This is a genomic window from Pseudoalteromonas sp. G5_S1_14_S5, from assembly GCF_054968605.1.
Map to the genome: position 1 here is coordinate 1 of NZ_JBQKUM010000043.1, position 44610 is coordinate 44610.

The following is a 44610-nucleotide window of genomic DNA, read 5'->3' on the forward strand; positions in this document are numbered from 1 at the left end:
CTAACCTAGCTCTCGCTTTTGATACGCAAACTTTGCATATGTGAACAAGATGTACAACGCTAAGGTCTGACCATGCAGGTGTATAACCAAGTTCCACACCGCTTCACCAATCTCTGTTAAGGTTTCTACTGAATCTCGTTAAACATTAGTCGGTTTATAGGGGATTCCTTGGTGTTGATAATTATTCGCATTTATTGTTCTAAGCGAAAGAACCGATTAGATTGGGTCGTTAATATTAGGAATAACATGATTCTTTTGAGGTATCTATGAGTACAGTCGTTGTATGGGGAGCGGGTAGTGGCTTAGGCGCAGCAATGGTCGAGCACTTTCATCAACAAGGTTTTGAAGTTATCGCGATTGCTAGAAACCCAGGAAAGAATCCACGCTTGGCTATCCTTGAAGTAACAACACTGAGCTGCGACGCGACCGACAAGCAACAAGTTGAGAAGACGGTGGCTGCGTTGCCGAAATCGGCGTTGGTGATTTCAAGTATGGGCAGTTTTAGAGCGGATGTGCCAGTTGACTATATTGGTCACCGGTATGTGATTGATGCTCTTGAAACGAATGACATTAAGCGCTTTGTATTGGTGACGTCTTTAGGTTGTGGTGACTCATGGCAATATTTGTCAGAGCGCTCTAAGAAAGGGTTTGGCGCTGCCGTTCGTGAAAAGTCGTTGGCGGAAGCGTGGTTAATGTCGAGCTCGCTGGATTATACGATTTTACGTCCTGGTGGCTTATTAGATGGTGAAGTGACGGGGAACGGTGAGCTTTCTCAACACGTGGAAGTGCATGGCGTGATTTACCGACAAGAAGTGGCTCGTCTTATCGAAACCTTATTGGCAAACGACGCAAGTTTCGGGCAAGTCTATCAATGTATTGATCCTACGGTTAAGTATGGATAAAAGCCCGGTATTATTTTCTGGAGGCATTTCAATCTAGTGAAAAGTTTTAAGGCCGTTTAATCTCACTGAGCGGCTTTTTTTGTTTTTTGTCCTCAACGAGTTCCATTTGAAGCAAATGTTACCTGTTTCTTATATGAGAATGCCTCTCTCTTAATCTAGATTAAGTTTTACCTGTCTTATTCTCTGTAGTATCCCCGCAATCAGCCTCGCACTAGATGGGGTATTGGCGCAATACGATTGAATGAGGATTAGATTTGAGTACTTTGTTTGCAGAAACCCGCATTGGCACCATGACACTAAAGAACCGTTTTATGAGAAGTGCAACGTGGGAAAATATGGCGACTGAAGATGGTCATATGACAGATAAACTTTACGCTATCTATGAAGAGCTAGCTCAAGGTGAGGTTGGCTTGATCGTGACGGGTTACGCGAACATCGTTGAAGAAGAAAAACCGAATGCTGGCATGATGGGTATGTATAACGACTCGTTTATAGAGGAGTATAAAAAGCTAACTCAGTTGGTACATAACAACGACTCTAAAATCGTAATGCAATTGGCTTATGGCGGTACTAAAACCACTTATGACCTTGGGGAGCGAGTGATCTTCGCACCGAGTGAGGTTCCTGAAAAAGGGACGCAAACACTGGGTAAAGTAATGACCAAAGAGGATATTGACTATATTGTTGATGCGTTTGCCAAAGCGTCATTAAGAGCTAAGCAATCGGGCTTTGATGGTGTAGAAATTCATGCTGCTCACACGTACCTGATCAACCAGTTCTTGAGCCCTTATTACAACAAACGTGAAGACGCATACGGCGGTAGCTTAGAAAATCGCATGCGATTCTTGCTTGAGATCTACGCGGCAACACGTAAGTTGGTTGGTGATGATTTCCCTATCTTGGTTAAGCTGACGGCTTCTGAGTTTTTCGAGGGCGGTGTGACCTTCGATGAAACGCGTTTGGTGTGTAAAACGCTAGAAGAGGTAGGCGTTGATGGCATTGTCGTTTCTGGCAACATTCATGGCAAAGCCGAAACCATGATTGGCGAGTCATACGACGGGTTTACTATCCAAGCTGAAGGTTACTTCCATGAATATGGCCACGAAATTAGCCAAGACGTCGACATTCCTGTTATCACGGTGGGCGGCTTAACGGATTTTGATGCCATTGAAAAAATCGCAAATAATACGGGTATCGAGTACTTTGCACTTTCTCGACCTCTATTATCTGAACCTCATCTAATCAAACGCTGGAAAGAGGGACACCGAAGCCCAGTTGAGTGTGAGAGATGTTCTAAGTGTCGCACCAAGCGTGGTAACTTCTGTGTGGTAAACAAAGACAGAAAAGTGCAGCTAGCTAAAATGTAGTCACTTAAGCAAAAGCTAAGTATGAATCTAAACCTGAGCCTGTGTAATACCGCAGGCTCTTGTTTTTCTGACTCTACCTGAGCACAGAACTCTGTGAACCGCAGCTTGGTTGTGATGTATAAATCATTGTTTAGCTTAAGACTTAACTACTCAAAAGTGATGATTGCGTTCGAATTGGGTTTGATGGCTTATGCGTATTAACCGACTAGCAAGCTTGGCAGTGAGTTCATTCCTCCTTTGTATTAAGGTGACTTGATGTACATGCCGACTACTAACTCGGGCATCGCGATCGATAAGGCACGTGAATTACTGTAGCAAACCAACAAGCTGATTAAAAAAGCATCCCAGAAGTTCAAATGCCATGGGAAAAACCGGACGATAAGGGACAGCTACCACTTATGTTCCATTGACTGCGAATTCTCGATTGGTTCTACCGCAGAGCAGCTAGAGCATCGTAAAATGATGAAAAATATGGGTAATCATGCTGATGATTCTGGCAGCACAGTGACAGTAAAACCGGGCAAAGCGAAGCAGATGCTTTGACATTTCCATGGAGACAATCACGTAGAATTTGCCTGTAATATTCCAGGACACGCAGAAGCGGGATATGGTGAAAAGTGTAACGCTTTAGACGCTAATTATTAGCTCTTGGTTGGATTAGAAATTCAATCGGGCTAGGAAGTTAAAGATAAGTCTTAACTCATACTAATGCGTCAGTTGAGACTTATCTTCCTTTCTCATCACTGTAAAAGAATCGATGTTTCCAGTAGGTGCTGCGCCTCACCACTTAGGTGAGGGAGCTCTGACATGATTCTTTTCAGCTTGTCGTCGATAGACTCCACTTCACTCAAAGAACGAAATGCAAGAATAGCTTGCTCAGGCTCACTGCTCACATAACCTTTCAACGTATTAAGTTGAATTTTGTTCGCGTTTTCGACTTTGGACAGGGCGATATTGATTGTCTCAATATTGATAGTCAACTCATTGCTTTTAAACATTTTTATTATTTTATGGTTGTTTCCAGTTGAGCGCACATTAACATAATGAAGGATTTGAACATTGACCGAGATTATAAAACTAGAACAATTCTGAGAAACAGTAAGAGTCGTAAAGGGGAAACTAAAGGTAATTTAAGCAGTTAGAGGGTTAAGTCAAAGTATTAGAATTATCTTTGAAGATTGAGTTAGATCTGAGGTGATAAACGATAATCTTGAGCTGGAGCGTGCAGCGGGAATCTAACCCGCATCATCAGCTTGGAAGGCTGAGGTAATAGCCATTATACGATGCACGCACATTGTCTTAAGGGTAAGACTGAGGCATTAAGAAGACTTGGAGCGTGCAGCGGGAATCGAACCCGCATCATCAGCTTGGAAGGCTGAGGTAATAGCCATTATACGATGCACGCACATCGTCTTAACTAGTCTGATAATGCCACATCTAACTGAAAACGAAACCTTTTTTTTCCATTTTTATTCTAAGTGCTCGCATAATCACCACTCCGCTAGTTTTTCAATCACGTTTGGTGTTTCGTGGTTGCATAAAGTGTGACTAAACTCTCGTTAAGCGTTCTGTGCTTAATGTCATGACTACCGTTAACTTTGGGTGAAGTTTAATCCTGGTTTATAAATCTCCGCATTGTTTGTTTTTTTTTGCTCTGTATTTAACCAGTATTTTATAAATAGCTTCTTTAACACACGAGGTTTTTTTGAGCTGACTTAACGGTCTGTTGTAACAATATGGTTTCATAGATTTAACTTGTGAACAATTCTTGTTATTCATAGGCTTAATCCTAAATGAGTAAAATCATTCTTACTTTTGAGTGTTCGGAGAAAAAAGTGACGAATCTAGTTGATAAATCACGCAAAAACCTCGTCATTCCGTGTATCGTCTGGTACATTTGCCGCACATTTTGTTTCCCCTAAAATACCCATGCCTTCTCAGTACCGAATTAACAAAATTGTTGAAATTGGCGATACACTTCACCGCAGTGGTTGTGCTCCTTATAAGCTTGAAAAATATACACAGTATTATGCTAAAAAGCATGGTGTAGACGTAATGATTCAAGCAACACCGACCGCGATTAATTATCAATTTCCAGACGATAACAATGCCGTTATTCTCAAACGTCTAAAGCCAGCTTCAATCAACCTGAGTTTGCTGGCGAATACCATCATTCGTATTAATCAACCAAGCAGTGAACCAGTCCCAGAGCCAGTGGGTTACTCTAAATGGATTATTGCACTGGCGAATATGTGGATTCCACCTGCGTATCTAATGCTCGTCGGAAGTACTTTGGAAGCTGTAGGCTTTTCTGCGCTACTTGGCTTGATGGTTTGGGTATGTCAGCTAATTCTTCATTCACGCCGCGCGATTGCGGTTGAATTCATCTCTGCACTATTAACTGGTATTGCTGTGGCATTTTTGGCAAGCACAGGGCTACCAATTCCGGTATGGGCGTTGTGTATTGCCTCGATCGTTTTGTTTGTCCCCGGGTTATCCATAGCCAATGCATTAGAGTGTTTGGCCTTTAACGATTTAGTCTCTGGTACCAGTTTACTGGGGCAGAGTGCCTTAACACTGATAAAACTGTTTGTCGGCATCATAATGGGGCTCAATATTGGTGAGGCTGTGTGGGGGCAAGCGGTATCCATTGATTACACCAATGCTGTACCGACTTGGATGCATATTTCTGGATTAGTGCTTATCTCTGCATCATTGGGTGTAATGTTCAATGCAAGACCTATGGATATTTTGTTAGGTTTGCCAGTTGCAGTATTGGGGATGTGGGGACCATTCTATCTAGGTTTTGATAGTGGTTGGGTTGTTGGCACCTGGGTAACTACAGTATTGATTACGCTCTATGGGACTTGGATTGCGAAGAAGATGGACCTAACAGGTGCTATCTATATTGTTCAAGGGATCATTATCTTAGTCCCGGGTAGTCGTGTTTTAGTGAGTGCAAGCCAATCGGTATTTGAGCAGTCTATTTTACCGATTCCGAGCATCGGCTTATCGGCGCTATTTATGTTCTCGGCGATCGTAGCTGGGCAAATCACGGCGTATTCCATTTACTCCCCAAAAGTCGAACGTTAAGACGCTTTACTTATCGGAACCTTCTAAACAAACACAGCTCACTGCTGTGTTTGTTCGTTTTGGAGCCGATCTTTCTTACCACAAACTCATCTTGATGCAATTGATCCGATTTATGCTCGCTAACCTTGGAAAGAGCCATTATGATGAACATAAATTCCATTTAAATGAAGTAGTAACGTATGTCTTTACCTCCTTGTCCGCAATGTCAGTCTGAATATGTTTACCCAGACCAAAACAACTTAATCTGCCCTGAGTGCGCTTATGAGTGGAATCCAGAAGAAGAACGTTTGGAAAGAGAAGCTGCGCGAGTGAAAGACGTTAATGGCGTTGTGCTAGAGACTGGCGATAAAGTCAATTTCATCAAAGATTTAAAAGTAAAAGGCAGTTCTAGCGTCCTAAAAATTGGTACTAAAGCTGTGATTCGACGCATCAACGAAGGCAAAGACCATCAGTTAGACTGCAAATTGGATGGTGGTGGTGAAATGTTAGTAACCGCGAAGTACGTGAAAAAACAGTAATCTATGTTTTGCGTGATTGTCGCAAATGTTCAATGCTTCACTAAGCTTTCTCGGCATACTTTCTAGAAGATTAATGACACTAGGTAAAAAAGTTATTGATTAGAGAATACAGTACAGCCTACACTGATGCCGTTTTAGATATTTGGCTTGAGGCTTCCATCAAGGCGCATGATTTTATAGCGCCTGAGTTTTGGAAGTCACAAGTGGGCAATATGCGTGATATCTACCTTCCTGCGTCACAAACCTATGTCTATCTGAACGGTGGCCAAGTTTGTGGTTTTTATTCACTCCATGAGGGCGTGTTAGCTGCGATCTTTGTGAGCCCAATACAGCAGGGGTGTGGTATCGGCAAACAACTCATGACACATGCCAAGCTGCAGTGCCCGAATTTGTCTTTGAGTGTGTACCGAGAGAATCAAGCAAGTATTGGGTTTTACCTTTCCCAAGGTTTTGAAATTGTTCGCGAACAAGTTGATGAACATACAGGGAATCAAGAATACTTAATGTGTTTAGCTTAGGTTCAGCGCACAATCAGACAAACATTAAGTAGGAGTGAAAACGACATGGATATAGTCAAAGCCGATTTATCGCATTCAACGGCCTTTCATCATTATGTGAATGCTTGTGCTGAAGATGGGCTTGATATCTACACTGGTATTTCTGATAGCAGCGATGCCTATTTAAAAAGACGTATTGCTTATTCTAAAGGTGAAGGTTTGTCAGAAGGTTGGACTCCAGCTTCTACTTATTTTTGTATCGATTGTGGCGAGATCCTTGGTGTGATTCGAGTTCGTCATGGAACAACTGATTACATCCATGACGTCATCGGACACATAGGCTATGAAACTTTGCCCCAAGCGAGAGGGCGTGGTGTCGCTAGCTATATGTTGTCTTGTATACAACATCACGCGTTAACAGAAAGCGCTATCATTACTTGTGAAAGTGGCAATATCGCTTCGAAGAAAGTGATTGAGAAGTGCGGTGGTCGGTCCTTGAGTACATTTTATTCAGAGCAAGGCAGACACGAAGTATTGCGTTATCAACTAGACCCTAAATGAACTGTGTTTAAGTAACACGTCCCAGTTACTTTTGGAGATATTTTGAAGTATTCAACAAGGCCTGCTCAGCTATCAGACTATAAATTTCTGTTCGAGCTTAAAAAGGCCGCTGAGTTCGAACCGATCAAAGCCGTATTTGGTTGGGATGAACAAGTCCAGCGAGATATACACGCCGAAGAGTGGGAAGAAGAAAGGCCTGAGATTATTGAGCATAAAGGCAAAGCCATTGGTAGTGTGTTGCTGCAAGATAAAGGGGATCACTTCTATTTTTGCCGATTTTTCTTGCTGCCTGAATATCATGGTAAGGGTATTGGAAGCCAAGTTTTGACGGATTGTTTAGCCCACGCTTCAAAGCTTAATAAGCCAGTAGAATTGTGTTATTTGCAAGGTAATCGAGTTGGGGAGTTGTATCTCCGATTTGGTTTTGAAATTACCTCGCAAAACGATCAGTTTGTTTATATGTGGCGTAAATAGACATCCATTCAAAATGGTTACAGCGTGTCCGTAACTTGATAGGCTCCTGACACCCATCTAGCGTAAAATCTTGCAAAGCTCCCTATGCTTGATGACTAAGCGATTACACTTAGAACAGATCGAGCGTAAGGGAGTATGCAATGTATGGTTATCTGGCTTCAGAACCCCTGTATAAGTAAAGGTTGTGCTTTTAACCTAGATTAGGAGCAGCTCAAAAGTGTATTTGGCTATTTTTATCAATGCTTAATTTAACTTAGGAGTAAACTTAATTTCGTTTAACCGTGTAATAACCTGCTCTTCAGTTTCCTTGAGCCAATCATAGCGTTTTGTGTACAAGCGACGTTTGGTCTTTTTCAATGTGTCAGTGTCTTTACGAAGAGGCTTAGTTGGCAAAGAAAACCAGTGTTTATCGACCAAAGAGGCCCCAATTTCAGTCCATAGTGTGTTGTAATCAAACGTTATAGCACTCCGTTTTGAGCCAATATAGCGTATCGCTTGGTAGATATGACCTTTATTCGAAATTGCTAAAATCTCATCAACTTTCATGTAATTCGCAAACATAATTGCGAGCTCAACCATCAGTGACTTTGGCCTTAGCCCGTGCAACGAACGCGTTAGTTCTTTGATTTTATCTTGGCTGCTGGTGATGCGCTTGTTTGTGCCTTGTAGGCAGCCGATATGCATGGTGCGCTGCCCATTATTATCAGAGATATTGAAGGTGACCGAGTAAATAGTCAGCCCGGTATTAGCCTCGACGAGTCTGATCCCCAGAGAGCCTTCACGAGATTCCCCCGAGAAAGTCTCAATCCTAAACTCATCTCCATTTCGATCTGTAAAAGTCAGAAGCTTAAAGTTAGAAAGGTGCAGATGCACTGTGTTTGGACCAAATGTTCGTTCTAAAAGTTCGAAGTGAGAATGCAATAACGAAGCACGTGTTTTAGGCTTGATACCAATACAGATGAATGGCTTGAGTGGCTTTTCAAAGATTTTAGGATTCTGTTCAAGAAGGTTTGAGAGATTATTTTTCTCTTTGAGCTGATGCACTTTGCGAATGATCTTAGGGTTCATAACGCCCCATAGTGTAAAGCGCAGATTTTTCTTGATTCGGTTTAAACCTTTAGTGTGTGGGTGTACAGCATTCGAAAGCTCAACGATTTGACGAAAATTTTGCACGTTTACCTCAACTTAGAAAACAAAAAAGCATCGTTGAAAATAAAAAATGATGCTCCATAAAATGATAAGTAGGGGTTAGTGGAAAAATCGTGAAACTAGAGCTTATGATTTTATTGCTAATAATGCTCCGAATGTTAAAAGGCCAAATCCACACGCTTGGTTGAGCCTTTTCTTGGCTTTTAACAAGTGTTTTTGCAAAGTCTTCGAAGTAAATAACATTGCGACAATTCCAAACCACAAGCCGTGAAGAATAATCATATAAAGCCCATAACCGAGTGCAACATGTTGGTTTTCAGCGTTAGGTGAGATGACTTGGCTAAAAATGCTTAAGAAGAACAGCATGGTTTTGGGGTTAAGCACGTTGCACAAAAAGCCTTGTGCCAAATAGCGCCAAGTACTGATGTTTTGCGTCGTTCCTTGCATAGGGCCAAGTTTGCTGTCTGCGCTCAGTATTCCCTTTATTCCAAGGTAAATAAGGTAAGCGGCACCTGCGTATTTAATGATGTCGAAAAATTGTTCATTCTGTGAGATTAAATAACTGATACCGAACATTGAATAGCTAATATGAACGCAAATCGCTAGGCTAACTCCTAACGCTGTCCAAATACCGGCTTGCCTACCTTGATTGACGCTATTCTTCAGAACTAAAACGAAATCAGCGCCAGGGCTTATAACAATTAATAGTCCCAGAACCGCTAAGCTTAACCACTCCATAAATACTCCAACTCTCTTATTTGATTAGCCGCCATTGTATGGTTTTTATTTACTACCTATAATCGAAATGAAATCCACTAAGCTGTGAGAAAAAATCACATATGAGGCACCTTAAAGCATTTCATGTTTTTCATGTCGCCGCGCATTCGATGAGCTACAGCGAAGCGGCAGGCAAGCTGAACATTACACATGGTGCGGTGAGCAAACAGATCAAGGTGCTAGAAAGCCACCTGTCACAAACTCTGTTTTATAAGCAGGGTCGCAATGTATGTTTGACCAAAGAGGGTGAGCTACTTAAAGGCTACACAGAGCAAGCGTTTCAGGCGTTGGACACAGGTATCCAAAAGCTCAACCAACTGAACAACCACGCGCTCGAAGTGTCGTGCGAACCAACACTGACCATGCGCTGGTTGATGCCTCGTTTAGGCGATTTTTACGCCGAGTCGGGTATTGATGTTCGTTTGTCGACTGCTGGTGGGGCTGTGAATTTGGATGCGAATGGCCTCGATATGGCAATACGAAGGGATGATTTTAAGCTAACCGAAAGCTATAAGCAGACACTATTAGTTGAAGAGTGGGTTGGTCCCGTTTGTTCTCCCGAGTACTGGCAACAGATAAAAGACAATTTGGGTGGTATGAAGTTATTACACAGCAGTACTCGACTGAATGCATGGGCGCATTGGATGTCCATCACAAAAGACGCAGTAGACAGCGAGGTATTATCGCAAGTAGCAATGAACCAAACATTCGCACACTTCTATTTCTGTTTTCAGGCGGCTGTCGATGGGTTAGGGGTTGCACTTGGGTCGTATCCACTTGTCGCTGACGATATTGAAAGAGGCAATTTGATCGCGCCGTTTGGCTTTGTAGCTTCTGGTCATCAGTACATATTGATCACACAAGGCAGCGATCAAGATGAATCAGGGCATTCGTTCGTGACTTGGCTGAAGAGTGAGTTGTCGCAGTGTGTTCCCACTAATGAGCCAATGCATCCTAACGGCAAAGGCTAACTGACCTTTGATGTCGATTGTTTAGCAAGCTCATGGGGCGGTACACCAAACGCTTTCTTAAACGCATTGGTGAAGTTTGAAGGATGTTGATAACCCGCTTCATAGGCCGCTTCGGTGATTGAAACTAAGCCGCGCTCTAAATGCAGACGTGCGATGTCTAAGCGTCGGTGGCGAATATAGCCATTGATGGTTAGGTTGTAAGACTCTTTAAAGCGGCGTTGTAAGTTAGAGACACTCATTGAGAATCTACTCGCGATACTTTCAAGGCTGAGCGGTTGATCCAGGTTGATTTCAATGTAGCTGATGATGTCTTCTATCTTATTATCGAACCCTTTTTCGGCCTTAACTTGGTGACCGTTTTGAGCAAAGCCAATGTTTTTATTCGTGCTGTTTGGGCTAACGTTTATATTTTCAGTAGAGCACACTTGGCAACATCGGAGCGGCATTTGAGACAAGGTTTGAGCAAGTAACTGCTGAGTCAGTGTCTCGACCATAAGTTTGTCCTGAAAGTTGGTTGGCGTCGCTTGGCGTGTAAGCGTGCTAGCGAGTTGAATGATGTCGGGGTTGACCTGAATATCGTAACAAGCCTTATGCGTATCTAAGAATGACTTACTTGAACAGTGATCACGCAAACGTGTTTTAATCCATTGCGGCTTAACCAAGATATTGATCTTATTTATTTTGTTATCTTGAATTAACGAACGTCTAAAGTTGGCTGGTTTGGCTAGGTTGACTACCACGCCTTGTGGTCCATTGCTGGCATCGAGATCAAACTCCAAATCGTCGTAGCCAAAGGTGAGCTTTCCTTCTAGAAGGATAGTAATCAAAATAGCGGAGTGGGCCGTGGATACGATATTACTGTCGACCAGTTCGATACAGCGGCCACCATGTATAAAAATTTGGTCGTTATATTGGTAAGAAAGAAACTTCCCCTCAGCGAGTGAAGTCTGCTTAGTTTGACCTTGTGTCACGATGATCTGCTTTTCAGTCTGTTCTAGCTTTTTGGTGAGAGCGACCTTCTTGGTTAATGTAGACTTTTTAGCTATCACATTCGCTTTCGCCACAGTCGTTTCGCCAAGTTTAGTTTGCTCTGACGTTACTTCACCCATTTGACCTTTCCTCATAACAGCTATGCGTTTTCGCATAAGCAAATCATCTGTGCATTTATAAATTACAACCCTATCATATTTGCGAATTATTACCATTTACACCTAGGATTGAATTTATGGGAAGCCCAGCCAGATCAACAATTAAGCTTTCAGCCCTCTGTATTGCCATAGCTAGTGCGTTTAGTAGCCCTGTGATAGCAGAAGAGAACACATCGCACTTTGATGAAGTGGTGGTGTGGGGAACGAAAGTATCAAGCAACACTGAATCGATCATTGCCGATGATATGTCACTTAAGCAAGCTGACCATATGTCTGATTTACTGCGTGAGATTCCGGGTGTTGATGTTGGGGGCACACACTCGGTGAACCAAAGAATCACGATTCGTGGCTTGAGCGAAACGGATCTCGATATTCGACTTGATGGCGCATCTCAGCACGCAAACATGTTCCACCATATTGGCAACCTGACGCTTAACCCAGACATTTTGAAATCGGCCGACATCCAAGTAGGTAACAACTCAGTCACGCAAAATGGACTCGGTGGCTCTGTGTTGTTTGAAACTAAAGATGCAAAGGACCTGCTTCGTTACGACGAAAGATTCGGAGCTCGTGTTTATGGCGGTTATGCAACTAACGCAAGCCAGCAAGGCTCTTTAACAGTGTATGGCTTATTATCGGATAACGTTGATGCCATGCTCTATAGCCACTACATGAGCCGTGATGATTTCAAGGACGGCGATGGCAATGAAACCTTTGGTTCAGAAGGGGATGTATACAACATTCTAGGTAAGCTTGGTTTTGAACCGAGCGACTTGCACCGTTTTGAACTCTCTTATGATCTCTACCGCGATAGCGGCGATTACAGCCCACGACCGGATATGTCAGGTGGCGCTAATGAAGGTCTGTCTAACGATATTCTGATCTCAACCGATTACGGTCGTGACACCGTCACTGCAAGCTATGAGCTACGTGGCGATACTCATCAAGGTGACGTGACGCTTTACAACACTCAAACTGAAATTAAGCGTGATGAAACTGTTATGGCACCACGCTGGCCATCGAACCGTTTGTCTAAAAACACGGCAAAGAATCAGAACTTTGGCGTGAATGCTAAGTTCCAATCGGACTATCGTTTGATGTCGTTTGATAATGTTGCGACTTACGGTTTTGATTACATGGACAAGTCATCAAGCAGTTATTACGGCAGCAGTAAGTTTATGGATGAGTCGGCAATTTCTACCGCGCTTTTTGTTGAAGACCAGTTCTACTTTACTCAAGCCTTCTCGATCACAGCGGGTGTTCGTTTTGATGATTATCAGCGTAAAGCAGAGACAGGAAATGACGATTTCGATGACGTAACTTGGTCTATAGCAACGCAATGGGATGTGACACAAGATTGGACTCTGTTTGCGAGCACACGTTCGTTATTTAAAGGCCCAGAGTTGATGGAGACCTTTATTGCGTATCAAGATGCTGCGTACTTAGCGGATGACATCAAGGCCGAAACAGGACAGAACACGCAAGGTGGTGTGCGTTTTGACAAGCGTATTGATGATCACTTTGTTGGCGCGAACCTAACTGTATTCCAAACCAATATCGATGATTACATTGCAGAAGAGTATCAGCGTGCCAGCCAAAGTTACTTGATTTACAACTTAGGCGACGTGGAGATCAAAGGCTTTGAAGCAAGCTTGTCTTACGGCTACGAGATGTTTAATAGTAAACTCTCTTATGCACGTTCAGATACTAAAAACAAAGATACAGGCGGCGCTGTCGCGGGTGGAAACGGTCGCAGTATCGATATGGGCGATAGCATCACGTTAACGCTAGACTACCAGTCTGAAGCGTTAGAAACTATTTTTGGTTGGAACTCAATGTTTGTTAAAGACGAAGACAATGTATTTGATGGTCAGCCAATTAAAGAAGGCTACGACGTGCATAACCTTTATGCGCAATGGGTGCCATCAACGGTCGATGGACTGTCTGTGACCTTTGGTGTCGATAACGTATTTGACGAGCAATACACCTCACACGCATCCCGTTCAGGTACAGCGAGAGGCTTTACTCTCGATGACTTTGAACCTGGTCGTAACTATAAGCTTTCTGCCGCGTACCAGTTCTAGTTGCGAGTAACGAAATAGATTCAGTCAGAGTGATAAGCTAGCGGTTGTAGGGATCCGCGAAATTTATAGAGCGAAGCTGAAGCTATTCGTTTGCGCCACTCGCTAAAGTGAATAGTGAAAAGAACAGCGCCTCTCGAGCAAGGAATCGAGAGGCGCTTTAGTTTTTTATTACTAGAAAGGTTACATGGGCTTAAGACAAATTACTCAATGGGCAGAGATAATACACCACTATTGAGCTTGACTTGCTTCAGCCATTCTTTCGTAATTGCACCGTCTTCTTCGTAGAAACAAGCCGCTAATACCGCGCCAATCACAATCGCACGCCCACAACTATCACCGCCACATAAAATGTTATCTCGAATACCTTGTTTAAAGCTTTGAGCGCCTGCAATGATTCGAATCAGCAGTGGGAACGCGGCGCTTAATTCACAATGCAATCCAAATTTCTTTGCAGCCTCGGTGATTGAGAGTTCAGGCTCTGCCAATGCTTCATCGATTTGCTCGTGTATAAACTTGCCGCAGGTTTGTCTGACCATCTCTACCGATTGTGATGGTGAATTACCTTGTATCGCGGCTTGAATCAGCAAGGTAATAGCCTGCGCCCACTCGACGGCTTTATCATTATTATTAGTCACTCGAACTGCGCTTTCGACCATTGCTGGAAGGGTGTGAGAAGTATAAGTACAAGCCACTAATGGGATGATTTTTGAAATAGCAGGTAATTGCGTGTCATCAGCGCCACAGGCTGTGATAGGGGTATCGGCCAGTTCCAGTTGGTGGATGTTCAGCAAACTCATGCGTGTTGCTTTATCTATGTAACCTTGCCAACTGCCACCGAAATCAAACCAGAAGCGGAAATGCTTGATGTAGCATGCTTCATCATAGTGTTGATTGTCGACTAGGCTATCAACCATCGCCAATAGTTGAGCGCCGTATTGTGATTGGTCGCCTGCGGACTTTCCCTGGTGAGCAAAATAGCCTTTATCTTGATAATCGGACTCGTTTGGTGAACGAAACTCAGGCTCGAAACCTGCTACCTGAAAGATCCTCTCTTGATCATATAACCAATGTAGCCCCATAGAGGCAGCGTCCCCTACTAATGCGCCGACAACGGCATAAAACGCTCTTTCTTTATGATTATCCATGTTGGTTTGACCTTTGAGAGAATCTGATGAGATTTGGTATTCAAAGTATAGTGTTTAAATGAAGGGTTTGCTGTGTTTTAGACGAGAGTTTTGAAACGATTAATCCTGATTGGTCAATGAGTTAAACCAATCAGGATAAGCTGATGAATATTATAGGCTAGGGCAAGCAGGGGTTACTGAAGTGCTACAGAAACAATGGAGTAACTCTTGCAAACTAGCGGTTTAGATAAGCACTTGAGCGTTGCTCTATCTTTCTGAAAATGCGCGAGAGCGTGAAGCAGAGTGCGAAGTAAACCGCGCCAACAATCAGCCAGATTTCAAAGATCAAACTGGATGAATTTGCCATCTCGGTGCCAACGAAGGTCATTTCTTGAATCGAAATCAGAGAAACAATCGAAGTGTCTTTTACCAACGAAATTGCTTGGCCAGCTAAAGGCGGGGTTATCGCGGTTAATACCTGTGGGCCTACTACATATCGATATTTTGAGAAGACGGATAAACCAAGTGAGTCCGCAGCTTCCCATTGCCCTTTAGGAATGCTTTCTAAGCCAGCGCGAATCACTTCAGCGATATACGCCGAAGAGAGAAGACCAATACAGATAACACCAGACGCTAAGTTTTCCCAAAGGTTGGCAGGTCCAAATAGAAAAGCTTGCAGTTGGTTTATGTCGCCATTGTGTTCACGTAGAAGGGCTTCTAAACCAAGCAAAGGAATCAGCTGGTTAGAGACAAAAAAGTAAAAAATAAACACAAAAACCAGTGGTGGAATATTTCGAACCAATTGGATGAAAAGCAGAGCTGGTGTTTTAAATAGAGCGATCTTAGAGTGTCTTGCGACCCCAAGTAGGGTACCGAAAGATAAGGCCAACACCATACTCCACAAACTTAAACGTAGTGTTGCGACTAGGCCTTGGAAGAAGTAAGGGATGCTACCTTGAGAAGGTGGAATGAAGATCAGCGTGAACGCGTCTTCCCATCGCCACTGATAGTTAATGCCGACAGCAGAGCGATAATAAAGCCAACCTGCAAACGCACAAATGATGGCGAATAACACACCATCCAAAAGATTGAGGCGTTGATACCAAGGCTTAATGTGAAGGTTGGGCTTGGGCGTTGATAATGCGCTAATACTACTCACGTCATTCCTGTTTAAACAATGATTATTACTGTGTTGTGAGAATGGGCTATGAATTCACAACTATCTCGGGGAGTTCTTAAAAGGCAGTTCCAGTAAGGTACTGCCTTGATTGGTTATTTAACCTCTAATTAGCCGTCGATTACTGACCTTGAGCAATCTGATCTTGCCAATCTAGAGTAGAGAACCAGTACTCGTAACGCTCTTTTAACCAGCCATCTTCAGTACGTGCTTTGATCCACTCATTAAAGAACTCAGCTTTGTCGGTTTCACCTAGGCGAACAGCAAATGCCTCGTTACCTTTTGATAGACGTTCATCAAATGGAATGAATAGAGTGTCAGCGTTCTTGATTGCTTCGTGTTCTGGCTTAGGGCTAGAAGCGATAACCGCGTGTGCATTGCCGTTTAGTACTTCTTGGAACGCTTGAGCGTCGTCATCGAACTGAAGTACTTTCGCTTTCGGGAAGGTTTCACGAGCAACTTGAACAGTGAAGGCGCCACGACGAGCTGCAATTTTCACTCTGCGGGAGTCGAAATCCGAAATCTTGCTGAAGCCTTCTGCTAGCTCTTTGTTAGCCGCCAGTTGAACACCAGAGTGAGAATACGGTTCAGTAAAAAGAACACTCTTAGCGCGCGCTTCGGTAATCGACATACCGCCAATGATTACGTCAAACTTATTCGATAGCAGTGAAGGGATAATGCCATCCCATGCCGTCGGTACAAATTCAACTTTCCAGCCTGAATCCTCAGCAAGACGTTTTGCCACATCGATTTCAAATCCGACAAGATCGCCTTGTTTGTTACGCATAGCCCAAGGAACAAAAGTCGACATGCCAACACGTAGCGAGCCACGTTCGTTGATTTTGTCTAGGTTAGGCGTTTCAGACGCAAGTGCAGGCAAACTTACGGCAAGCGCAAGTAAAGCAGTGATAGCGGTTTTAAATAGCTTCATGCTGATAAATCCTTATTGTGTTCGCCAGTTAGCTCCGAGCTTATGCTCAAGCCAAGCTGCAACGGCAGAAAGTGAAAGTGTAAGTGCAAGATAAATGATTGCCACAGAGAACCATATCTCAAATGGCATCGCAGTTTCAGAAACAATGTTTCTCGCCTCGGTTGTCAGGTCGAAAATAGCCATGACACTCACAATCGAAGAGTTTTTGATAAGGGAGATCACTTCGTTGGTCAGAGGTGGCAACGTGCGTTGTACCACTTGAGGAAGAATCACATCCCAATAAGTATAGGTCTTTGATAAGCCCAAAGATTGAGCGGCTTCAAATTGTCCTTTAGAAATACTATTTAAACCTGCACGAAATATCTCAGCGGTGTATGCTCCTTGAAAAAGCGCCAAGGCTAAAACCGCTGTGCTAAAACGATCCAGACCGATTACAGGGCCGAATACAAAATAGAGCAGGTAAATTTGTACCAACAATGGTGTATTACGAATCAATTCCACATAGCTGGTCGCGAGAGTGCGACCGACAACTGAATGGGAGTTACATAATAGGGCTGTGGTTAAGCCAATCACCAGTGTTGCAACTAAAGAAATCAGAGAGATATTGATGGTAACGAGTAGCCCCTCCATCAATTCAGCAGGCCACCACTCACCATCTTCATAGAAAGCGATGTAGTCAGGCACTCGATCCCATTGCCAGCTGTACCCCATAGCCTGAGCACCAGAATCGAGGATCCAAACAACGGCTGCCGCAAGCACCACAATTTGTACCAAGGCAGAGAGTGCGGGTTTCACTATCTTTAGCAACATCAGTAAGTCAGAATCTGATTTAGGAACGCTTGAGTGCGTTCGTGTTGAGGATTTTCGAACAGGCTCTGTGGTGTATTAGATTCCACGATCTGTCCTTCGTCCATAAAGATGACTCGATCGGCAACGCGTTTTGCAAAGCCCATTTCGTGTGTTACGCACACCATGGTAATGCCTTCACTTGCCAGTTCGACCATTACATCAAGCACTTCATTGATCATTTCCGGATCAAGTGCTGATGTCGGTTCATCGAATAGCAGTAGCTCTGGCTTCATACAAAGAGAACGCGCAATTGCCACACGTTGTTGTTGACCACCTGAAAGCTGAGCCGGGTACTTATTCGCCTGTTCTGAGATGTGTACACACTCGAGATAATGCATGGCGGTTTTCTCTGCTTCTTCTTTGCTTTTTTTGAGCGTACGAATTGGAGACAGAGTAAGGTTTTCGAGCACAGTAAGATGGGGGAATAAATGGAAGTGCTGAAACACCATTCCAACTTGGCCAGGTGTGTTGAACTTGCAGGGAAGCGATTGTTCTAACACGGAAAGTTCGCCACCTTCGAACGGTTCTAACTGATTGATACAGCGGATCAGAGTGGATTTACCTGAACCAGATGGCCCGCAAATCACCACAATCTCTCCCTGTTCAATATTTAGATCAATATCCTTTAGGGCATGAAAATCACCATACCACTTGTTAAGTGACTTAAACTTAACCATTTCCTTAAGATTGTTCAAATCGTTGTTCATACCTAGTAAAGAGACAGGCTTACCTTAACAATATAGAAATATGATTGCACATAAAATTAGAAACTTATGAGAATTTAATAGCATATTGTAGGGCAAATAAAAAACAGCGCCGGATTTGGACGCTGCTTGAGGGTATACGCAAGGTCAAAGAATTTGGTTCAGTTTCATTGCATAAATTTTTAAATTATCGCGATTTTATTTAGAAACCTGATTTCTTTGCTCTAATTTTAACCGTTAATTGATCGCAGATTCTAGAATCTCGCGAGTTTTTTCTAGCGTGATAGCTTGGTTCTCGCCAAGTTGAATGTAACCATGTGATTCTAGTTGTGCAACCACGTTGTCGATAGCTTTTGCTTTATCCGCCTCGTAGCCATCAAACACAGTCGCTACGTCTAGGCTGTGATAGAAGGCTTCGATAGCATCGATAGTGCGCTCTGCTAAATCTTCGCCCGCTTCTAGGCCAAATACGTTACGACCCATCTGTTCAAGTTTACTGCGTTTCGCTTCGATCTGGTTACGAAGTAGTGAAGGTTGAACAATGGCTAGTGAACGTGCGTGGTCGACATGCCACAATGCTGTGAATTCATGTCCAATCATGTGCGTTGCCCAATCTTGAGGAACGCCAGTACCAATAAGGCCATTTAGCGCTTGGTTAGCTGTCCACATTAGGTTTGCACGCCATGCATCGTTGTCACGCTCGTCGTATTGTTTACCCAGTACAAGAAGGTTTTTCAGCAATGTTTCTGCGTAGCCGTCTTGAACCATCGCGTTAGCAGGCATAGTGATGTATTGCTCACACACGTGAACCCAAGCATCAACCAGACCATTCACCAATTGGCGCTCTGGTAGAGACTTCATTACATCTGGGTCCATAACTGCAAACCTAGGCTGTACCGCAGGGTTTAGGAAAGCCAGTTTCTCTTGAGTTGCTTTACGAGTGATTACTGCACCCATGTTTGATTCAGAACCTGTAGCCGGAAGCGTCAGTACCGCACCGATTGGCGTCGCTTCGGTCACTTGGTGCTTGCCTGTTAGGATGTCCCAACCGTCACCGTCGTATTTCGCTGCTGCTGCAACGTATTTCGAACCATCAATTACTGAACCACCGCCAACAGCGATAATGAATTCTACGTTTTCTTCTTTAACGATAGCGACTGCTTTGTCTAATGTTTCTTTGGTTGGGTTTGCTTCAACACCAGAAAACTCAATCCAAGCGTGATCTTTAAGAGATGCGACTACTTGGTCGTAAACACCGTTGCTTTTGATTGAACCGCCACCGTAGATAACAAGTACTTTCTTTGAAGTATCAACGGCTTGGCTGATAGCGTTGATTTGGCCTTGGCCGAAGTGGATAACAGTAGGGTTAACATAGGTAAATTGCATCGTCAGTTCCTTGTGTAAAGCTAAAATTTTTATTTGTTGTAGTGCTCAATTTCTGCATTTGCATATTAGTACACGGTATTGGGGTGGTGAAGGTCAATTTCTCCAAAATAATTGCCTATTTCTACATAATTGATATTCTATTTGGGCTTTTGTGCAAACCAACATCAACCTTTGAATGGAACATCACCTGTTATGAATACACTCGCTCAGTTACTGCAATCTTACGTTGAACTTAAAGGTTGGGATGATCTTGAAGGAATCAAAGAAACAGAGATAGAGGGCGTGTGGTTTTATCGCAGTAGTGGTGGGAATCAGCGCCAACCATTCACTTACCAGTCAGGTATCATCATGCTTGGCCAGGGTAAAAAGAATATTTACATAGGCGACAGGCCGGTAACTTACGCGGCAGGTGATTACCTTGTGGTGGGGGTGCCAATGCCATTGGAATGTGAAGCTTTGCCTATTGATGGTGAGCCGTTACTGGGTTTGTCGATCAACATTGATTCTCAGCGTTTACACAGTTTAGTGAAAAAGCTTGAAGAGCAAGGTTTTCTAGAGAGTTACTGTAATAAGCACAAACAGAATTCGAGTGGCTTAGAGTCCACTAGAATGGAAACGGCGATGCTAGAGAGTTTCACTAGGTTGGCGAAGACACTGCATTGCGATATCGAAGCCAACATCTTGGGTAATGCAATGGTGACGGAGATTGTTTATCGCGCTTTAACAGGCTCTGAGGGCCGTGTGCTGTTTGATTTAGCCCATCATGATGGCCATTACGCACGCGTCGCCAAAGCATTGTCTAAAGTGCATGAAGAGTATGACCAAACCATTACTGTTCAATCGCTAGCTGACGAAGCAAACATGAGTGTGTCTGCTTTCCATAATGCTTTTCGTAACGTCACTTTCGAATCACCACTCCAATACTTGAAGAAGGTAAGGCTCAATAAAGCCAAGGAGCTGATCCAGTTAGAAGGCCTGCGTATAAGTGATGCCGCACGCCGAGTTGGCTATTCTAGCCCATCTCAATTCAGCCGAGAATTTAAACGTCATTTCAATACTACTCCAAGAGCGGTGTAATGTTTCCTATCAGCAATGAGGTTGTTAAACATGCGGCACTTCATATAGTGCAATCTTGCGCATACTTTTTGATTGACCGAGAAATATAAATTTTATAAATAACTGTTATTGATGTAGTAAGATTCTGTAGGAGGTTCATTTGCTCGATTTGTTAAAGAAAGTTCTGCTTATCAATTCGATGGCTGCAATGGTCGTTTTTGTGCTGTCGCAATTTTTCCTTTCTTTGCTTCTACTCGACTCGTCGATTTCTTATTTTTTGTCGTTATTGTCATTTGGATTTTGGCAAAACTTCTTTGGGAGGGAGGCGTTCATAGCAAAACAACGCGCTTAGATGATCCTATTACAGACAAAGTCTACAAAATGGTCGACTGGCACGATTTTGCTAAAGACCAACAAAAACACTATCGAATGAATTATCAAACGGGCTTAGTATTATTTATTGCTGGCTTACCGGCGTTTATTGCGTGCTTTGTTCTGCAATTCTTGTAATTACGGGTAAGAGGCAGTAATGGAAGAATATTTAGAACTGGATGTGATGACATTGGAGTCAATTTCAAAAGAAGCGGGCTTTCCAATAGATAGAGATGTGTATTTAGCGTCTCATACCCAATCGATGGAACAAGGACTGCTTGTCGAATATCGGCGACATAACAAGCTAATTGGCTACACGACGTTAAGTGATTTAGGCGATGGCAGCTGGTTTGTCCCTATGTTTGTGGTACACCCAGACTATAGAAGTAAAGCCGCTTTTCTTGTTCTATTTCGTGGCATTGTAAATATACTGAAAGATCGTGATTCAAGGGTATTAATGAGCAATGTTTTACGCTTAAATGAATTGTCGGTGCAGTTTCATAAGCGATTAGGGTTTGAAATAACACGTGAGAATCACTCAGGTTATGAGTTTACTCTAGCGTTGACTCCTGAAGTAAAGAGAAAATGGTCTAATTTCGTCGCTGTTACCTAGGGGTCATAAATAATTGTGGTTCGAGTTTGACCTCAAGTATGTGGTGCTTAATATCACCTTTCTATAAATCGCCTCACTATTAACGCTTCTCATCTATCGAGAGTAATCAACAAGGGCATGTATTATGTACAAAGTCGGAATCGTATTATTTGATGACTTCACAGATGTAGACTTCTTCTTGATGTATGACTTATTAGGACGAACGACGGACTCTTGGGAGGTTAAGGTTCTTGGAACTAATCCTGAGCATCGCTCACATTTGGGGATGATGGTGAAAACCGATGGCCATTTGAGTGAGGTTGCGCAGCAAGATGTAGTGCTGATAACAAGTGGTTATCGCGGTATTCCCACTGCATTGAAAGAGACGGAGTTCATGAATTCATTACAGCTGGATCCGAGCGAGCAGTTAATCGGGTCGATTTGCGCGGGATCTTTTGTGTTGCACGAACTCGGTTTACTGAAAGGTAAGAGGCTTACAACAAACCCGCATGCCAAACCAACATTAGAAGCGATGGGTGGCAACGTTCAAGATCTGCCTTTAGTCATCGAAGGCAATATTGCTACGGCTGGTGGATGCCTATCTCTGGTCTACTTAATCGGTTGGGTGGCTGAGCGATTATTTGATTCTAACAAACGTAGAGCGATTCAAAATCAACTCATCCCCGCAGGGCAGTTGGATCTCTTCGAAGCTCTTATCTCTGGAACCATCCAGTCTGCAGAGGCTGATAACTTACACAATAAATCAGTAAAAGCTGAGCTTACAGACGCAGTGGTTTGAATAGTTGCGATGCAACTTCTACAAAAAGCGTTTAACGAGAGAACGAAAAACAAGTTTATGCCATTTAGAATTATTTTAATGCTATGCCTAGCTCTGATGGGCTGCGCGTCCAGTGAAGCTTTACAACCTGACCCAACAAATATCACGTTGTTTTATGGCGAGACATCGATCTCCGCAGGCGTCTTAGAAGACAAAACATTTAATTCAATACTCGCCGATAGGGCTGAGAGTGTCACTTTTTCGGGCTCAATACGAAAACAACACTCTGGGTACTTGGTCGATATGTTGGTGATTCGTGAAACGAAAAAGCCACGCTCAACTCGACAATTAAACACATCACTCCATATGAAAACTGGAGAGTTAGTGGATGTGGGGGGCGTTAACAACGATATTTTTAGGGTGATTTTGGAGTAACTTGTTTAACGATGTGGATTAATATGATTTTTCGCTTTACCTCAACCTAACTTCAAGTCTTAAGCTTCTCTTACTTATTCAGAAGGAGCTTATTATGCAAAATAATTACGTTAAGGAACTTTCCGTTAAAACTTACCAAGAAGCGATTGAGGGAGAGGTCGTTAAATCAAAAGTTCGACCTTTTCATGCTCCGAGTTTTTTCAGTGGTGCCTTGTTATCTATGGCGGTAATGGGATTGTTTTCGGGCATGCCAATACTTTGAGTAATGGTTGACTCTCATCATCCTAGATAGAAACACAGAGAGTTCGAAATCTTACAATACACTACTTAAAGCGAGCTTTTAGAGTTACTTATGGATATATCTATATACTTACTTCAGCCAAGTGATGTTGATCCACTTTTGGAATTTGAACTCGAAAATAGAGAGTGGTTTGATCAATTTGTTCCTGCTAGGGATGATGGTTTCTATTCTGATTCAGGGGTTGCCGAGCAAATTGCGCGTTTCCTAAGGGAATACCAAAATGGTGAGCTGATCCCAATGCTAATTAAGGATGCCAGAGGCGTTATTTGTGGGAGAATCAACGTTCGCGATATCAGCAAAAATGGCGAAAGCGGGGAGCTAGGTTATCGGGTTGGTCGAGCTTTTGGTTCTAAAGGTGTCGCCTCTAATGCGGTTAGGAAGCTGCTGGTTTATCTGTCTGAACACTCATCTCTTAAATATGTTGATGCCTATGCTCTAGTCAGCAATATTGGTTCAAACAAAATATTATCAAATACAGGTTTTGAATTAGTTGAGTGTGTAGAAAACTACGCAGTATTCAAGGGAAAGCAACAGAATGCCAACTATTACCGCAAGGCAATATCCGTGTAAGTGGGCATTTGATATCTATTATTTTTCCTATAGTCAATGAGATAATAGGCCCGGAAAGATGAGCTCACACCATTGTGGTGAGAAACAATACAGAGATCAGTTTATGAACATTGTGACAGTCTATAGTGGTAATCAGCAGGTATACGCGAATTTATATCAGGGCTATGCGGCTGAGTTTTCAAAGATTATCGGAGACAAACCAGACGAGTATGGCTTGTTTGAGATTGACCCGACGCTTGGTGATGCCGTAACGGGTTATTTACTCTACATTGATGGCGTTCCTGCTGCATTAACTGCCATTGAAACCAAAGCGCCAAACGAGTTTGAGATTTGTGATTTCTATGTGGTGCCTTATTTTCGAAAAAATAAAGTCGGGAAGCAGTTTATCTCTGAACTGTTTGAACACCTAAAAGGCAGTTGGGAAATTAAACAAGTCCTGGGCGCAGATCATGCTGTTAAGTTCTGGAGAGAAGTCGTTAATGACTACACCTCAGGTAATTATGTGGAAGACCAGTACCAAGACGAAAAGTGGGGCTTGGTAACAAGACAATGCTTCAATCATGATGGTATTACAGAGTAAAACCTTATACATCAGAAGCTGGTAGCGTCCTTCTAGCCAGCTTCAGGCCTGTCTATTTTAAGGTTTAAGGTGTCTTCTAGATTTGGGGTAACCTTATTGCTTTATCGTTACTTTTGAGGATTTTTGCTTTCGATAATGCTGATCGCGATTGCTAAAAATAGCATATCTTTCACTAAGAAGAAGTTATTGACCAAAATACCATCGGATACTTTCCAAGCGTTTGGCGTGGTAATTAGAAAGCTCAGTGTCGCAACAAAGATAGACGCCGACGCAATGCCAGAATAGAATAGTTTTTGATTAAGTTCTTAATAAGATGAAATATGGAGATAAGTTATCAACGCACTTATATATGATGTTTTTAGTGGAGAGTCGGCTAAAGGGAATCCTTGTGGGGTTGTTGAATTAGAGCAATGGTTAGCAGATTCGGAATTATTAGAAATAACACATCAACTAGCACAGCCTATTACTGCTTTTGTGAAGAAATCGGGAAGTCAGTTCGACATCCGTTGGTTTGCATTAGATGGTGAGATAAACCTGTGTGGTCACGGTAGTTTAGGTGCTGGTACTAATTTGATCGAGCGGTATAAGTTTGAAGAGGTTACTTTAAACAGTGATTATGGACAGGTCGTGATTTCTAGAAAAGACGGCTTATCTCGATTGGAACTGCCAAGCTGGAATGGTAAACCTTATGTTGAGTGGAGTGATGTTCCAATTGATCTGTCGGCTTTGAATCAGCCCGTTGTCGATGCATTCTCTACAAGAGATTTAGTGTTGGTGTTGGACTCTGAGGAAGCAGTCAGGAACTTTACTCCTGATTTTGAACAGTATAAAAAAATCAATGATCTGCATGCTGTTATGGTGACGGCCAAAAGCTCAGATGACGGATATGTGCTTCGTTATTTCGCACCTAAGATCGGCATTTCAGAGGATTTAGCAACCGGTTCTGCGCAGTGTTCACTGGCTCCATATTGGTTCGATAAACTAGGAAAAGACAAACTATCAGTTCGTCAGCTTTCTAGTGCTGGTGGGTATTTTGAAGTGGAGAAGGGAGTAACTTCATCGATCATAGTCTCTGCTAGAGTTGAATGCCGTAGGTGAAAGTGTGTTGAGTCTATGATCAATACCGCGAACTAATTTTTGTTCTCAATATTAAGGATTTGGATTAGATTACTCTGATGTAGATCCCAACAATAAAAAGGGAATAGCGAGTGAAGATTCATAGAATTAACCCGACCAAGCGTTGGTCTGATATAACTGTTTTTAATGGTATTGCAAGCTTTGTTGAAGTTGCTGAGTCAGACACATCTGCGGGCATTAAGAGTCAGGTTCAACAAATCTTTGAGCAAGCTGAAGCGATGATGAGCCTGGTAGATAGCGATAAATCTCGCGTATTGTCGGTTACTATTTACCTAACGGATTTCGCTAACTTTGATGCACTCAACGAAGTATGGGAAGCATGGTTCCCTGAAGGGTGTGCGCCGAGCTGTGCATGTGTGAAAGCTGAACTGGCAACCCCTGAATTATTAGTTGAAATGTCATTCATGGTTGCCGCTGGGGAAAAGTTTCAATAAACCGGCGCACAGATAGATAAAACAAAGCCACTCAGGTGATTCACTTGAGTGGCTTTTTTGTTCGAATTACGAAATCGAGCTTAGGCGGCGTTGGTACTAAGCGATGCCTTGTTCTTTTGCCATCTGAGTCGCGATCTTAGGTGCATGCCATAAACATGGTAGTAAGATGAATGATACAGGAACGGCAGTAATAACAATGAACGACTGTAGCGCAGATATACCGCCAGAGCCCATTGAGATAAGTGCGATTGCTACAGCACCCATGATGATACCCCAGAAGGTGCGTACCGCTGCGTTTGGTTCTGTAGTACCTGTCATAACCACACTGATGGTGTAGGTCATTGAGTCACCTGTCGTTACGATGAACGTGGTGGTCAGGATAAGGAACAGTATCGCAATCAGAGTCGGAAATGGCAGTTGTGCAGTGATAGCCAGCAACACTGCAGGAAGGTTGAAGCCTTCAAACGCACTGGAAATCACACCAGGGTTTTCTAACTCAAACGCTAAACCGCTACCACCAACGATGCTGAACCAGAAGCAGGTTACCAGTGGAGCAACAATGCTGATAGACACGATCATTTGGCGAATAGTTCGGCCACGCGAGATGCGCGCGATAAAGATAGCCATCATTGGACCATAGCCTAAGAACCAACCCCAGAAGAATACCGTCCAACCACCTAGCCACGCTGTATCCTGTCGGTAAAGTGCCATAGGGATGAAGTTATCGATCATTTCACCCATGCCTTGCAAGTAGCCATCAACGATGAAGCTTGTTGGGCCTACAAGAAGGATGTAGCCGATAAGGCACACAGACAAGATAATGTTGTAACGGCTAACCAGTTGGATGCCTTTGTTCACGCCGCTCAATGCAGATAGGGTGTACATGGCGATAGCGAATAGAATGACGACGCTCTGAGTCGCAAAGCTGTCTGAGATACCAAACAGTTCACTTAATGCATAACTGATTTGAAGACCTAAGAAACCAATTGGACCGATAGTACCTGCAGCCACAGCAACAATACTACACGCGTCGACTACGTTACCGATCCAGCTATTAATCGCTTTCTCACCCAGTAATGGATAAAGCAAAGTACGCGGTTTAAGAGGAAGCCCTTTATCGTAGTGTAGGTGCATCAGTACGATAGAGGATAAGCCCCCTAAGATTGCCCAAGCAAGAAAGCCCCAGTGCATGAAAGACTGAGATAGGGCGTTGAACGCCATTGCTTGAGGATCAGCGTTGCCGTATAGAGGCGGAGCAGAAACGAAGTGAGCAATAGGCTCTGCCGCTGCCCAAAATACACCACCGCCTGCGAGCAGCGTACATAAGACAATCGACATCCATTTGAATGTGGTCATTTCAGGAAGGGCAAGTTTACCCAAACGAACGTGACCTGTGCGTCCTAGTGCAAGCACTAAGCCGATAATGAAGTTGAGTAGTAAGAGAACCTGCCAAAAAGCACCGAACCATTTAGTCGAGTAACTAAACCCGATGTTCACAAGTTCTGATAACGCCGAGGTGTTGGTGAAGGCAAGTATGACAAAGAGGGTTAAAAAGCTCCCACTTAGCCAAAATACTGGATTTCCAAGCTCTAGTTTTTCACCCAAAGATTGGGCTTTAGTGAAGTTAATAGAAGTAGATTCTGCGTTGATGTTTTCGTTGGCGACTTGCGTCAAGTTGGACATTATTTCTTCGCTATATTTGGCTTTTTCAAGCCTATGTATTTCTCCCACACTTGCATTGGAAATGTGAGGTTCGTCAAAAAAAGACGCGATACTATCACAATTGTTAAGAAAAAGTGGGCGAATTTAGAAAAGAAATCGGTTCTATGGCTAAATCACTCCCTTTTGGTTAGTTTTAAGACGAAATTTCAGAACGAATGAATAAAGTCGATATGAATGGAGTTTTGTAATTAATGAAGTGAGTTAGGCGATATTTTTTAGCGTACCCAAATAAATTTAATATTAGTTGTTCGTGCAAAATAAGTGTCGGCTCATTTCATGCTATAAACAAATTAATGCGAGTCATTTTATAAATATGGAATATTTTAGGTGTTAAATTGGCACTGTTACCTACAGTTGTTTTGCGAAGAGATTTAAGTGGTGAGAAATATGACACTTAAATTAAGTATCTTGAAACAGTAACTTAAGGAACAACTAACATGCACCTAAACCAAGGAAGAGTGGCCAAAAAGGTTTTTGCACTCAGTACTCTCACCGCGTCATGCTTAATGGCGCATAACAGCTACGCGGCTGTTGATTGTTCAACGTTAGAAGCGTGGGATTCTGCCACGGTATATACTGGTGGTGATCAGGTTTTATATGACGGCAGCGCGTACTCAGCGAATTACTGGAATCAAAACAACAACCCGAGCCAATTTGAAGGTGACTATGCACAATGGAAAAGGATTGATGTGTGTAGCGGCGGCGGAGACGGTGGCATGCCAAATGAAGCGCCAACGGTATCAGTTGCACTTTCAGCGGCTTCTGTTGATGTAGGTGGTGTGGTAACACTCACTGCAACGGCTGCAGACAGTGAAGGTGCGGTTGATAAAGTCGATTTCTATGTGGCAGGTTCTTTAGTTGGAACGGCTGCAACAAGCCCGTATACGCTTGACTACACAACCACTCAAGTAGGTACTTTGTCTATTTACGCAAAAGCGACCGACGATCAAGGTGCAACAACGGACTCAGCCTTGGCTTCTTTGAAGGTGAATGGTGCTCCAACGGTTAGTACATGTCGTCCTGATGGCTTGTATCAAACGCAAGGTATCGATGTTCCTTACTGTACAATTTACGATGATGAAGGCCGTGAGAAAATGGGTGCGGATCACCCTCGTCGTGTGATTGGCTACTTTACCAGTTGGCGTGCAGGAGACGACCCGCAAGCAGCTTACTTAGTGAATGATATTCCTTGGGAACAGCTCACACACATTAACTACGCGTTCGTGAGCATCGGTTCAGATGGCAAAGTGAACGTTGGTGACGTAAACGATCCAAATAATGCTGCTGTCGGTAAAGAGTGGCCGGGAGTAGAGGTTGACCCTGCATTAGGCTTTAAAGGTCACTTTGGTGCGCTCGCAACTGCGAAGAAAAAAAACGGTGTTAAAACACTAATCTCAATTGGTGGCTGGGCTGAGACTGGTGGCTATTTTGCCACAGACGGCAGTCGTGTCGCTGATGGTGGTTTCTACACCATGACGACTAATGCTGATGGCTCTATTAATCATCAAGGCATCGAAACATTCGCGACATCAGCGGTGGAAATGCTGCGTAAGTATCAATTCGACGGCCTAGATATTGATTACGAGTATCCAACTTCAATGGCTGGTGCGGGTAACCCACACGACAAAGACTTCATGGAACCGCGTCGTCAGTACCTATGGGCTTCATACCAAGTATTGATGAAAGTACTGCGTGAGAAGCTTGATGTGGCGTCCGCTGAAGATGGCAATCACTACATGTTAACTATCGCGGCACCTTCTTCTGGCTACCTATTACGCGGCATGGAAACATTCGATGTCACTCAATATCTTGATTATGTGAACATCATGTCTTACGACCTTCATGGTGCTTGGAACGACCACGTTGGCCACAACGCTGCTTTGTTTGATACAGGTAAAGATTCAGAGCTAGAACAGTGGAACGTATACGACACGGCGGCTTATGGCGGTATTGGCTACCTGAACACAGATTGGGCTTACCATTACTTCCGCGGTTCAATGCCAGCTGGTCGTATTAACATCGGTGTACCTTACTACACGCGTGGTTGGCAGGGTGTAACAGGTGGTGAAGATGGTCTTTGGGGCCGAGCTGCACTGCCTAATCAGTCTGAATGTGCAGCTGGCACTGGTGAAGGCGAGAAGAACAACTGTGGTCACGGCGCGATTGGTATCGATAACATGTGGCACGATACAGACCCTAAAGGAAACGAAATGGGCGCAGGTTCGAACCCAATGTGGCATGCAAAGAACCTAGAGAAAGGTATTTGGGGTTCTTATGCGGATGCTTACAAGCTTGATCCTGTAAACGATCCAACGGATGTTTTAAGAGGTACTTATACGCGTAACTACGACAGCGTGGCGGTTGCACCTTGGCTATGGAATGCTGAAAAAGGCGTGTTCCTTTCTACGGAAGATAAAGAGTCTATCAACGTGAAAGCGGACTACGTTATCGACAAAGAAATCGGCGGTATCATGTTCTGGGAACTGGCTGGCGACTACAACTGTTATATACTTGATGCAAGTGGCAACCGCACAACGGTTGATACCACAGAGCAAGCTTGTAACAGCGGTAACGGTGAGTTCCACATGGGTAACACAATGACTAAAGCTATCTACGATAAGTTTAAGTCGGCAATGCCATATGGCAACAAAGTCGCGACTGGTGCAATTCCTACCGAAGCATTAGACATCGCAGTATCGGTTGGTGGCTTCAAAGTCGGTGACCAAAACTACCCAATTAATCCTAAGATCATATTTACCAACAATACGGGTCAAGCACTGCCTGGCGGTACGGAATTCCGGTTTGATATTCCTGTATCTGCACCAGATAACGCGAAAGACCAATCTGGTGGTGGTTTGACTGTAATTGTTTCGGGTCATACTCGTGCGGATAACATCGGTGGTTTAGACGGTACTATGCACCGTGTAGCCTTTACATTACCTGCATGGAAAGAGCTTCCTGCTGGTGGCGTGTATGAGCTGGATATGGTGTATTACTTACCAATTTCAGGCCCTGCAAACTATGCCGTTAATATAGGTGGTGTTGATTATGCGTTTAGCTTTGAGCAGCCAGATTTACCTTTAGGTGATATTAGTTCTGGTGACGGTAACCCTGGCGACGGTGGCACAAACCCTGGTACTTGTGATACCGCAGGCTTAACTGTGTACCCAGATCTGCCACAGAAAGACTGGGCTGGCAATCCAAGCCATGCCAATACGGGAGACCAAGTGGTTCACAACGGCAGTATTTACCGAGCTAACTGGTGGACAAGTTCTGAGCCGGGCAGTGACGGTAGCTGGACTAAAGTGTGTTCATAGTATTGATTTTTTGATAGAGGTGAGAGCTTTCTAGCTTAGCCTCCTAAAACAAACCACTTAACGTAGAGTTAAACGCCGAACTCAATCCTGTTCGGCGTTTTTTTATTCATGGTCTTACTATGCTTTACGCCTGTTATGTCCGAACGGTGAAAAAGCAGAAGGTAGTGAGCGTGTAGAAGAATAACAGAGATAAAAAAGCCCAAATAGAACGATCTGTTTGGGCTTTTTTAGAATAGTTTGAAATCGCTAGTCGCTAAATTAAGCTTTTGCTTCTTTCATCGCTTCCGCTTTTTTCTCCTTTTGCATTTTTGCAAGGAAGTAGATGTTTACACATGCGATGAAGCCGTTGGTTGCAACCACTGGCCAAGCGTCAATCATAACGCCGTATGCTGTGAAGAGTGCACAGCCAATAAAGTTAAGGACACGTAGGCGAACGATATCTTTCATTGTTAGTGAAATTGCGACCATAATAGACGCAGCGTAACCTAAAATCTCAACCATATTGAATTCCATTGTTTGACTCTCTTAAATTTGCCGATACTTTGTCGGTACCAATTCTTCTCTTCATGAGATGATTGAGGAAGCTCCGTGCCTCGAATGGCCTGGTTATGTTTAACGGGTTAGACTATACCAACTCCGTTTTTGTGATTAAACCCCCAAAATAGGTTGAAGTGAAGGTTAGCGATTACGCAAACGTTTAATGCATTTTCGCTTAACATAATTACTGTTTATGTTGGCAGTCAAATTGATAATCATTGATATATAGGTAAAGCCTCTAACCATGATAAAACGATCCATTTGTGCAACAAAAAACATAATGACCGCTGTGCTTGTGAGCTTGATGATCATTGGGCTGACGGCATGTACGAGCTAAGAGCAACTGCCTGTGCATGATTATGGGGTTGTTACTAGCTTGACTTCGAGTTTATGAAAAATGGCGTCACGACTTATTCATAGCACCCACAATCAGAACAGGTATATCTCTCTAAGAAATACAATGAAACCGTCGTGACTGACATGGTACGTGATGCGATTGAAGAGCAGTTAACTGAAAAGGGGTACCGCTTAAAGCAAGGTTGGGGTGTTGGTGATGTGGTGGTTGGCTTTGGCTTAGCCGAAGAGTCAGAGCTGAATGACAATTCCATTTTCGATGCGGAGCAGCTCTCTACAGGTGTTCCATTCTATGATGGAAGGGACAAATTCGTAGAAAAAGGCTCTATATACATCGTGTTTTCCGTGCCAAATTCTCAGGTGATCTAGTGGCGGGCGCTAGCGCAAACGGGTATTCAGGCCGATCTTGAAGCAAGTGAGAGCAAAGAGCGAATTTCTGGTTTTATGGAGATGCTATTTAGACAAATGCCAGAGAGATAAATAGCAAATACTAAGTAGGGAGAGTATTTGCTTGATCAATATTAACGGTCGAAAAAATGAACAGATCGCAGAATATACTTTTTTATTTGTAACTAAAGGTACATTTGCGTAAAGCAACGTAAAGTTCGCGCTTCTTTTGCTAGCATTTGTCTATACTGGTCAAAATGTTAACTTAGGTTTAATTCAATGAAACTGGTCTCCAAATACTCTCTCCCTTTATTAAGTATATTCATTGTAAGTAACGCAGCGATGTTTAGCACTGCAGCTATCGGAGCACCTTCTATAGTACCGGCTCCGCCAACTCTGGGCGCGAAAGGGTATGTGTTAATCGACTTTAATTCTGGTGATGTGCTCGTCGAAAAAAATGCGCACACCAAGTTGAACCCAGCAAGCTTGACCAAACTGATGACCAGCTACGTGGCAGGTCAGGAGATGAAGCGAGGCAACATCTCCGCAGATGATAAAGTCAGAATTAGTGAAAACGCTTGGGCAAAGAATTTCCCTGACTCTTCAAAAATGTTCATCGAAGTAAATACCGACGTCGCGATGATGGATCTATACCGAGGCTTGATCATTCAATCGGGTAACGATGCCAGTGTTGCGATTGCAGAGCACGTTGCAGGCTCTCAAGATGCCTTTGTTGATTTGATGAACTCTTGGGCTGCTTCGCTTAAATTGGAAAACACTCACTTTGCAAATGCGCATGGTTTAGACGCTGACGACTTATATTCAACGCCTTACGATATCGCAATGCTTGGCCGAGCAATCATTAAAGATCTACCAGATGTTTATGGCTTATACAGTGAGCGTTCTTTCAGTTACAACGGCATCACGCAACATAACCGCAATAGCTTGCTCCGTGACAGAAGTTTAACGGTTGATGGCATGAAAACCGGTTATACCTCGGGGGCGGGCTACAGCTTAGCGAGCTCGGCAACACAAGGTGAAATGAGACTTATCGCAGTTGTGATGGGCGCATCGAGTGTTAAAAGCCGTGAGTCAGACAGCAAGCAGCTCTTAAGTTATGGCTTCCGATTCTTCGATACGCTTAATGTCCACCAAGGTGGCGACCAAGTGGCTGAAGAGAAAGTATGGTTTGGTGACCAAGACACTTTGAAGCTTGGGGTTGCAGAAGACACATTTATCACGCTACCAAAGTCAGACAGTAAAAAACTCACCGCATCTATCGAATTAAACTCGGAACTCAAAGCGCCGATTACAAAAGGTCAAACTTTAGGTGTCGTTCATTACACGGTTGATGGCGAAGATGTTAAAACTCAGCATTTGATCGCACTTGAATCGGTTGAGCAGGGAGGCTTGTTCAAACGTTTGATGGACTACTTTAAATTGTTCTTCTCAAGTTTGTTCTAAGCGAACTGACACCATAACGAAAAGTAAAACGACTGGGCGCCATGATTCAATCACAGCGTCCTTTTTGTTGTTTCAGAACCGGAAAAAGCGAGGTGAATAACGTTCTTTATTAGCAGTCGCTGATGGTTTCGATTACTATACGCAAAATTTAGCAGTGTAGTTACTTATGACCATAGAGATAAAGAACATCACCGAACCTGAAGTAACTTGCGCCAATTGCCAGGCATGCTGTTGTCGTTTAGAGGTTATGATCATCACAGATACGGGTGTCCCAGAAGAGCATATTGCTTACGATGAATGGGGCGGTGAAACCATGAAACGTCTAGATGATGGTTGGTGTTCAGCGGTAGATAGGGAAACACTGATGTGTACTATCTATGAAAACCGTCCATGGATCTGCCGTGAGTTCGAAATGGGCTCTTTTGAGTGTGTCGACCAGCGTAAAGAGGTGATGGGTTAGGTAGTGTTAGCAACCGGTTGATTCATATTGTTAATCTCAATACACGATTTCTTGTAAGTCAGGGCTTTATATCTCGATTGGATATAGAGCCCTGATTCGTTTTACTGATTTAGTTTTGTGTGAGAACGAGTCGATTTAGAACTCAGAAGGCACTTCAAATTCCATCCATTCCCCGGTTGTTGGGTGAATCAGTTTGAGGTAGCCCGCATGAAGGTGCAGACGTTCGCGCTTGTAGCCATATAGGTCATCACCACGAATTGGCACTCCAAGTCCTTGTGGATGGGCACAGTGTACACGCAGCTGGTGAGTACGGCCTGTTTTAGGATACAAGTGCACCTTGGTTTCTCCGTTATTGGTGCTGACCGCTTGCCAATGCGTTTCTGCATTACGTCCATGTTTATGACAAACGAGCTGTCTTGGTCTGTCGCTGATATCGCCACGTAAAGGAAGGCTGATGTCACCAGATTCAAGCGTTATTTCGCCATCAAGTAGTGCGGTGTAACGCTTTTCGACCGTTCTATCGATGAACTGCTTTTGGATATGCTTGTTGGACTCGGCTGTTAGCGCCAAGATCAGCAAGCCAGAGGTCGACATATCCAATCTATGGATAATCAACGGGCCTGTTGCATCTGGATAGCGTGCTTTAATACGCGTATATACTGAGTCTTCGATGAACTTGCCTGGAACCGACAAGAACTCTTCGGGCTTGTTCACGACCACGATCTCTGCATCTTCATAAACAATATCAAACGACTTACCGACCGCAGGATTTACGATAAGCGGATTATCTTCTAGCTCAATGCCACTTAGCTGATGCTCAAGGATCTCAAAGCTCTTACTTTGGCAAACTGGGTAGAGGTTTCCGTGTTGTCGAATAATATCTGTTGGCGGTAGTCCCCACCAAAACTCGGCTAAAGCTAACGGTGAAAAGCCCTGTTCAAAGGCAAAATTAAGCAATTTAGGTAGGCAGCAGTCACCAGAGCCTTCAAGCGCATCTTTACTATCTAATAATTCAAGCAGGCTCTTTGACTGTGCCGCTTGGTTGAGAAAGCGATAGTGAGACAAACGCTGTGTTTCTAAATCAGCAGAAATGGCGTGATAGTCATTCTTACGGCTTTTAAGCTCGCTTTCGATAGCGTCTACTTGTGATTGCTTTTCAGAGATCTTTTCTTTCCACTCGATCCGAAGTGCTTTGAGATCGCGCTTCTCTTGGCTGCTTTGATTACCTAACTGCTTTAGTAGGTTGGCCGCAGACTCTAGATTTCCTAGTTTTTTTTCTTGGTTAGCTTGCTCTCTCAGTTCATTGCGCAGTGCTTTGTTGGCAGCCATAGTGAGCTGAAATGCTTCTATTGATTTGCTCGCGGCGTTTTTCAGTTCGCTCAGCGTTGATGTCAGTTCATCTAAGTTATGAGAGTGCTCTAGGTTAGTAATGTCGTCAGCTAGAGTCGTTTGTTGAATTAAGCTGTGTCTATTTTGGTTTTCAAACTGCTTTTTATCAAATGCAGATGGAACAAAGCTAAAATTCGATAGTTGAGACTCTAACGACGAATCGAGTTGCAAACCTGAATATGCAGAAAGGTAGCCCAATTCTTGAGTTCGAGGATGTTGAACCAGAAGAACGGCATAGAGATTACCTTGTGATGTTTCATTGACACCACAGTCAAGGAGTGACTGTTGAAGCTGCTGCATCGCTATTTCACACAATGGGTGCGGAGTATAGTAATACGGGAATGTAAAACGCTCTGGCAGCGATAAGGTTTGATTCGCTGTTTGGTTTAACGTGTGCAGTGGTGTGTATTGAGCAAGGTTTGCTGACATGAAGATCAAACTCTATGGGTATTCAGTTTAGAGCTCGGTATTGTTGTCGAAATAAAGGTAAATGAGAAGCCAAAGCGGAAGATAAATCGGTTTTGGCTTCATTTAGACAGTCATTTTCACGCTATGGAATTATTGCATAGACTGAACATCGATTAATTGGAGTGTTCTAACTCGAGTTGCTCCGCCTTTTGGTAAGCAGGGTGGCTCGCCAAAAGCTCACCGTATTTAGCAATATTAGGGTAGAGCGCAGTAGCACCAAAGTTACCGATGATTTCAACGATGAACGACATCATAAAATCGGCGCCAGTGAGTGTTTCCCCTACAAGGAAGGTTTTTCCTTCGAGAGATTGGTTTACGAAGGTTAGGATCTTTTGATTTTCGCCATCAGCATAACTACCAAGGAAGTTTGTTTCGGCGCCGTCTTTCATCACGAAGATCTTAAGCAGCATTGGTAAAATACCCGAACTCTCAGCAAAGTGTAGCCACTGAGAATACTCAACGTATTCAGCTGTACCGCGTGCTGGTGCAAATTTACCTTGGCCAAACTTGTCGATGAGATACTCAATAATCGCGCCAGATTCGCTGATCACCACACCATCATCTTCAATGACTGGAGATTTACCAAGAGGGTGAACAGACTTCAGTTCAGGTGGTGCTAAAAACGTGACACTGTCTCGTTGATAAGGTTGGATTTGATAGTCGACACCAAGCTCTTCGAGTAGCCAGATGATGCGCTTCGAACGCGATTTATTTAGGTGATGTAAAGTAATCATAGTTCTACCTATTCTATCCTTGAGCTATTTTGTTTCGTTAGTTTTGATAACAAGTTTACCGAAGTTCTGGCCTTCTAACAGACCCATGAAAGCTTGTGGCGCTTCGTCTAGACCTTCAATTAGATGTTCGCGGTAGTGCATTTTTCCTTGAGACAGCCATTCAGTCATTTGAGTTGCGAATTCGTTGTAACGGTGCGCGTAGTCGTCAAAGATGATGAAGCCTTGCATCTTAATACGCTTAACTAGAAGGGTGCCCATAAGGCTAGACATACGGTCTGGACCCTCAGGGAATGATGTCGCATTGTATTGTGAGATAAGGCCACAAACAGGAATTCGAGCGCCTGTATTAAGCAGAGGCATTACTGCATCGAATACCTTGCCGCCAACGTTTTCAAAGTAAACGTCGATGCCTTTATCACACACTTTCGTTAATTGCTCTGGGAAGTCATCTGCCTTGTGGTCGATACATTCATCAAAACCAAGAACCTCTTTCGCGTACTGACATTTCTCTTGACCGCCAGCCACGCCAATGACACGACAACCTTTTAACTTACCAATTTGTCCAACCGTAGCGCCTACTGGGCCAGTTGCAGCCGCTACCACTAACGTGTCGCCTTCTTTCGGTTGGCCGATATCCAGTAACCCCATGTAAGCGGTAAAGCCTGGCATGCCCATGATGCCCAGTGCGTAAGAAGGGTGAGTCGGCTCTTTTCCTAGCTTGATAAGACCTTCACCGTTCGACACGCCATAATCCTGCCAGCCTGTGTAAGCTAAGACCCATTCGCCAACTTCATAATCGCTGTTGTTTGATGCTTCAATCTGACACACAGTTGCACCAACCATCACCTCATCAAGAGCGACTGGATCGGCATAAGATTTTGTATCATTCATACGGCCACGCATGTAAGGGTCGAGAGATAGGTAAACCGAGCGAAGTAACATTTCACCTTCGTTGATTTTTGGAGCAGCAACGGTTTCTAAGCGGAAGTTATCTTGAGTTGGTGCGCCGACAGGGCGAGAAGCTAATACGATGCGACGATTGTCTTGTTGAGTCATTGGATGTCCTTAATTTTATATTGTGCTTATCTAGAATTAGACCAGTCGTCTAGTGTTGTTTCCTAAAAATCCCGCCGTTATCAAGTTTAGAAGAGGGCGGGTGATTTATTTAAGCTAAAATAGTAAATGCCAATAAAACGCAGTGCGTGTTAATGGCTTCCACCTTTTAAAATTTGTTCGGTGAGGCGTAATGCCGACTCTAAGTTCTGTGAACTTTGGCTTAACTTGCTTAATAAACTAGCGCCTAGCCACATTGAGTATAAGTTCTGGGCTGCTTCTTGGCTGTTTTCTACTGAGATAGAGCCATCTTCAATACCGCCAACAATACAATGCTGGATGGTTGTTGTGACTTTCTCAGCACCTTTTAGCAGAGCCTGACGCATAGGATCAGAAAGGTCTGATACTTCAGCACCGAGTTTAACGACTAAACACTTGTGCGCATTACAGGTACCGTTCTCAATCTTTGACCACAGCGAAAAGTAACTCAAGATTCGTTGATAATGGTTGCCTTCACCGTGCATTAAAATGGATTCAATCTTAGTGATGTAGTTTTCAAAATAGTGCTGGATTAGCGCCTCACCAAATTGCTCTTTTGATTTAAAGTAGTGGTAAAACGACCCTTTCGGTACTTCCGCTTCTTTAAGCAATTGTGATAAACCAACGCCATTGAAGCCGTTGTTCACTATGAGTTGATAGCCAATATTCAAAATATGCAGGCATGTGTCATTCGTTTTTTCATTCATGGTCGATACTATAATCTAAACTAGACCAGTCGTCTAGTTGCTGTGTTATTACTTAATTAATCGTGTTAAATGGATGATTGTTAGTATTTAGGTGCTTTTAAAGCAATGGTTTACTAATAAAAAGCCCCGACATGTGTTGCATGTCGGGGCTTAACGTAATAGTTACTTTCAATTGAGCGGGTTACTGGATAGAGATTAACTCAACATCAAAAATCAATGTTGCTGATGGTGGGATTGGGCCCGTACCACCTTTGCCGTAACCTAGCGTGCTTGGAATGAATAGGCGTACTTTTTGACCTTCTACCATATAAGTCAAACCTTCTTGCCAGCCTTTGATTACTTGCTTCAGAGCGAATGAGATTGGCTCCCCACGTTCTACAGAGCTATCGAAAACCGTGCCATCGATCAGAGTACCGTGATAGTGAACCGTTACTTTGCTGTTTTTAGTAGGGTGAACAGTGCCAGTGCCTTCTTCAAGCACTAGGTACTGAAGACCGCTTTCAGTCGTGATCACACCTTCTTTTTTTCCGTTCTCTAGTAGGAATTGTTGACCATGTTCGAAGTTTTCTGCACCAGACTTATGATTTGTCCAAGTACGATAAATCATGAAACCCGCCAAAAGAAAGACGATGACCGGGATGACAAATTTAGACATAGTAGAACCTATTATATTTATTACTTAGTTTATTAATGAGCTGACTAAAGTCGCGCTTATGGTTGAGTCAAAAGGTAGTTGATGGTTTTTGCGATGCCTGCAACGTCTTGGTGACCTGCTGTCAGTACTTGGTATTTACCGTTAACGATAAACGTTGGTACTGAGTTGATCTGACCTTTTACTGAAATTTCTTCTGCTTTCTTAACATAGTCAAAAAGCGTTACTTGTTGTTCTTTATTCAACTGGTATGGGCTAACCAAACCACGAGAAGTAAAAGCAGTTTCTAGCGCTTGTTGACGTTGCTCTGGTGTTGCGTTTGCACCCATTTGAACAGCGCCGAATAAGTCGTCCATGAAAGCGTGATCTGGCGTTGCATCAAGCTGCATCACTGCTGTGTAGTAAATCATTGCGCTGATTTGAGCACTTTCATTGAATGTTACGTGCATCTTGCCAATTTTCTGGTCCGTTAGAGACTCAATCTCTGGAATTGTACTTTCCATTTGGCGACAGTGACCACAATTTAGAGAGAAGATTTCAGTGATCGGTGACAGGTTAAATTCTGTTAGAACAGTTGGAAGCGCCTCGTATTGAACGCCTTTTTGCGGCTCGTCTGTTTCGCTACAACCAGCAATAATAAGTACAGCAACGAGCGCAGTGAAGAATTTAGTAAATGGTTTAAACATTATGTTTACTCTAGCGATGAGAAGTCGTGAGATTCTAACTATTTAGTACGAATTGGAAAACAATTATAAGGTAAATAAATGCAAACAGTTCGAACTAGTGGGGTAAGACAGGTTAGTTGACGGTTAACTGTGATCAAAAGCATTTTTTTAGAAGTGCATTCTTTTTGTCTAAAGTTTTTTTCTGGGTGCCGATATAGACATTAGTAAATGGTTTATCTGCATGAGTGGTTGGTGAAGTAATGAGATATTTAGCGATAATGTTAAGCATAGCTTTGGCTGGGTGTGAAACGACGTTACCAGCCGGTCTGTTAGGCGATAATCTGCTAGAGACAGCACCGCAGACGGATTATGATTTGATGCATCCAGAGTGGGGCGTTGTTCAAACAACAACTACAAACCGTGGCGGTTACTCAATGCAGAGTAGCTCTCAGCATCAAAGAACCATAACCACTAACTACGGTCGCGGCGTGTCAACGAACGACCCGCTAGAAGTGTTTCTAAGACAAAACCGCATCGACTTTGAAGTGTTGCCAGGTAATCATGTGATGGTAAAACTTGAGCAACGTGTGAATTTCAAAACAGGATCTGTGTTCCCTGAACCTGCTTACAACCAATGGTTAGACACACTTGGTAGTTACCTTTCTCAGCGCCAAGACATCGATATCGTGATTGAAGGTCATACTGATAATACAGGTACAGATCGTATCAATGATCCTTTATCAGAGCAGCGCGCAAAAGAGGTGAAAGCTCGCTTAGAAAGCAACTACGTATCGAGTCGTTCTATTTATACTCGCGGCTTTGGTGAGTATGTTCCAGCGTGTACCAATGCTTCCCCGCAAGGTAAGGCGTGCAACCGCCGAGTAGAGCTGATGCTGATCGTCGCGAAATAGTTATTGGCGTTTTGTTCTCAAAAATAGAGCGCGAATAGCAGAAATAAAAATCCCTCACATTTGAGGGAATTTTTTTATCTGATTTTCGCTTAGCTTGTTAGCTTATGCGAACTGCTTTTCTAAGTAAGCGACGATGTCTGAAGACTCGTACATCCACTCAGTTTTGCCGTCTTTCTCAATACGTAGACAAGGCACTTTCACACGACCGCCGCCCGCTTCAAGCTCTGCACGGTGCTGTTCATTGTTTTTAGCATCACGAAGTTCAAACTGAACCGATTGACGTTTCATCGCGCGGCGCACTTTTACACAAAATGGGCACGCTTCGAATTGGTATAACGTGTGTGATTTAGCTTGCTCGTTGACTTTGTTTTGTTCTTCTTGTGAACGTTTTACGCCACGAGGAGTAAAAACAAAATTTAATAGCAAAATGACACGACCTAAGAACCAACGGATAAACTTCATAACTCTCTCTACATATTTAAAATTAGCGTTACAATTTACAGCATTATACACAAGTTTTGCCAGATGCTCGCAACAAACCGCCAATATCTATTTTGTCCGTTCAATCGTGTGAGACTTAGCCACATTTAGCCCTAAGCGCTTCGACAGTCGGGTTAGGTTTGCTCGGTCCGTCTTTAGAACTCGTCCGGCCTGCGCCCAGTTAAAGTTAGCTTCTTCTAACACCTCTGTGATGATGCTACGTTGAAAATCGTCGGTTGCACCACGTAAGCCTGCCGACAGATCGACCGTTGGCGTGGATAGCGGAGTGGTTTTAGCTTGAGTCTTTGCGACTGGCTGATCTTGATCCAGCGGCACACAATCTTCTTTGGTGATTGTCACTAGATTCTTGTTGGTACTACGGGCAAGTGCTTTCAATGCTGAACGACTGATTACATGCTCAAGTTCACGGACGTTACCTGGCCAACCATAGTGGTTTAGGAATACAAGAACATCAGAGCGGAATTTCACTTGGTTGATGCCGAGCTTACGACGAGCCTGTTCTAGGAAGAAACCGGCGAGCAAGCTGATGTCGTCTCCACGATCTTTCAAAGCAGGGACCGCAATAGGGTAAACACTTAATCGGTGGTATAAATCGGCTCTGAATCGACCGTCCTCCACTTCTTGCTTTAAATCTCGGTTAGTTGCTGCCAACACACGTACATCAATGGTTTGAATGTTGTCTTGACCTACAGGTTGAATTTCGTTGTTTTGCAGCGCACGCAGTAACTTGCTTTGCGCGGCTAGCGGCAGTTCACCAATCTCATCGAGGAATAGGGTACCGCCATCGGCAAGTGCGAACTTACCTAAGCGGTTTTTGTCTGCGCCTGTAAATGCACCACGTACGTGACCAAACAATTCACTTTCAACCAGGTTCTCAGGAATAGCCGCGCAGTTTACGTAAACCAATGGATTACGCTTACGCTGCGATTGATGATGTAGAGTACGAGCGACCAGTTCTTTACCTACACCTGTATCACCGTGAATCAGAATGTTGAATTCTGAAGGCGCTACTACAGCGATGTCGTTCTTGAGCGCCACCATGGTGTCACTGTTACCAATCAATTCACCGCCTTCGCGTTCCCACGCTTCAACGTTCAACTCTTCTAATAGCTGTTTGGATTGTTTTGCTTGATGCTCAAGCTGAGAGAAAGTTAATGCCATCTGCATGCTTGATGCTGCAATGGCAGCTAATACTTCAAGATTACGCGCTGGAATATTAGCGAAGACATCTGGCTTAAGGCTGTCTAGTGTTAGAACCCCTAATAGTTTATCGCCAAATAGCAAAGGCAGCCCCATACAGGCGTGCATTGGCAGGTCGCCATCATGGTCGATCAGTAAACCATCAAAAGGATCTGGGAGGGAACTATCAGAATCGAAACGAACAGGAGAGCGAGATGCACATATCTCCGCAAAACGTGGGTGCTCTGAAATGATAAAACGACGACCGAATGTGTCGCGGCTTAGCCCTTGCATCGCGATAGGTACTAGAGTGTCACCTTGAAGGCTTAATAGCGCGACACAATCACACGTAATGGTTTTACGAATGGCATCTATTAAGCGATTAAAACGATCTTGATCGTTTACACCACTTGCGAGGCCAATGGTCATTTCCATGAGGGTAGATGCGGAGATATCTTGCATAAAAAACTCTAACTGTGTGTGTTTATATACATCATAGAGTCTTATTGACTTAAAAAAAAGGTCTTTTTGACATTTTTATAAAGAGATTTTTGTGAATAAAGCCAGTGCTGGCGGGGCTTGAAAAAGTTGGCACTGATTGTGCAAAAGAGACAGTGAAGCCCAATTATAGCGCTGATTAAACAGACTATTCTTGTTCTCAAACAATCAGGTAGCATTAATCAGGTTTCGCGATTTTTTGAAATGAAAAAGAGTCAAATTAACTCAGTTTCTAAGAATAACTAAGCTTTCAGAAAATCGATAAGTCATTCTTAATTTTTAAGTAGTCAAAATGACATAATAGGTCATAAGGCTCAGTGTTCGGAGTAAATTCATGCTTAACAATGCACATATCGAAATCATCAAATCTACTATTCCTCTACTTGAGAGCGCAGGCCCAGCTTTAACTCAGCACTTTTATCAACGTATGTTCACACATAACCCTGAGTTAAAAGATATCTTCAATATGACTCACCAAAGAACAGGTCGCCAAGGCGTAGCACTGTTTGAAGCTATTGCGGCATATGCAAAGAACATTGAAAACCTAGCAGCGTTAACAACAGCGGTTGAACGCATTGCTCACAAACATACAAGTTTTAACATTCAACCAGAGCACTACCAAATTGTTGGTTTACATCTGATTGAAACACTGCGCGAGCTGGCAACAGACGCATTTACACCTGAAGTTGAAGAGGCGTGGACAGCGGCTTACCTTTTCTTGGCTCAAGTATTCATCGATCGTGAAGCTGAGCTTTACCTACAACGTAAACAAGCTGTTGGCGGTTGGGAAGCAGCACGTACGTTCGTGATTGCAGACAAGATTGAAGAATCAGCACTAGTAACAAGCTTTATTCTACAACCAAAAGATGGCGGTGACGTTCTAGATTACACGCCTGGTCAATACATCGGTATCGAAGTTAAGCCAGAAGGCGCGCAATACAGCGAAATTCGCCAATACTCACTATCAGATAAGCCGAACGGTAAGCAATACCGCATCTCTGTTAAGCGTGAAGGCCATGGCCAAGAAACACAAGGCGTGGTTTCTAACCACCTACACGACACGGTTGCTATCGGTGATGAAGTAAGCCTTTACGCTCCGGCGGGTGACTTCATGTATCAAGAGCGCTGTAAGCCAGTAACGCTTATCTCTGCAGGTGTTGGTGTAACGCCAATGCAGTCAATGCTTGAGTTCCTGAATACTGAAGAGAAAAACGAGCCAGTGCTTTACCTACATGCTTGTGAAAATGAAAATCAACACTCATTCACTAAACGTGTGAAAGACATCGTTGCTGGTAAAGGCTGGTCTGCGAAGACATGGTACATTAACAAAGAAGCATCAGCGTGTGAGAATACGCATGAAGGTCAAATGGATCTTGCTTCGATCTCTGATACTGAAGGATTTAAAGACAGCGATTTTTACATCTGTGGCCCTGTAGGCTTTATGAAGAACATTGTTGAGCAGCTAGATGCACTTAAAGTTGACCGCTCTCGTGTTCACTACGAAGTATTTGGCCCTCACGCTAACTTCTAAGATCTTAAGGTAGTTGTGTTAACACTCGCCTGGTATATTAAAAAACTTGCCCAATCAAAAGGCCTCACAGTGTGA

At 43.4% G+C, this 44610-nt stretch carries 46 protein-coding genes and 2 tRNA genes; 24 read left to right on the forward strand and 24 right to left on the reverse strand.

The genetic code is table 11. The features are described from left to right. Positions 1-266: 266 nt before the first annotated feature. Both ACTRWI_RS13670 and ACTRWI_RS13675 read left to right on the forward strand, forming a co-directional pair. Positions 267-902 (forward strand): SDR family NAD(P)-dependent oxidoreductase, encoded by a 636-nt coding sequence (locus ACTRWI_RS13670; RefSeq protein WP_499132129.1) that lies wholly within the window; start codon positions 267-269, stop codon positions 900-902. 254 nt (positions 903-1156) lie between these two features. Next, positions 1157-2269, forward strand: a complete 1113-nt coding sequence (locus ACTRWI_RS13675; RefSeq protein ID WP_499132130.1) for an NADH:flavin oxidoreductase — start codon at positions 1157-1159, stop codon at positions 2267-2269. 740 nt (positions 2270-3009) lie between these two features. On the opposite strand, the gene ACTRWI_RS13680 is transcribed toward ACTRWI_RS13675, so the two are convergent. The 3 genes from ACTRWI_RS13680 to ACTRWI_RS13690 all read right to left on the reverse strand — a co-directional run bounded on the left by ACTRWI_RS13680 (position 3010) and on the right by ACTRWI_RS13690 (position 3674). Further along, on the reverse strand, positions 3010-3267 hold the full coding sequence (locus ACTRWI_RS13680) for a hypothetical protein (RefSeq protein WP_102422966.1): 258 nt from the start codon (positions 3265-3267) through the stop codon (positions 3010-3012). A gap of 218 nt (positions 3268-3485) precedes the next feature. Further along, positions 3486-3560 (reverse strand) — tRNA-Gly (locus ACTRWI_RS13685). Between the two features lie 39 nt (positions 3561-3599). Continuing rightward, positions 3600-3674: transfer RNA gene (locus ACTRWI_RS13690), tRNA-Gly, on the reverse strand. Between the two features lie 443 nt (positions 3675-4117). Between ACTRWI_RS13690 and ACTRWI_RS13695 the strand changes: the two genes are divergently transcribed. The 5 genes from ACTRWI_RS13695 to ACTRWI_RS13715 all read left to right on the forward strand — a co-directional run bounded on the left by ACTRWI_RS13695 (position 4118) and on the right by ACTRWI_RS13715 (position 7412). Beyond that, on the forward strand, positions 4118-5362 hold the full coding sequence (locus tag ACTRWI_RS13695; RefSeq protein ID WP_499132132.1) for a threonine/serine exporter family protein: 1245 nt from the start codon (positions 4118-4120) through the stop codon (positions 5360-5362). 179 nt (positions 5363-5541) lie between these two features. Then, positions 5542-5880, forward strand: coding sequence for a zinc ribbon domain-containing protein YjdM (locus ACTRWI_RS13700; RefSeq protein WP_499132133.1), 339 nt, complete (start codon positions 5542-5544; stop codon positions 5878-5880). A gap of 95 nt (positions 5881-5975) precedes the next feature. Continuing rightward, the gene (locus tag ACTRWI_RS13705; RefSeq protein WP_499132134.1) at positions 5976-6398 is read left to right on the forward strand and encodes an N-acetyltransferase; all 423 of its coding nucleotides are present in this window, start codon (positions 5976-5978) and stop codon (positions 6396-6398) included. A 45-nt stretch (positions 6399-6443) separates the two neighbouring features. After that, a complete protein-coding gene (locus ACTRWI_RS13710; protein ID WP_499132135.1) occupies positions 6444-6938 on the forward strand; it encodes a GNAT family N-acetyltransferase in 495 nt (164 codons plus the stop codon). Between the two features lie 42 nt (positions 6939-6980). Further along, complete coding sequence (locus tag ACTRWI_RS13715) at positions 6981-7412, forward strand: GNAT family N-acetyltransferase (protein WP_499132137.1); 432 nt, start codon at positions 6981-6983, stop codon at positions 7410-7412. A 243-nt stretch (positions 7413-7655) separates the two neighbouring features. Here the strand turns inward: ACTRWI_RS13715 and ACTRWI_RS13720 are convergent, their stop codons facing one another. Beyond that, positions 7656-8585 (reverse strand): VirK/YbjX family protein, encoded by a 930-nt coding sequence (locus tag ACTRWI_RS13720; RefSeq protein WP_499132138.1) that lies wholly within the window; start codon positions 8583-8585, stop codon positions 7656-7658. A 102-nt stretch (positions 8586-8687) separates the two neighbouring features. Beyond that, entirely contained in the window at positions 8688-9299 is a 612-nt protein-coding gene (locus tag ACTRWI_RS13725; RefSeq protein ID WP_499132140.1) for a LysE family translocator, read from the reverse strand. Positions 9300-9400: 101 nt separating this feature from the next. Between ACTRWI_RS13725 and ACTRWI_RS13730 the strand changes: the two genes are divergently transcribed. Beyond that, positions 9401-10309, forward strand: coding sequence for a LysR family transcriptional regulator (locus ACTRWI_RS13730; protein ID WP_499132141.1), 909 nt, complete (start codon positions 9401-9403; stop codon positions 10307-10309). Here the strand turns inward: ACTRWI_RS13730 and ACTRWI_RS13735 are convergent. After that, positions 10306-11418, reverse strand: coding sequence for a helix-turn-helix domain-containing protein (locus ACTRWI_RS13735; protein WP_499132143.1), 1113 nt, complete (start codon positions 11416-11418; stop codon positions 10306-10308). The two genes, ACTRWI_RS13730 and ACTRWI_RS13735, sit on opposite strands and share 4 nt — an antisense overlap. Before the next feature lie 116 nt (positions 11419-11534). On the opposite strand from ACTRWI_RS13735, the gene ACTRWI_RS13740 reads away from it, so the two are divergent. Then, positions 11535-13541: a TonB-dependent siderophore receptor gene (locus tag ACTRWI_RS13740; RefSeq protein ID WP_499132144.1), complete on the forward strand. Its 2007-nt coding sequence runs from the start codon at positions 11535-11537 to the stop codon at positions 13539-13541. 200 nt (positions 13542-13741) lie between these two features. Here ACTRWI_RS13740 and ACTRWI_RS13745 read toward each other — a convergent pair whose 3' ends face one another. From ACTRWI_RS13745 to ACTRWI_RS13770, 6 genes are all read right to left on the reverse strand, one after another. Further along, the gene (locus ACTRWI_RS13745; RefSeq protein ID WP_499132146.1) at positions 13742-14686 is read right to left on the reverse strand and encodes an ADP-ribosylglycohydrolase family protein; all 945 of its coding nucleotides are present in this window, start codon (positions 14684-14686) and stop codon (positions 13742-13744) included. Between the two features lie 214 nt (positions 14687-14900). Further along, positions 14901-15824: an amino acid ABC transporter permease gene (locus ACTRWI_RS13750; protein ID WP_499132147.1), complete on the reverse strand. Its 924-nt coding sequence runs from the start codon at positions 15822-15824 to the stop codon at positions 14901-14903. A gap of 139 nt (positions 15825-15963) precedes the next feature. After that, on the reverse strand, positions 15964-16773 hold the full coding sequence (locus ACTRWI_RS13755) for a transporter substrate-binding domain-containing protein (RefSeq protein WP_102424765.1): 810 nt from the start codon (positions 16771-16773) through the stop codon (positions 15964-15966). 12 nt (positions 16774-16785) lie between these two features. Then, positions 16786-17583 carry an amino acid ABC transporter permease gene (locus ACTRWI_RS13760; RefSeq protein ID WP_499132149.1) on the reverse strand — a complete coding sequence of 266 codons (798 nt, stop codon included), beginning with the start codon at positions 17581-17583 and terminating at the stop codon, positions 16786-16788. Beyond that, a complete protein-coding gene (locus ACTRWI_RS13765; RefSeq protein ID WP_499132192.1) occupies positions 17583-18299 on the reverse strand; it encodes an amino acid ABC transporter ATP-binding protein in 717 nt (238 codons plus the stop codon). Before ACTRWI_RS13765 ends, ACTRWI_RS13760 begins: the two co-directional genes overlap by 1 nt. A 264-nt stretch (positions 18300-18563) precedes the next feature. Next, on the reverse strand, positions 18564-19712 hold the full coding sequence (locus tag ACTRWI_RS13770) for an iron-containing alcohol dehydrogenase (RefSeq protein ID WP_499132151.1): 1149 nt from the start codon (positions 19710-19712) through the stop codon (positions 18564-18566). Positions 19713-19904: 192 nt separating this feature from the next. Between ACTRWI_RS13770 and ACTRWI_RS13775 the strand changes: the two genes are divergently transcribed. The 4 genes from ACTRWI_RS13775 to ACTRWI_RS13790 all read left to right on the forward strand — a co-directional run bounded on the left by ACTRWI_RS13775 (position 19905) and on the right by ACTRWI_RS13790 (position 22531). Beyond that, on the forward strand, positions 19905-20789 hold the full coding sequence (locus tag ACTRWI_RS13775; RefSeq protein WP_499132152.1) for an AraC family transcriptional regulator: 885 nt from the start codon (positions 19905-19907) through the stop codon (positions 20787-20789). A gap of 279 nt (positions 20790-21068) precedes the next feature. Continuing rightward, complete coding sequence (locus ACTRWI_RS13780; protein ID WP_499132154.1) at positions 21069-21278, forward strand: hypothetical protein; 210 nt, start codon at positions 21069-21071, stop codon at positions 21276-21278. A gap of 19 nt (positions 21279-21297) precedes the next feature. Beyond that, positions 21298-21753: a GNAT family N-acetyltransferase gene (locus ACTRWI_RS13785; RefSeq protein ID WP_499132156.1), complete on the forward strand. Its 456-nt coding sequence runs from the start codon at positions 21298-21300 to the stop codon at positions 21751-21753. A 124-nt stretch (positions 21754-21877) separates the two neighbouring features. After that, positions 21878-22531 carry a DJ-1/PfpI family protein gene (locus ACTRWI_RS13790; RefSeq protein WP_499132158.1) on the forward strand — a complete coding sequence of 218 codons (654 nt, stop codon included), beginning with the start codon at positions 21878-21880 and terminating at the stop codon, positions 22529-22531. 152 nt (positions 22532-22683) lie between these two features. Here ACTRWI_RS13790 and ACTRWI_RS13795 read toward each other — a convergent pair whose 3' ends face one another. Beyond that, a complete protein-coding gene (locus ACTRWI_RS13795; RefSeq protein ID WP_499132159.1) occupies positions 22684-22866 on the reverse strand; it encodes a hypothetical protein in 183 nt (60 codons plus the stop codon). A 173-nt stretch (positions 22867-23039) separates the two neighbouring features. On the opposite strand from ACTRWI_RS13795, the gene ACTRWI_RS13800 reads away from it, so the two are divergent. From ACTRWI_RS13800 to ACTRWI_RS13810, 3 genes are all read left to right on the forward strand, one after another. After that, on the forward strand, positions 23040-23207 hold the full coding sequence (locus ACTRWI_RS13800) for a hypothetical protein (RefSeq protein ID WP_499132161.1): 168 nt from the start codon (positions 23040-23042) through the stop codon (positions 23205-23207). Between the two features lie 90 nt (positions 23208-23297). Then, the gene (locus tag ACTRWI_RS13805; protein WP_499132162.1) at positions 23298-23816 is read left to right on the forward strand and encodes a GNAT family N-acetyltransferase; all 519 of its coding nucleotides are present in this window, start codon (positions 23298-23300) and stop codon (positions 23814-23816) included. Positions 23817-23919: 103 nt separating this feature from the next. Beyond that, positions 23920-24396 carry a GNAT family N-acetyltransferase gene (locus ACTRWI_RS13810; protein ID WP_499132164.1) on the forward strand — a complete coding sequence of 159 codons (477 nt, stop codon included), beginning with the start codon at positions 23920-23922 and terminating at the stop codon, positions 24394-24396. A gap of 107 nt (positions 24397-24503) precedes the next feature. Here the strand turns inward: ACTRWI_RS13810 and ACTRWI_RS13815 are convergent, their stop codons facing one another. After that, complete coding sequence (locus ACTRWI_RS13815; RefSeq protein ID WP_499132193.1) at positions 24504-24671, reverse strand: DUF417 family protein; 168 nt, start codon at positions 24669-24671, stop codon at positions 24504-24506. A 70-nt stretch (positions 24672-24741) separates the two neighbouring features. On the opposite strand from ACTRWI_RS13815, the gene ACTRWI_RS13820 reads away from it, so the two are divergent. Beyond that, positions 24742-25494: a PhzF family phenazine biosynthesis protein gene (locus ACTRWI_RS13820; protein WP_499132195.1), complete on the forward strand. Its 753-nt coding sequence runs from the start codon at positions 24742-24744 to the stop codon at positions 25492-25494. A gap of 110 nt (positions 25495-25604) precedes the next feature. After that, on the forward strand, positions 25605-25967 hold the full coding sequence (locus ACTRWI_RS13825) for a RidA family protein (RefSeq protein WP_499132166.1): 363 nt from the start codon (positions 25605-25607) through the stop codon (positions 25965-25967). 96 nt (positions 25968-26063) lie between these two features. On the opposite strand, the gene ACTRWI_RS13830 is transcribed toward ACTRWI_RS13825, so the two are convergent. Then, on the reverse strand, positions 26064-27650 hold the full coding sequence (locus ACTRWI_RS13830; protein WP_499132167.1) for a BCCT family transporter: 1587 nt from the start codon (positions 27648-27650) through the stop codon (positions 26064-26066). A gap of 476 nt (positions 27651-28126) precedes the next feature. Between ACTRWI_RS13830 and ACTRWI_RS13835 the strand changes: the two genes are divergently transcribed. Next, positions 28127-31006, forward strand: coding sequence for a chitinase C-terminal domain-containing protein (locus ACTRWI_RS13835; RefSeq protein ID WP_499132169.1), 2880 nt, complete (start codon positions 28127-28129; stop codon positions 31004-31006). Positions 31007-31264: 258 nt separating this feature from the next. Here the strand turns inward: ACTRWI_RS13835 and ACTRWI_RS13840 are convergent, their stop codons facing one another. Continuing rightward, positions 31265-31519, reverse strand: coding sequence for a YgjV family protein (locus tag ACTRWI_RS13840; protein WP_008219360.1), 255 nt, complete (start codon positions 31517-31519; stop codon positions 31265-31267). Positions 31520-32014: 495 nt separating this feature from the next. Between ACTRWI_RS13840 and ACTRWI_RS13845 the strand changes: the two genes are divergently transcribed. The 3 genes from ACTRWI_RS13845 (at position 32015) to ACTRWI_RS13855 (ending at position 34208) form a co-directional block, all read left to right on the forward strand. Then, the gene (locus ACTRWI_RS13845) at positions 32015-32266 is read left to right on the forward strand and encodes a hypothetical protein (RefSeq protein ID WP_499132171.1); all 252 of its coding nucleotides are present in this window, start codon (positions 32015-32017) and stop codon (positions 32264-32266) included. 297 nt (positions 32267-32563) lie between these two features. Next, positions 32564-33748: a serine hydrolase gene (locus ACTRWI_RS13850; RefSeq protein ID WP_499132173.1), complete on the forward strand. Its 1185-nt coding sequence runs from the start codon at positions 32564-32566 to the stop codon at positions 33746-33748. 166 nt (positions 33749-33914) lie between these two features. Next, on the forward strand, positions 33915-34208 hold the full coding sequence (locus tag ACTRWI_RS13855) for a YkgJ family cysteine cluster protein (RefSeq protein WP_080566553.1): 294 nt from the start codon (positions 33915-33917) through the stop codon (positions 34206-34208). Between the two features lie 135 nt (positions 34209-34343). Here ACTRWI_RS13855 and ACTRWI_RS13860 read toward each other — a convergent pair whose 3' ends face one another. The 6 genes from ACTRWI_RS13860 to ACTRWI_RS13885 form a co-directional block, all read right to left on the reverse strand. Continuing rightward, a complete protein-coding gene (locus tag ACTRWI_RS13860) occupies positions 34344-36026 on the reverse strand; it encodes an RluA family pseudouridine synthase (protein WP_499132174.1) in 1683 nt (560 codons plus the stop codon). Between the two features lie 152 nt (positions 36027-36178). Next, on the reverse strand, positions 36179-36799 hold the full coding sequence (locus ACTRWI_RS13865; RefSeq protein ID WP_499132177.1) for a glutathione S-transferase family protein: 621 nt from the start codon (positions 36797-36799) through the stop codon (positions 36179-36181). Positions 36800-36823: 24 nt separating this feature from the next. After that, the gene (gene curA / locus ACTRWI_RS13870) at positions 36824-37855 is read right to left on the reverse strand and encodes an NADPH-dependent curcumin/dihydrocurcumin reductase (RefSeq protein ID WP_499132180.1); all 1032 of its coding nucleotides are present in this window, start codon (positions 37853-37855) and stop codon (positions 36824-36826) included. Between the two features lie 149 nt (positions 37856-38004). Then, the gene (locus tag ACTRWI_RS13875; RefSeq protein WP_499132183.1) at positions 38005-38598 is read right to left on the reverse strand and encodes a TetR/AcrR family transcriptional regulator; all 594 of its coding nucleotides are present in this window, start codon (positions 38596-38598) and stop codon (positions 38005-38007) included. A 181-nt stretch (positions 38599-38779) separates the two neighbouring features. Further along, entirely contained in the window at positions 38780-39253 is a 474-nt protein-coding gene (gene bamJ, locus ACTRWI_RS13880; protein WP_499132185.1) for a BamJ family beta-barrel-assembly machinery protein, read from the reverse strand. A 56-nt stretch (positions 39254-39309) separates the two neighbouring features. Next, positions 39310-39936, reverse strand: a complete 627-nt coding sequence (locus tag ACTRWI_RS13885; protein ID WP_499132186.1) for a thioredoxin domain-containing protein — start codon at positions 39934-39936, stop codon at positions 39310-39312. A gap of 257 nt (positions 39937-40193) precedes the next feature. On the opposite strand from ACTRWI_RS13885, the gene ACTRWI_RS13890 reads away from it, so the two are divergent. Then, positions 40194-40826, forward strand: a complete 633-nt coding sequence (locus ACTRWI_RS13890) for an OmpA family protein (RefSeq protein WP_499132187.1) — start codon at positions 40194-40196, stop codon at positions 40824-40826. 102 nt (positions 40827-40928) lie between these two features. Here the strand turns inward: ACTRWI_RS13890 and ACTRWI_RS13895 are convergent, their stop codons facing one another. Further along, on the reverse strand, positions 40929-41288 hold the full coding sequence (locus ACTRWI_RS13895) for a glutaredoxin family protein (protein WP_004740097.1): 360 nt from the start codon (positions 41286-41288) through the stop codon (positions 40929-40931). 87 nt (positions 41289-41375) lie between these two features. Further along, positions 41376-42968 (reverse strand): nitric oxide reductase transcriptional regulator NorR, encoded by a 1593-nt coding sequence (gene norR / locus ACTRWI_RS13900; RefSeq protein WP_499132189.1) that lies wholly within the window; start codon positions 42966-42968, stop codon positions 41376-41378. Between the two features lie 370 nt (positions 42969-43338). Between norR and hmpA the strand changes: the two genes are divergently transcribed. Continuing rightward, positions 43339-44535, forward strand: coding sequence for an NO-inducible flavohemoprotein (gene hmpA, locus ACTRWI_RS13905; RefSeq protein WP_499132190.1), 1197 nt, complete (start codon positions 43339-43341; stop codon positions 44533-44535). Positions 44536-44610: the final 75 nt, after the last annotated feature.

What these genes read in the sequence shown, in the direction of transcription:
- ACTRWI_RS13670 (WP_499132129.1), top strand. Translation starts at nt 267, where the DNA reads ATGAGTACAGTCGTTGTATGGGGAGCGGGTAGTGGCTTAGGCGCAGCA.
- ACTRWI_RS13810 (WP_499132164.1), top strand. Translation starts at nt 23,920, where the DNA reads ATGAACATTGTGACAGTCTATAGTGGTAATCAGCAGGTATACGCGAAT.
- ACTRWI_RS13835 (WP_499132169.1), top strand. Translation starts at nt 28,127, where the DNA reads ATGCACCTAAACCAAGGAAGAGTGGCCAAAAAGGTTTTTGCACTCAGT.
- ACTRWI_RS13710 (WP_499132135.1), top strand. Translation starts at nt 6,444, where the DNA reads ATGGATATAGTCAAAGCCGATTTATCGCATTCAACGGCCTTTCATCAT.
- ACTRWI_RS13890 (WP_499132187.1), top strand. Translation starts at nt 40,194, where the DNA reads ATGTTAAGCATAGCTTTGGCTGGGTGTGAAACGACGTTACCAGCCGGT.
- ACTRWI_RS13740 (WP_499132144.1), top strand. Translation starts at nt 11,535, where the DNA reads ATGGGAAGCCCAGCCAGATCAACAATTAAGCTTTCAGCCCTCTGTATT.
- ACTRWI_RS13830 (WP_499132167.1), bottom strand. Translation starts at nt 27,650, where the DNA reads ATGTCCAACTTGACGCAAGTCGCCAACGAAAACATCAACGCAGAATCT.
- ACTRWI_RS13775 (WP_499132152.1), top strand. Translation starts at nt 19,905, where the DNA reads ATGAATACACTCGCTCAGTTACTGCAATCTTACGTTGAACTTAAAGGT.
- ACTRWI_RS13855 (WP_080566553.1), top strand. Translation starts at nt 33,915, where the DNA reads ATGACCATAGAGATAAAGAACATCACCGAACCTGAAGTAACTTGCGCC.
- norR (WP_499132189.1), bottom strand. Translation starts at nt 42,968, where the DNA reads ATGCAAGATATCTCCGCATCTACCCTCATGGAAATGACCATTGGCCTC.
- ACTRWI_RS13725 (WP_499132140.1), bottom strand. Translation starts at nt 9,299, where the DNA reads ATGGAGTGGTTAAGCTTAGCGGTTCTGGGACTATTAATTGTTATAAGC.
- ACTRWI_RS13865 (WP_499132177.1), bottom strand. Translation starts at nt 36,799, where the DNA reads ATGATTACTTTACATCACCTAAATAAATCGCGTTCGAAGCGCATCATC.
- ACTRWI_RS13745 (WP_499132146.1), bottom strand. Translation starts at nt 14,686, where the DNA reads ATGGATAATCATAAAGAAAGAGCGTTTTATGCCGTTGTCGGCGCATTA.
- ACTRWI_RS13895 (WP_004740097.1), bottom strand. Translation starts at nt 41,288, where the DNA reads ATGAAGTTTATCCGTTGGTTCTTAGGTCGTGTCATTTTGCTATTAAAT.
- ACTRWI_RS13760 (WP_499132149.1), bottom strand. Translation starts at nt 17,583, where the DNA reads ATGTTGCTAAAGATAGTGAAACCCGCACTCTCTGCCTTGGTACAAATT.
- ACTRWI_RS13875 (WP_499132183.1), bottom strand. Translation starts at nt 38,598, where the DNA reads ATGAATGAAAAAACGAATGACACATGCCTGCATATTTTGAATATTGGC.
- curA (WP_499132180.1), bottom strand. Translation starts at nt 37,855, where the DNA reads ATGACTCAACAAGACAATCGTCGCATCGTATTAGCTTCTCGCCCTGTC.
- ACTRWI_RS13770 (WP_499132151.1), bottom strand. Translation starts at nt 19,712, where the DNA reads ATGCAATTTACCTATGTTAACCCTACTGTTATCCACTTCGGCCAAGGC.
- ACTRWI_RS13765 (WP_499132192.1), bottom strand. Translation starts at nt 18,299, where the DNA reads ATGGTTAAGTTTAAGTCACTTAACAAGTGGTATGGTGATTTTCATGCC.
- ACTRWI_RS13840 (WP_008219360.1), bottom strand. Translation starts at nt 31,519, where the DNA reads ATGGAATTCAATATGGTTGAGATTTTAGGTTACGCTGCGTCTATTATG.
- ACTRWI_RS13785 (WP_499132156.1), top strand. Translation starts at nt 21,298, where the DNA reads ATGGAAGAATATTTAGAACTGGATGTGATGACATTGGAGTCAATTTCA.
- ACTRWI_RS13860 (WP_499132174.1), bottom strand. Translation starts at nt 36,026, where the DNA reads ATGTCAGCAAACCTTGCTCAATACACACCACTGCACACGTTAAACCAA.
- bamJ (WP_499132185.1), bottom strand. Translation starts at nt 39,253, where the DNA reads ATGTCTAAATTTGTCATCCCGGTCATCGTCTTTCTTTTGGCGGGTTTC.
- ACTRWI_RS13700 (WP_499132133.1), top strand. Translation starts at nt 5,542, where the DNA reads ATGTCTTTACCTCCTTGTCCGCAATGTCAGTCTGAATATGTTTACCCA.
- ACTRWI_RS13680 (WP_102422966.1), bottom strand. Translation starts at nt 3,267, where the DNA reads ATGTTTAAAAGCAATGAGTTGACTATCAATATTGAGACAATCAATATC.
- ACTRWI_RS13805 (WP_499132162.1), top strand. Translation starts at nt 23,298, where the DNA reads ATGGATATATCTATATACTTACTTCAGCCAAGTGATGTTGATCCACTT.
- ACTRWI_RS13730 (WP_499132141.1), top strand. Translation starts at nt 9,401, where the DNA reads ATGAGGCACCTTAAAGCATTTCATGTTTTTCATGTCGCCGCGCATTCG.
- ACTRWI_RS13850 (WP_499132173.1), top strand. Translation starts at nt 32,564, where the DNA reads ATGAAACTGGTCTCCAAATACTCTCTCCCTTTATTAAGTATATTCATT.
- ACTRWI_RS13790 (WP_499132158.1), top strand. Translation starts at nt 21,878, where the DNA reads ATGTACAAAGTCGGAATCGTATTATTTGATGACTTCACAGATGTAGAC.
- hmpA (WP_499132190.1), top strand. Translation starts at nt 43,339, where the DNA reads ATGCTTAACAATGCACATATCGAAATCATCAAATCTACTATTCCTCTA.
- ACTRWI_RS13885 (WP_499132186.1), bottom strand. Translation starts at nt 39,936, where the DNA reads ATGTTTAAACCATTTACTAAATTCTTCACTGCGCTCGTTGCTGTACTT.
- ACTRWI_RS13800 (WP_499132161.1), top strand. Translation starts at nt 23,040, where the DNA reads ATGCAAAATAATTACGTTAAGGAACTTTCCGTTAAAACTTACCAAGAA.
- ACTRWI_RS13755 (WP_102424765.1), bottom strand. Translation starts at nt 16,773, where the DNA reads ATGAAGCTATTTAAAACCGCTATCACTGCTTTACTTGCGCTTGCCGTA.
- ACTRWI_RS13735 (WP_499132143.1), bottom strand. Translation starts at nt 11,418, where the DNA reads ATGGGTGAAGTAACGTCAGAGCAAACTAAACTTGGCGAAACGACTGTG.